General features: G+C 72.0%; 52 protein-coding genes (2 of these 52 only partly in view). 31 read left to right on the top strand and 21 right to left on the bottom strand.

The genetic code is table 11. From position 1 onward, the window contains the following. From PV682_RS00790 to zapE, 4 genes are all read right to left on the bottom strand, one after another. Positions 1-994: the 5' portion of an alkaline phosphatase PhoX gene (locus PV682_RS00790; RefSeq protein WP_319722868.1), read on the bottom strand. 386 nt of this gene lie to the left of the window's left edge; 994 of the gene's 1380 nt are visible here — the first part of the coding sequence; the start codon lies at positions 992-994; the stop codon falls past the left edge of the window. 238 nt (positions 995-1232) lie between these two features. Next, positions 1233-2714, bottom strand: a complete 1482-nt coding sequence (locus tag PV682_RS00785; protein WP_319722866.1) for a SulP family inorganic anion transporter — start codon at positions 2712-2714, stop codon at positions 1233-1235. Positions 2715-2722: 8 nt separating this feature from the next. Beyond that, positions 2723-3304 (bottom strand): carbonic anhydrase, encoded by a 582-nt coding sequence (locus PV682_RS00780; protein WP_055723011.1) that lies wholly within the window; start codon positions 3302-3304, stop codon positions 2723-2725. A 679-nt stretch (positions 3305-3983) separates the two neighbouring features. After that, a complete protein-coding gene (gene zapE, locus PV682_RS00775; RefSeq protein ID WP_407705564.1) occupies positions 3984-5138 on the bottom strand; it encodes a cell division protein ZapE in 1155 nt (384 codons plus the stop codon). Here zapE and PV682_RS00770 point away from each other — a divergent pair. The 4 genes from PV682_RS00770 (at position 5137) to msrB (ending at position 8447) form a co-directional block, all read left to right on the top strand. Beyond that, positions 5137-5925: a pyrimidine reductase family protein gene (locus PV682_RS00770; RefSeq protein WP_319722860.1), complete on the top strand. Its 789-nt coding sequence runs from the start codon at positions 5137-5139 to the stop codon at positions 5923-5925. The genes zapE and PV682_RS00770 overlap by 2 nt on opposite strands. A 179-nt stretch (positions 5926-6104) precedes the next feature. Then, on the top strand, positions 6105-6578 hold the full coding sequence (locus PV682_RS00765) for an indole-3-glycerol phosphate synthase (protein ID WP_319722858.1): 474 nt from the start codon (positions 6105-6107) through the stop codon (positions 6576-6578). Positions 6579-6646: 68 nt separating this feature from the next. Beyond that, a complete protein-coding gene (gene murC / locus PV682_RS00760; protein ID WP_319722856.1) occupies positions 6647-8038 on the top strand; it encodes a UDP-N-acetylmuramate--L-alanine ligase in 1392 nt (463 codons plus the stop codon). Position 8039: 1 nt separating this feature from the next. After that, complete coding sequence (msrB, locus tag PV682_RS00755) at positions 8040-8447, top strand: peptide-methionine (R)-S-oxide reductase MsrB (protein WP_319722854.1); 408 nt, start codon at positions 8040-8042, stop codon at positions 8445-8447. Between the two features lie 2 nt (positions 8448-8449). Here the strand turns inward: msrB and PV682_RS00750 are convergent, their stop codons facing one another. Then, positions 8450-9466 (bottom strand): lysylphosphatidylglycerol synthase transmembrane domain-containing protein, encoded by a 1017-nt coding sequence (locus PV682_RS00750; protein WP_319722852.1) that lies wholly within the window; start codon positions 9464-9466, stop codon positions 8450-8452. 525 nt (positions 9467-9991) lie between these two features. Continuing rightward, a complete protein-coding gene (locus PV682_RS00745) occupies positions 9992-10786 on the bottom strand; it encodes a DeoR/GlpR family DNA-binding transcription regulator (RefSeq protein ID WP_109361045.1) in 795 nt (264 codons plus the stop codon). Between the two features lie 107 nt (positions 10787-10893). Between PV682_RS00745 and PV682_RS00740 the strand changes: the two genes are divergently transcribed. From PV682_RS00740 to PV682_RS00730, 3 genes are all read left to right on the top strand, one after another. Continuing rightward, positions 10894-11541 carry a bifunctional 4-hydroxy-2-oxoglutarate aldolase/2-dehydro-3-deoxy-phosphogluconate aldolase gene (locus tag PV682_RS00740; RefSeq protein WP_319722848.1) on the top strand — a complete coding sequence of 216 codons (648 nt, stop codon included), beginning with the start codon at positions 10894-10896 and terminating at the stop codon, positions 11539-11541. A gap of 100 nt (positions 11542-11641) precedes the next feature. After that, positions 11642-12949: an MFS transporter gene (locus tag PV682_RS00735; protein ID WP_319722846.1), complete on the top strand. Its 1308-nt coding sequence runs from the start codon at positions 11642-11644 to the stop codon at positions 12947-12949. Beyond that, a complete protein-coding gene (locus tag PV682_RS00730; protein WP_319722844.1) occupies positions 12946-13566 on the top strand; it encodes an AAA family ATPase in 621 nt (206 codons plus the stop codon). The genes PV682_RS00735 and PV682_RS00730 overlap by 4 nt, the downstream gene beginning before the upstream one ends. On the opposite strand, the gene PV682_RS00725 is transcribed toward PV682_RS00730, so the two are convergent. Then, complete coding sequence (locus PV682_RS00725; RefSeq protein WP_319722842.1) at positions 13508-14944, bottom strand: sensor histidine kinase; 1437 nt, start codon at positions 14942-14944, stop codon at positions 13508-13510. The two genes, PV682_RS00730 and PV682_RS00725, sit on opposite strands and share 59 nt — an antisense overlap. Next, positions 14941-15633: a response regulator transcription factor gene (locus tag PV682_RS00720; RefSeq protein WP_079056645.1), complete on the bottom strand. Its 693-nt coding sequence runs from the start codon at positions 15631-15633 to the stop codon at positions 14941-14943. The genes PV682_RS00725 and PV682_RS00720 overlap by 4 nt, the downstream gene beginning before the upstream one ends. A gap of 151 nt (positions 15634-15784) precedes the next feature. Here PV682_RS00720 and PV682_RS00715 point away from each other — a divergent pair, with 151 nt between their 5' ends. The 7 genes from PV682_RS00715 (at position 15785) to PV682_RS00685 (ending at position 21878) form a co-directional block, all read left to right on the top strand. Continuing rightward, complete coding sequence (locus PV682_RS00715; RefSeq protein ID WP_319722839.1) at positions 15785-17131, top strand: ferredoxin reductase family protein; 1347 nt, start codon at positions 15785-15787, stop codon at positions 17129-17131. A gap of 10 nt (positions 17132-17141) precedes the next feature. Next, a complete protein-coding gene (locus PV682_RS00710; RefSeq protein ID WP_319722837.1) occupies positions 17142-17831 on the top strand; it encodes an FMN-binding protein in 690 nt (229 codons plus the stop codon). Positions 17832-17834: 3 nt separating this feature from the next. Next, complete coding sequence (locus PV682_RS00705) at positions 17835-18566, top strand: FAD:protein FMN transferase (RefSeq protein ID WP_319722835.1); 732 nt, start codon at positions 17835-17837, stop codon at positions 18564-18566. 154 nt (positions 18567-18720) lie between these two features. Further along, positions 18721-18960 carry a hypothetical protein gene (locus tag PV682_RS00700; protein WP_319722833.1) on the top strand — a complete coding sequence of 80 codons (240 nt, stop codon included), beginning with the start codon at positions 18721-18723 and terminating at the stop codon, positions 18958-18960. Between the two features lie 304 nt (positions 18961-19264). Then, on the top strand, positions 19265-20506 hold the full coding sequence (locus tag PV682_RS00695; RefSeq protein ID WP_319722832.1) for an ABC transporter ATP-binding protein: 1242 nt from the start codon (positions 19265-19267) through the stop codon (positions 20504-20506). Continuing rightward, positions 20503-21213 carry an ABC transporter permease gene (locus tag PV682_RS00690; RefSeq protein ID WP_055719046.1) on the top strand — a complete coding sequence of 237 codons (711 nt, stop codon included), beginning with the start codon at positions 20503-20505 and terminating at the stop codon, positions 21211-21213. The genes PV682_RS00695 and PV682_RS00690 overlap by 4 nt, the downstream gene beginning before the upstream one ends. Further along, positions 21210-21878 (top strand): ABC transporter permease, encoded by a 669-nt coding sequence (locus tag PV682_RS00685; RefSeq protein ID WP_319722829.1) that lies wholly within the window; start codon positions 21210-21212, stop codon positions 21876-21878. The genes PV682_RS00690 and PV682_RS00685 overlap by 4 nt, the downstream gene beginning before the upstream one ends. 54 nt (positions 21879-21932) lie before the next feature. Here the strand turns inward: PV682_RS00685 and PV682_RS00680 are convergent, their stop codons facing one another. The 5 genes from PV682_RS00680 to PV682_RS00660 are packed head-to-tail and all read right to left on the bottom strand — an operon-like array spanning position 21933 to position 26572. Continuing rightward, positions 21933-22340, bottom strand: coding sequence for a RidA family protein (locus tag PV682_RS00680; protein WP_319722827.1), 408 nt, complete (start codon positions 22338-22340; stop codon positions 21933-21935). A gap of 37 nt (positions 22341-22377) precedes the next feature. Further along, positions 22378-22977, bottom strand: a complete 600-nt coding sequence (locus PV682_RS00675) for a GTP-binding protein (protein ID WP_319722825.1) — start codon at positions 22975-22977, stop codon at positions 22378-22380. Further along, on the bottom strand, positions 22964-23392 hold the full coding sequence (locus PV682_RS00670; protein ID WP_319722824.1) for a DUF742 domain-containing protein: 429 nt from the start codon (positions 23390-23392) through the stop codon (positions 22964-22966). The genes PV682_RS00675 and PV682_RS00670 overlap by 14 nt, the downstream gene beginning before the upstream one ends. A gap of 37 nt (positions 23393-23429) precedes the next feature. Next, entirely contained in the window at positions 23430-23936 is a 507-nt protein-coding gene (locus PV682_RS00665; RefSeq protein WP_055719041.1) for a roadblock/LC7 domain-containing protein, read from the bottom strand. Beyond that, entirely contained in the window at positions 23933-26572 is a 2640-nt protein-coding gene (locus PV682_RS00660; RefSeq protein ID WP_319722822.1) for an ATP-binding protein, read from the bottom strand. Before PV682_RS00660 ends, PV682_RS00665 begins: the two co-directional genes overlap by 4 nt. A 424-nt stretch (positions 26573-26996) precedes the next feature. On the opposite strand from PV682_RS00660, the gene PV682_RS00655 reads away from it, so the two are divergent. The 4 genes from PV682_RS00655 (at position 26997) to PV682_RS00640 (ending at position 31847) form a co-directional block, all read left to right on the top strand. Next, positions 26997-27953, top strand: coding sequence for an ABC transporter substrate-binding protein (locus tag PV682_RS00655; RefSeq protein WP_319722820.1), 957 nt, complete (start codon positions 26997-26999; stop codon positions 27951-27953). A 5-nt stretch (positions 27954-27958) separates the two neighbouring features. Continuing rightward, positions 27959-29716, top strand: coding sequence for an aromatic amino acid ammonia-lyase (locus PV682_RS00650; protein WP_319722818.1), 1758 nt, complete (start codon positions 27959-27961; stop codon positions 29714-29716). Positions 29717-29971: 255 nt separating this feature from the next. Beyond that, a complete protein-coding gene (locus PV682_RS00645; RefSeq protein ID WP_319722816.1) occupies positions 29972-30379 on the top strand; it encodes an ankyrin repeat domain-containing protein in 408 nt (135 codons plus the stop codon). 166 nt (positions 30380-30545) lie between these two features. Beyond that, positions 30546-31847, top strand: a complete 1302-nt coding sequence (locus PV682_RS00640; RefSeq protein WP_319722814.1) for an MFS transporter — start codon at positions 30546-30548, stop codon at positions 31845-31847. On the opposite strand, the gene PV682_RS00635 is transcribed toward PV682_RS00640, so the two are convergent. Then, the gene (locus PV682_RS00635; protein ID WP_319722812.1) at positions 31827-32801 is read right to left on the bottom strand and encodes an Lrp/AsnC family transcriptional regulator; all 975 of its coding nucleotides are present in this window, start codon (positions 32799-32801) and stop codon (positions 31827-31829) included. The genes PV682_RS00640 and PV682_RS00635 overlap by 21 nt on opposite strands. Before the next feature lie 113 nt (positions 32802-32914). On the opposite strand from PV682_RS00635, the gene PV682_RS00630 reads away from it, so the two are divergent. Together PV682_RS00630 and PV682_RS00625 are read left to right on the top strand one after the other, a co-directional pair. Continuing rightward, positions 32915-33229, top strand: a complete 315-nt coding sequence (locus PV682_RS00630; RefSeq protein WP_319723331.1) for an ArsR/SmtB family transcription factor — start codon at positions 32915-32917, stop codon at positions 33227-33229. Positions 33230-33407: 178 nt separating this feature from the next. Then, a complete protein-coding gene (locus tag PV682_RS00625) occupies positions 33408-36677 on the top strand; it encodes an HAD-IC family P-type ATPase (RefSeq protein ID WP_407705561.1) in 3270 nt (1089 codons plus the stop codon). A 33-nt stretch (positions 36678-36710) separates the two neighbouring features. On the opposite strand, the gene PV682_RS00620 is transcribed toward PV682_RS00625, so the two are convergent. Beyond that, positions 36711-38327, bottom strand: coding sequence for an LCP family protein (locus tag PV682_RS00620; RefSeq protein ID WP_319722810.1), 1617 nt, complete (start codon positions 38325-38327; stop codon positions 36711-36713). Between the two features lie 101 nt (positions 38328-38428). Here PV682_RS00620 and tatA point away from each other — a divergent pair, with 101 nt between their 5' ends. Next, positions 38429-38728, top strand: a complete 300-nt coding sequence (tatA, locus tag PV682_RS00615) for a Sec-independent protein translocase subunit TatA (RefSeq protein WP_319722808.1) — start codon at positions 38429-38431, stop codon at positions 38726-38728. 148 nt (positions 38729-38876) lie between these two features. Here tatA and PV682_RS00610 read toward each other — a convergent pair whose 3' ends face one another. Both PV682_RS00610 and PV682_RS00605 read right to left on the bottom strand, forming a co-directional pair. Further along, positions 38877-39380 (bottom strand): DUF6114 domain-containing protein, encoded by a 504-nt coding sequence (locus tag PV682_RS00610; protein ID WP_319722806.1) that lies wholly within the window; start codon positions 39378-39380, stop codon positions 38877-38879. Between the two features lie 4 nt (positions 39381-39384). Next, positions 39385-40059: a DUF6230 family protein gene (locus PV682_RS00605; protein ID WP_319722804.1), complete on the bottom strand. Its 675-nt coding sequence runs from the start codon at positions 40057-40059 to the stop codon at positions 39385-39387. A gap of 631 nt (positions 40060-40690) precedes the next feature. Here PV682_RS00605 and PV682_RS00600 point away from each other — a divergent pair. After that, positions 40691-41329 (top strand): Tat pathway signal sequence domain protein, encoded by a 639-nt coding sequence (locus tag PV682_RS00600; RefSeq protein WP_319722802.1) that lies wholly within the window; start codon positions 40691-40693, stop codon positions 41327-41329. 19 nt (positions 41330-41348) lie between these two features. Here the strand turns inward: PV682_RS00600 and PV682_RS00595 are convergent, their stop codons facing one another. Continuing rightward, positions 41349-42257, bottom strand: coding sequence for a lytic polysaccharide monooxygenase (locus PV682_RS00595; protein ID WP_319722800.1), 909 nt, complete (start codon positions 42255-42257; stop codon positions 41349-41351). Between the two features lie 393 nt (positions 42258-42650). Here PV682_RS00595 and PV682_RS00590 point away from each other — a divergent pair, with 393 nt between their 5' ends. After that, complete coding sequence (locus PV682_RS00590; RefSeq protein ID WP_319722798.1) at positions 42651-44429, top strand: S8 family peptidase; 1779 nt, start codon at positions 42651-42653, stop codon at positions 44427-44429. Between the two features lie 134 nt (positions 44430-44563). Here the strand turns inward: PV682_RS00590 and PV682_RS00585 are convergent, their stop codons facing one another. Then, complete coding sequence (locus PV682_RS00585; protein ID WP_319722796.1) at positions 44564-45211, bottom strand: ScbR family autoregulator-binding transcription factor; 648 nt, start codon at positions 45209-45211, stop codon at positions 44564-44566. A gap of 180 nt (positions 45212-45391) precedes the next feature. Here PV682_RS00585 and PV682_RS00580 point away from each other — a divergent pair, with 180 nt between their 5' ends. The 3 genes from PV682_RS00580 to PV682_RS00570 all read left to right on the top strand — a co-directional run bounded on the left by PV682_RS00580 (position 45392) and on the right by PV682_RS00570 (position 48411). Further along, complete coding sequence (locus tag PV682_RS00580) at positions 45392-46309, top strand: ScbA/BarX family gamma-butyrolactone biosynthesis protein (protein ID WP_319722794.1); 918 nt, start codon at positions 45392-45394, stop codon at positions 46307-46309. A gap of 72 nt (positions 46310-46381) precedes the next feature. Then, on the top strand, positions 46382-47038 hold the full coding sequence (locus PV682_RS00575) for a ScbR family autoregulator-binding transcription factor (protein ID WP_319722792.1): 657 nt from the start codon (positions 46382-46384) through the stop codon (positions 47036-47038). Positions 47039-47241: 203 nt separating this feature from the next. Then, a complete protein-coding gene (locus PV682_RS00570; protein ID WP_319722789.1) occupies positions 47242-48411 on the top strand; it encodes a damage-control phosphatase ARMT1 family protein in 1170 nt (389 codons plus the stop codon). Positions 48412-48492: 81 nt separating this feature from the next. On the opposite strand, the gene PV682_RS00565 is transcribed toward PV682_RS00570, so the two are convergent. Then, the gene (locus tag PV682_RS00565) at positions 48493-49266 is read right to left on the bottom strand and encodes an alpha/beta fold hydrolase (RefSeq protein WP_319722787.1); all 774 of its coding nucleotides are present in this window, start codon (positions 49264-49266) and stop codon (positions 48493-48495) included. 199 nt (positions 49267-49465) lie between these two features. On the opposite strand from PV682_RS00565, the gene cyc2 reads away from it, so the two are divergent. Beyond that, on the top strand, positions 49466-51661 hold the full coding sequence (gene cyc2, locus PV682_RS00560) for a germacradienol/geosmin synthase Cyc2 (protein WP_319722784.1): 2196 nt from the start codon (positions 49466-49468) through the stop codon (positions 51659-51661). An 86-nt stretch (positions 51662-51747) separates the two neighbouring features. Further along, positions 51748-53592: an O-aminophenol oxidase PhsA gene (phsA, locus tag PV682_RS00555; protein ID WP_319722782.1), complete on the top strand. Its 1845-nt coding sequence runs from the start codon at positions 51748-51750 to the stop codon at positions 53590-53592. Here the strand turns inward: phsA and PV682_RS00550 are convergent. Beyond that, the gene (locus PV682_RS00550; RefSeq protein WP_319722780.1) at positions 53580-54299 is read right to left on the bottom strand and encodes a CTP synthase C-terminal region-related (seleno)protein; all 720 of its coding nucleotides are present in this window, start codon (positions 54297-54299) and stop codon (positions 53580-53582) included. The genes phsA and PV682_RS00550 overlap by 13 nt on opposite strands. 86 nt (positions 54300-54385) lie before the next feature. On the opposite strand from PV682_RS00550, the gene PV682_RS00545 reads away from it, so the two are divergent. The 3 genes from PV682_RS00545 to PV682_RS00535 all read left to right on the top strand — a co-directional run. Next, on the top strand, positions 54386-55261 hold the full coding sequence (locus PV682_RS00545) for a LysR family transcriptional regulator (RefSeq protein WP_319722779.1): 876 nt from the start codon (positions 54386-54388) through the stop codon (positions 55259-55261). A 538-nt stretch (positions 55262-55799) separates the two neighbouring features. Then, positions 55800-56387, top strand: coding sequence for a PDZ domain-containing protein (locus PV682_RS00540; RefSeq protein WP_319722778.1), 588 nt, complete (start codon positions 55800-55802; stop codon positions 56385-56387). A gap of 227 nt (positions 56388-56614) precedes the next feature. Further along, on the top strand, positions 56615-57404 hold the 5' portion of the coding sequence (locus PV682_RS00535) for an aminopeptidase P family protein (RefSeq protein ID WP_319722777.1). It continues 332 nt past the right edge of the window; only the first 790 of its 1122 coding nucleotides appear in the window; its start codon is at positions 56615-56617; the stop codon falls past the right edge of the window.

Here is a 57404-nt window from a genome sequence, read left to right as displayed (position 1 = left end):
CGGAACCCTCCGCCGAGCGGGCGAACGACGAGACGAAGTAGACGCTCCGGCCTCCCCAGTAGCAGCCCTCCAGCTTCTGGGCGTGCGTGATGCCCTTGCGGCCGTAGTCCTGGAGGCGGGTCGGCGTCGAGACGGCCTGCGGGTCGGGGACGTCCACCCACTCGACGCGGTCGAACGCCGTGCCGGGTTCCTGGATCGACGAGAGGTCCGGTACGCCGGGGACGCGCATCGCCTGGAGGCGGCCTCCCGCGCGGAGCGAACCCGGGCCGCACAAGGGCTTCGCCGGGAGGAAGCGGTAGAAGAGGCCGAAGGGGCGGTCGAACGCGTCCTCCGTCTCGTACACGGCTCCCGTGTACGGGTCGATCGCCACGGCCTCGTGCTGGAAGCGGCCCATCGCCGTGAGGGGGGTCGCGCCCGTGCGGTGGGGGTCTTCCGGGTCCACCTCGAAGATGTAGCCGTGGTCCTTCGTGTACCCGTTCGTGCCTGCCTTGTCCTCCGTCTCCTCGCAGGTCAGCCACGTGTTCCAGGGGGTGGGGCCGCCCGCGCAGTTCACCGCCGTGCCGGCGATCGCGACGCGTTCCGTGAGGACGTCGCCGTGCGGGGAGAGGGTGAGGGCCGTGCAGCCGCCCTTGCCGGCGGGGTCGTACGTCAGGCCGGGCACCGTCGGGACGGGGTGCTTCGCCGTGACCCTGTTCTCGTGGTTGCGGACCAGGTGGACCCGGCCCGCTCTGCCCGGGAGCGCCGTCATGCCGTCGTGGTTCGAGGGGACGATGCCTTCGCCCGAGCGGAGTTGGTCGCCCTCGCGGGAGAGGACGCGGTAGCGGAAGCCGCGGGGGAGGTCGAGGAGACCGTCCGGGTCGGGGACGAGGGGGCCGTAGCCGTGGTGGCCGATGGGGTCGGCGGTGGCCGTACCGGCGAACAGATCGCTGAGAGCGCCGGTGAAAAGGACGCCTGCGGCGCTGGTGCGCAGCAACTGGCGGCGGGTCGTGGACATGCGGGGGACCTTCCTGCTGGCGGACAGGGGCGGTACGACGCATGTGTCTATCAGGATGATCGCGTTGCGGGAATAAGGCGTGCCCGGCCCGGGGTGTGTCCTGTGGTCCCGGGCTGGACGATGGGGGCTCCCGGGGGGTGCCGGGAGTTCGCCGTCGGAGGGCGCGGCGCCGTCTGGGCTGGTCGCGCCCACGCGGCGGTAGCCGCAGATCGATACAGCCCCGCGCCCCTGGAGTGTTCTAACTCGCCGTCATCATCTTCACCGGCTCCGTTCCCACCGAGCTGTGCCTCTCGGCCCAGCTCTCCAGCGCCGTGCGGCAGGCGTGATCCAGGTGGTGCAGGCCCGACAGGTCCAGCTCCACCGGACGGTCCTGCGGCAGGGACTCCAGGGAGTCCAGGATCTTCGGGAGGCGGAGGAACGTCGCGTTGCCCGACAGGTACGCCTGGACGGGGCCCGCGCCCTTGTCGACCACCTCCAGCTTGATGTGCGACGCCTCCCACGCGGTCTTGGCGACCGCGAGCGCGAGGCCGATCAGGACGCCCTCGAACATGCTCACCGCGACGATGGACACGGCGGTGACGACGAGGATGAGGGCCTCGCCCCGGTGCTCGCGCCACAGGGAGACGATCGCCCGGACCGGGACCAGCTTCGCGCCCGCGTGGACGAGGATGCCGGCCAGGGCGGGGATGGGGATGTACGCGAGGAGGTCGGGGAACAGGGCGGCGAACAGGAGCAGCCAGACCCCGTGCAGCACACGGGACGCCTTCGTACGGGCCCCCGCCTGGACGTTCGCCGCGCTGCGGACGATGACCGCGGTCATGGGGAGCGCCCCGAGGGCGCCGCAGATCGTGTTGCCGACCCCCTGCGCCATGAGCTCCTTGTCGTACTCGGTACGCGGACCGTCGTGCAGCCGGTCCACGGCCGCCGCGCTGAACAGGGACTCCGCGGACGCGATCAACGTGAACGCGACGACCGTACCGAGGAGCCCGACGCCGGCGAGTTCGCCGAACGCGCTGAGGGAGGGCGGCTGGATGGAGTCCAGCAGACCCTTGACCTCGACGGTGGCGACCGGCAGATCGAAGACCACGGCCACCGCCGTCGCGAGCCCGACCGCGGCGAGCGGACCCGGCACCGTACGGACACGCGAAGGCATCCGCTTCCACAGGACGAGGACGGCGATGGTTCCCGCGCCGAGCGCCAGTGAGGACAGCGCGGTGGTGGAGCCCACCGCGTCCACGAACGCCTCGGGCAGCCCGGCGATCTTGCCGAGCCCCGACTCGGGAGCCTTCGCGCCGATGACCGAGTACAGCTGGCCGGCGATCAGGACGAGCCCGATTCCGGCCAGCATCCCTTCGACGACGGAGACGGAGATGGCCCGGAAGTACCGGCCCAGCTTGAGCGCGCCCATGGTGATCTGGAGCGCGCCCGAGGCGAGGACGATGACGCCGAGCGCCGGGAGGCCGAACTCCTGGACCGCCTCGAAGACGAGGACGGTGAGCCCGGCGGCGGGACCGGAGACCTGGAGGCTGGAGCCCCGCATGAAGCCGGTGACGATCCCGCCGACGATGCCGGTGATCAGACCGAGTTCGGCCGGTACCCCGGAGGCCACGGCCACGCCCACGCAGAGCGGGAGCGCGACCAGGAAGACCACCAGGGAGGCCGCGAAGTCCGCCTTGAGGTGCGGGAAGCGGGATATGCGGGTGTTCTGGGAAGTCGTCATCGGGCCGCTCACAGAGCCTGGAAGCGGTCGGTGGCGACGTCGTGCTCCTGCACGGCGCCGGTGTGGACCTCGTAGTACCAGCCGCGCACGGTGAGGCGGCCGTCGCCGAGCCGCTTCTCGACGCACGGGTAGGACCGCAGCCGCAACAGCTGCGCGAGGACGTGGTTCTGGACCGCGCGGGCGACGGTCGGGTCGGACGGTTCGGTCGCGTCCGGTTCGTCGGCGGCGTGCGCCAGCCAGTCGCGGACGGCCGGGACGCCGTTCAGGTCGTCACCCCGGACGAGCGCGCCGACCGCGCCGCAGTGCGAGTGGCCGCACACGACGATGTCGCGGACGCCGAGGACCTCCACGGCGTACTCGATGGTCGCGGCTTCGCCCGAGGGGGCGCCGGTGCCGTACGGGGGGACGATGTTGCCCGCGGTGCGCAGCTCGAAGAGCTCGCCGGGGCGGGCGCCCGTGATCAGGGCGGGGACGACCCGCGAGTCGGAGCAGGTGATGAACAGGACCTGAGGGGACTGGCCTTCTGCGAGCTTGGCGAACTCCTCAGGGCGCTGTCCGAACGTACGGGCGTTGTCGATGAGGGGCTGCATGTTCTGGTGACTCCTCCTGGCGCGCGTGGGGGCGCGTCGGACGTGCAGGACAGGGTGGGGGAACTGCTCTGTTCTGCCTGCTCTCTCAGCAGCGGAAGACCTGAAGTGCCGCTGGAGAGTGGCTCGTCGAGGATCTCGACGGGCGGTGGCGGTCCGCACCGGGCAAGCCCGCCGGGTGCGCTGCCGCGGGATCCAGCGCCACCACGACCCGCTCGGGCTCGGAGGGAGCCGAGTCGGCGGTCAGGGTGGCGCGGCTTCGGTCGCGGGTGCGCAGCGGACCCGCAGGACCCCCGGACCGGTCACAGTCGCGGGACGTGACTTTCATGTCGCGCAGAGCGATGCCCAGGGGATGAATTCCGGGCTGAGCTTTGGCCTGTGCATGACGGGCCGTGTGCGCGTGTGCGAAGGGAGAGGTGGTGATGAAGAAGGGGAGTGCGAGCAGGAACGCCGCGATGAGCGCCATGCCGGTCCGGACCCTCCCACCTCGGAACATGCGCCCCCCTTCGAGGTCTCCACGCGTCTAGTCAGTACCAACTGTTGGTCAATGACTGGTCAAGAAACACGTTAACCCTGCAAAGAGCTTTGCAGGGTTAACTCCGCGTTTCGAGCGGGAGACCGCCTCAAAAAAGCGGTACGGATGACGGGAACTGGCCCTTGACAGGCCGGGGGTGATCGTGGGTCAGTCCTCGGCGAGCCGCTTCGCGTCACGCGCGAGGGCGGTGAGGCGGGAGATGGCACGGAAGTACTTCTTGCGGTACCCGCCGCCCAGCATCTCCTCGCTGAACAGCCGGTCGAACGGCAGCCCCGAGGCCAGGACGGGCACCTCGCGGTCGTACAGCCGGTCCGCGAGGACGACCAGGCGCAGCGCCGTCGACTGGTCCGGGACCGGGCCGACGTCCGTCAGGCACACCGCCTTCAGGCCGTCCGTCAGCGCGCCGTAGCGGCTCGGGTGGACCTTCGCGAGGTGTTCCAGGAGGGCGGGGAACGCGTCGAGGGAGGCGCCCTCGGTGGCGTACGCGGCCTTCGTGACGACCTCGTCCCCGTACGGCGCCGGCGCGTCCGGCAGGCCGCGGTGGCGGTAGTCCTCGCCGTCGATGCGCAGCGCGCGGAAGTGCGCGGACAGGCCCTGGATCTCGCGCAGGAAGTCGGCCGCGGCGAACCGGCCCTCGCCGAGCTTGCCGGGGAGCGTGTTGGAGGTGGCGGCGAGCGCGACGCCCGCCTCGACCAGCTTGCCGAGCAGGGTCGAGACGAGGACGGTGTCGCCCGGGTCGTCCAGCTCGAACTCGTCGATGCACAGCAGGCGGTGGCCCGACAGCGTCTTCACGGTCTGCTGGAAGCCGAGCGCGCCGACCAGGTTCGTCAGCTCGACGAACGTCCCGAACGCCTTCAGGGAGGGGGCGGCCGGGGTCGCGTGCCACAGGGAGGCGAGGAGGTGGGTCTTGCCGACGCCGTAGCCGCCGTCCAGGTAGACGCCCCGGGGGCCGGCGGGCGCCTTCGCCCTGGCCTGCCCGAACGCCTTGCCGAAGCCGAAGAACCCCCGTCTGGCGGTACCCGTCGCGTGCGCCCCGCCGAGGCCCTCCGCGAACGACTCCAGGACGCCGACGGCCTCCGTCTGGCTCGGCTGGTTCGGGTCCGGGAGGTACGTCCCGAAGCGCACCGAGTCGAACCGGGGCGGCGGGACCATCTCGGCGACCAGGCGGTCCGCCGGGACGTACGGCTCACGCGCGCACAGGGAGACGGGCGCGGCGTGGGCTATCGGCTGGATACCGGAGGGCCCGGGGGAGTTCGTGGACACGGTTACCCATGCTAAAGGGCGTGTAAGACTGCCAGGCATGCGACGCCTGTTCCCTGTGACCGACCAGACAGCCACCGCCGCGGCGGGGGAGTGGAGCCTCGACGAGCTGGCGGACGCGTACGCGTACCCCGCGGGGCTGTGGCTGCGGGCCAACATGGTCTCCAGCCTCGACGGCGCCGGACACCACGACGGCCGCTCCGGGCCCCTCTCGGGCCCCGCCGACCTGCGGATCTTCGGTACGTTGCGGGCGCTCGCGGACGTCGTCGTGGTGGGCGCGCAGACCGTACGGCAGGAGGGGTACCGGCCCGCCCGCGCGCGGGCGGAGTTCGCCGCACGCCGGGCCGCCGCCGGGCAGCCGCCCGCGCCCGCCGTCGCCGTCGTCTCCGCCAGCCTCGATCTCGACTTCTCGCTTCCGCTGTTCAGCTCGCCGCGCGTGCCGACGCTGCTGCTGACCGGCGCCGGGGCCGATCCCGTGCGGGTCGCCGAGGCGCGGGCGGCGGGGGTCGAGGTGCTCGTCGCCGGGGACGGGGTGGGGGTGGACCCGGCGCGGGTGCCGTCCGCTCTCGGCGAGCGGGGCTTCGTACGGCTGCTCACCGAGGGCGGGCCCCGGCTGCTCGGGCAGTTCGTCGCCGCCGGGGTGCTCGACGAGCTGTGCCTCTCGCTCTCGCCGACGCTCGCCTCGGGAGGCGCCCAGCGCATCACCGACGGGCCGCCCGTCGAGGTGCCGCGCCGCTTCGCACTGACGTCCCTTTTGGAGGAGGACGGGTTCCTCTTCGGGCGGTATCAGGGGCCGTATCAAAGGGGAGAGGGGGGTTCCGGAACGTGAGTCCGACACCCCAGGGCTGCCAAAAAGGCGGAATGTGTCGTTCCGTTTAGCTTCGGGTGGGCAGACTAGGACTCGGCAGAACCCGTGCGAGCACGGGGAAGGATGGTTTCCGCAGGGCCACGGACGGCCTTCGGAGGAGTGAGGGCCACGGGGGTCCTCGAAGGAGAAGCGGGGTACTGGTGTTCACAAGCGTTCTGATGATCGAGAAAGCTCTGACGTCCGCCGACGTGGAGTTCGTCACGACCCTGCACGGCGACGAGCCGGTCACCTTCCACGTGCTGCTCCAGCCTCGCGGGGACCAGGCGGACCGGCTGCTGCGCGCCATCGACGACATCGCCCTCGGCGAGCTGGAGGAAGCCGTGCGGGAAGGGGAGACCCCCGAGGGGGAGGCCGCGCGCAGCGTGGGGGAACGGGCGCTGGAGGTGTCGCTCACCGCGCTGCGCTCCGCCGGGAGCACCGCGGTGGGAACCCTCGTCGAGGACCATCCGCTGGACGAGCTGAGGGGGGTGGTCGACGAGGTGGGAGCGGACGAGGTGATCGTGCTGACGGATCCGCACTACGTGGAGGAGTTCTTCCACCGCGACTGGGCCTCACGGGCGCGGCACAAAGTGGGCGTACCGGTGCTGAAACTGTTCTCCCACAGCGACGCGTAGCGGCAGACGGGCTTCGCTAGGGTTGGGGTCGATTGACCTGTTCCGGTTCGACCTCTGGAGTACCGCCCATGGCACCCGGCCTTCCCGCCTCCCTCGAACGTCCGCACTTCATCGGGATCGGCGGGGCCGGGATGTCCGGGATCGCCAAGATCCTCGCTCAGCGCGGGGCGAAGGTCGCCGGGAGCGACGCCAAGGACTCCGGGACGGCGCAGGCGCTGCGGGCCCTCGGCGCGACCGTCCACATCGGGCACGCGGCGGCCCACCTCGCGGACGACGCCAGCAGCGTCGTCGTCTCCTCGGCGATCCGCGCGGACAACCCCGAACTGGTCCGCGCCGCCGAGCTGGGCATCCCCGTCGTCCACCGCTCCGACGCGCTCGCGTCCCTCATGGACGGCCTGCGCCCCATCGCCGTCGCCGGCACCCACGGCAAGACCACCACCACCTCCATGCTGGCCGTCTCCCTCTCCGCCCTCGGCCGCGAGCCCTCCTACGCCATCGGCGGCGACCTCGACGCGCCCGGCTCCAACGCCCTCCACGGCACCGGCGAGATCTTCGTCGCCGAGGCCGACGAGTCCGACCGCAGCTTCCACAAGTACGCGCCCGAGGTGGCGATCGTGCTGAACGTGGAGCTGGACCACCACGCCAACTACGCGTCCATGGAGGAGATCTACGACTCCTTCGTGACGTTCGCGGGGCGGATCGTGCCGGGCGGGACGCTGGTGATCTCGGCGGATCAGGAGGGGGCGCGGGAACTGGCGCGGAGGGTCTCGGACGTACGGGTGGTCACGTACGGCGAGGCCGAGGACGCCGACGTCCGGGTCCTGTCCGTCGTACCGCAGGGGCTGAAGAGCGAGGTCACCGTCCTGCTGGACGGGCGGGAGCTCACCTTCACCGTGTCCGTGCCCGGGCGGCACTACGCGCTCAACGCGGTCGCCGCGCTGGCCGCGGGCGCGGCGCTGGGGGTCCCCGCCGGCGAACTCGCGCCCGCACTCGCCGCGTACACGGGGGTCAAGCGGCGGCTCCAGCTCAAGGGCGAGGCCGACGGCGTCCAGGTCATCGACTCGTACGCGCACCACCCGACCGAGATGACCGCGGATCTGGAGGCGATGCGGGCCGCCGCCGGGGACGCGCGGATCCTCGTCCTCTTCCAGCCGCACCTCTTCTCCCGTACGCAGGAGCTGGGCCGTGAGATGGGGGACGCCCTCGCCCTCGCCGACGCCTCCGTCGTCCTCGACATCTACCCCGCCCGTGAGGACCCCGTCCCCGGGGTCACCAGCGCGCTGATCATCGACGCGGCCCGGGCCGCCGGCGCGGACGTCACCGCCGTCCACGACAAGGCCGCCGCGCCCGCCGTCCTCGCGGGAATGGCCCGGGGCGGGGATCTCGTTCTCACCATGGGCGCGGGTGATGTCACCGACCTGGGCCCGCTGATCCTGGACCACCTGCGGACGAGGGGCTGACATGGCGTACGACGTCGAGAAGACCGACGAGGAATGGCGCGCTGAGCTGGGCCCGGAGGAGTACGCGGTTCTGCGGCAGGCCGGCACGGAGCGGGCGTTCACCGGGGAGTACACCGACACGAAGACGGTCGGCGTGTACTCCTGCCGGGCGTGTGGTGCCGAGTTGTTTTCGTCGGACACGAAGTTCGAGTCCCACTGCGGCTGGCCGTCCTTCTACGACCCCAAGGACACGGACGCGGTGGAACTGATCCAGGACCGCTCCCACGGGATGGTCCGCATAGAGGTGCGGTGCGCCCGGTGCGGGTCCCATTTGGGGCATGTGTTCGAGGGGGAGGGGTATGCGACACCTACGGACCAGCGGTACTGCATCAATTCCATCTCACTGCGGCTGACGCCGACGGAGGGCTGAGGTCACAGCAGCTCGCGCTGGACCATCGCCGACATCACCAGCATCCCCGGCAGCAGGGGGACCCAGACCGTGAGGACGCGGTAGCCCAGGACGGTGGCCGTGGCCAGGGAGAGGGGGGTGCCGTAGCCGGCGAGGGTGAGGATCAGGGCCGCGTCCAGGGGGCCTATGCCGCCGGGGGCCGGGACCGCGCCTGCCGCGGTGCTGGCCGCCAGGTAGGCGAAGGCTAGCTGGAGCCAGGAGAGGGGGAGGTCCAGGGACGTGCCCACCGAGGCGACTATCGCCGCCTGGATCAAAGGGGCCGCCATCGCGCCGCCCCACAGGGACAGGACGCGGGACGGGCGGGAGTGGATGCCCTTGACGCCGGTCAGGGCCGTGCGGACGAAGTCGACCGTGGGGCGGCGCAGGGGGCGGAACGCCGCCAGGACCAGGGCGGCTGCGGCGGGGACCAGGAGGATGCCGGTCACCGCGGCCATCAGGGCTTGGCCGTTGGGGAGGAGGGCTTCCGGGCGTACCGCGTTCGGGGCCGCTATCACGAACGCCAGCACCACCGGCGTCTTGGCCACCGCCCTCGCCAGGGAGTAGAGGGCCAGGGACGCCGTCGCGCGGGGCAGCGGGACGCCCTGGCGCTGGAGGAAGCGGAGCGTCACCGCGTGGGCGCCCAGGCTCGCCGGGAGGACGTGGTTCGCCGCGCCCGCCGCGAACTGGGAGGCCAGCAGGGGGCCCGGCGGGAGGCGGTCCAGCAGGGCGCCCTGGCGGATGAACGCCGCCGCCACGCAGCCCAGGAACGTGAAGCCCGCGCCGGCCAGCAGCCACCACGGGTCCGCGCCCGTCAGGCGGGTCGCGCCGTCGCGGACCGTGTGCCAGTCCAGCGCCGCCCAGACGATCAGGAACAGCAGCGGCAGCAGGCTGATCGCCCGGCGGACGTGGCGGCTCGCGGCGGGGTTCTTCCCGGCCGTCGTGGTCGTCGGGAGCGGGGCTGTCTCGTCGTACAGCGTCTTCGTGGTCGGCAGCACGGTCACGGGGCGCTTCGTCCTTTCGCGTCGCCCCCTCCCGCGTGGGGCGTGCGGGAGGGGGCGAGGTGCGGCGGCGTCGGTCCGGAGTGAGCGGTGGGGCGTACGAGGAGTCTCGCGCGCCCCCTGGACCGTCGCCGGTGTGGGGAGGGGATGGGGGAGAGATTCCCCTCCGGTGTGACGGTGCGGTGTCCGGGAGCCTACGAGGTGCGGGCGGAGGGGCGACTCGGGGTGGGCCTCGGGGGGTTCGTCGGGTCGGTTGGGTGAGTTCTGCCCAGGGTGACCGCCGCTCATCCCGGTACGACGGGCCTGTCGCACTCTCTTACGGTTTCCGGAGGAGGCGGGTTCAGCGGCGGGGGTGTGGCGCAACTCGCCTTGACGCGGGGGGAAACGGGGTGCAGACGGAGGGAATCGGGGTGCGGGCGGGGCGCGGGGCGTTTCCCGCGAGCGGGGCGCGGGGCCTTCCCGGCGACGCCCTCGGCGCTCCTTCAGGCCGCCCGCAGCACCTGCCGGCCCCTCCTCCTCGGCCCCGCTTCAGCCCGCCCGCAGTACCTCGGGCCCCTCCTCCTCGATCCGCGCCGCCACCTCGTCCGGGAGGTCCGTGTCGGTGACGACGGCGTCCAGGCGGTCCAGCGGCGTCACCGTGAAGCGTTCCGTGGAGCCCCACTTCGTGCTGTCCGCGAGCAGCGCCACCGCGCCGGACGCGCGCATCACCGTCTGCTTCAGGAGGACCTTGTCCGTGGAGTGGCTGGTCACGCCGTGGGCCAGGTCCCAGGCGCCCGCGCTGAGCAGGCACAGGTCGAGGTTGACGCCCTCGATCGCGCGGGCCGCGAGAGGGCCGCCGCCCGCCGCGCTCGCCGGGTCGATCTCGCCGCCGGTGTGCACGATGTGGACGGACGGCAGGGCGAAGAGGGCGAGCGCCGCGTGCAGGTCGTTCGTGACGACCGTCAGCCCCGAGCGCGCCGCCAGGAACGGGACGACCGACTGGCACGTCGTCCCCGCGTCCAGGTAGATCACCATGTCGTCCGCGATCAGCGACGCCGCGCGCTCGGCGATCGCCTGCTTGCGCGGGATCTCAAGACCGGCGCGCGTCGAGCGTTCACGCGGGGGCGCGTGCCCGGCGCGTTCGGCCAGGCGTACGCCGCCCTGCACCGAGACGACCAGGCCCGTCCGCTCCAGCGCCGCGATGTCCCGGCGGACCGTCATGTGCGAGACGTCCAGCGCCGACGTCAGGTCACGGATGCTCAGCACGCCGCTCGCCCGCAGCAGCCGCAGCAGCTCCTGATGACGCTGCTCGGGGATCAAGGGGGCCTTGCCCGCTGGGCTCACTCGTGTCTCCTCGGCTGTCTACGGCGCGCGTTCAGCAGCCTAGCCGTCGAATTTCCGGCGTCCCGACTCGTGACATCGTGTGAATCCGTGTTCTAGCGTGTGCTCCCATGGTAACGAAGTTTACGGCTCTGGAGTCGATCACCCGTACGGGTGCGCTGCTCATCGTCCGGCTCGACAGCGCGGACGAGGCGCTCGCCGTGTCCGAGGCCGCCATCGAGGGCGGGTTCCGGGCGCTGGAGATCACGCTGTCCGTGCCGGGGGCGCTGGGGGTGATCTCCACGCTGGCTTCCCGGTACGGGGACGAGGTGCTCGTGGGGGCCGGGACCGTGCTGGACGCGCAGTCCGCGTTCACGTGTGTTCAGGCGGGGGCCCGGTTGCTGGTCAGCCCCAATCTGGAGCCCGAGATGATCGCCACGGCGAACCGGTATCAGGCGGTGACTGTCAGCGGGGCGTTCACGCCTACGGAGATCGTGCGGACGATGGAGGCCGGGGCCGACATCGTGAAGCTGTTTCCGGCCGAGTTCTCCGGGGGGCCCGCGTATGTGCGGACCGTGCGGGCGCCGTTGCCGCAGGCGCCGATCATGCCTACGGGTGGGGTGACGCCGGAGAACGTGAAGGAGTGGTTCGACGCGGGGGTTGTTGCCGTGGGGGTCGGGAGCTTTGTCACCAAGGCGGCGCGTGTGGATGGTGATTATCGCCGGGTCACTGAGGCGGCTTCGGTGATGTTGCAGGCGATTGAAGGGGCTCGAAGGTAGGTGCTTCGTCTGCCGCGCCGTCGTGGCTGGTCGCGCCCGCGCGGCGGTAGCCGCAGATCAGATACAGCCCCGCGCCCCTAAAAAACAGGAGTCGTCCCGCGTGATTCAGGAAACCCTTACCTCCTCTCCCGCCAAGGCCTCCCCTTCTCTCCGCCTCCGTTGGGTCTTCGTTGGCCTTCTCGTCGTCGGCGGCATCGTCAACTACCTTGATCGCGCCACCCTCAGCGTCGCCAACACCACCATCTCCGGTGAGTTCGGGCTGAGTTCGACCGAGATGGGGCTGCTGCTCGCCGCGTTCTCGTGGCCGTACGCCATCGCCAATCTGCCTGCCGGGTATCTGGTCGACAGGTTCGGGCCGAAGAAGATGTACGCGTGGGCCGCCGGGCTGTGGTCGTTGATGACCATGGTCACCGCCGCCGCGAGCAGCTTCGGGCTTCTGTACGCCGCTCGCGTCGCGCTCGGCGTCGCTGAATCGCCTTTCTTCACTGCCAGTTTGAAGGTGAACGAGCGCTGGTTCGGCAAGGAAGAGCGGGCGTTGCCGATCTCGGTCGTCAACACCGGGTCCCAGATAGCCAACGCGATTGCGCCGCCCCTGCTCACCTCGCTGCTCATCGCCTTCGGCTGGCGGGGGATGTTCCTGGTGGTCGGGGCGCTCGGGATCTTCGTGATGCTGGTGTGGCTGCGGGTCTACCGGGACCCGTCGCTGAGGGAACAGGCCCTGATCCGGGGGGAGGAGATCGCCGAGGGCGTCAAGGGCGGGGAGAGCAAGGCCAGTTGGGGCGCGTTGTTCGGGCAGCGGAACACGTGGTTCATGATCCTGGGGGCGTTCGGGATCTTCTACACGGTGTGGGTGTATCTGACCTGGCTGCCCAGCTACCTAGAGACCTCGCGGGGGTTCAGCCTCGCGGAGACGGGGTGGCTGGCCTCGCTGCCGTACCTGTGCGGGATCGGCGGCGTGCTGTTCGGCGGCATCCTCTCCGGGCGGCTGATCCGGCGCGGGCTCCCGGCGGTCACGGCACGGAAGGTGCCGATCGTCGGCGGTGCCGTCCTCGCCGCGGCGGCCGTCCTGCCGGTCGCGTACGTCGACAGCACGCCCCTCGCTGTCGCGCTGCTGTCCCTCGGGTACTTCGCGGCGCAGGTGCCGATGGGGTGCCTGTGGACGCTCGCGTCCGACCTCGCCGCGCCGCACCAGGTCGCCTCGCTGGGGGCGATCCAGAACTTCGGCGGCTTCCTGGGCGCCGCGCTCGCGCCGATCGTGACGGGGGCGATCCTCGACGCGACCGGCAACAGCTACAGCCTGGTGTTCCTGGTGGGCGGGGTGCTGCTGCTGGTCGGAGGGATGTCGTACCTGTTCTTCGTGAAGGACACGCAGCACGAGGACACACAGCGCGAGGACCCGCGGAGGTGAGGGCCTACTTCGTCATCGGCCCCGCCGGCTCCGGCAAGTCCAGTGTCGCCCTCCTCCTCGCGAGGCTGACCGGCGCGGCCCACCTGGACAAGGACACGGCCTGCACGCGGCTGACGGAAGCGCTGCTGAAGGCGGCGGGTACGGACCCCGACGACCGGGACGGGAACGCGTACTACCTGTCCACGGTGAGGGAGTTGGAGTACCTGACCCTCCTGGACCTGGCCCGCGACAACCTCGCCGTGGGCCGCTCGGTGGTCCTGGACGCCCCCTTCGGCAGCTACTTCGCGGACCCCGGCTTCCTCGCGGCCACGGCGGACCGGCACGGCTGGCCCGACGGCGTCGAACCGGTCGTGGTACACGTACGAGTCGACTCCGACACGGCCCAAGCCCGCATCAGGGCAAGGGGCTTGGCGCGGGACGCCTCGAAGCTGGCCGACTGGCCCGCCTTCTGGGCCAAGTCGCAGGCGAACCCCTGCCGATGGGAGGGAGCGCGACGGCTGGAGTTCGACAACAGCGCGGACGGACCGGCCGAGGAGACCGTACGAAGGGCACTCGCCCTCACTTCAGCGGCAGTTCCACCACGAACACCGTCCTCCCCGCCTCCTCCGCCAGCCTGATCGTCCCCCCGTGCGCCCGCACCAGCGACCGGGCCACCGACAGCCCCAGCCCGCTGCCGCCCCGGTCCCGGCTGCGCGCCTTGTCGACCCGGTAGAACCGGTCGAACACCCGCTCCCGGTCCTCCACCGGCACCCCGGGCCCTTCGTCGGCGACCCGGACACACGCCAGCTCCCCTTCGACCCGCACCTCGACGGACACGGCCGTGTCGACCGGCGTGTGAACGGCCGCGTTGGTCAGCAGGTTGTCCAGCACCTGGCGGATCCGCTGAGGGTCGAGCCGCAGGGTCAACGACGAGGGCCCCGGCAGCACGGTCAGCGGGTGGTCCTTGTGGCCGGCCCGGAAGGCGTCGGCGGCCTGCTCCACGAGGTCCACCAGGTCCTCGTCGCCCATCCGCAGCGGCGCCTCGACCTCGGCCGCGTCGAGGCGGGCGAGCAGGAGCAGGTCGTCCAGCAGGAACCCCATGCGCGCGGCCTCGGCGCGCAGGCGGGCGAGGTGGCGCTCCCGCTCCTCGGGGGCGTTGGCGGCGGCGTACTGGAAGAGGTCGGCGTACCCCCGTACGGACATCAGGGGCGTACGGAGTTCGTGCGAGGCGTCCGCGACGAACCGCCGGAGCCGCTGTTCGGCCTCGGCCCGCACGGCGAGGGAGTCGTCGATGTGTTCCAGCATCGTGTTGAAGGCGGTCCGCAGCTCCTCCACCTCGGGCCCGCCGCCCCGCTTGTCGGCGCGCAGGGGGAGCCGGGACGCGGAGTCCGTGAGGTCGTGGGAGGCGATGTTGTGGGCCGTGTGGGCCATGTCGCTGAGGGGGTTGAGCCCGCGCCGCAGCAGTCGGCGGCCTATGACGACGAGGACGAGCAGCGCGAACCCGAAGGCGACGACCTGGATCGTGATCAGGCGCTGGACTGTGTCGTCGATGTCGTCCAGCGGCGCGGCGCTGATCAGGACGACTCCGGGCTCGACCTCGCAGGCGCGCAGGCGGTAGTCGCCGACGTCGTCGATGTGCTCGGTGCGCAGCAGCTCCTCGGCGGAGCCGCCCTGTGCCTTGGCGAGGGCGGTGAAACCGGAGACGTCCTGCGGGAGGTCGGTCGGGTCCTCGGGTCTGCGCAGCTCGGGCTTGCCGTCCTTGATGTCGTAGACGGCGTAGAACCAGCTCCAGTACTTCTTGCCCGTCAGCTTGCCGGTGTCGGCGACGTTCTTGGACTGGGCGATCTGCGCCTGGGCGATCTGGGTGTCGAGCTGGGAGGAGAGGTAGTCGCGCATGTAGGTCGTGAGCGCTGTGCCGACGACCGCGAAGACGACCAGGGCGAGCGCGCCGAGGCCGAGCGCCAGGCGCGTACCGAGCCGCATGCGCCCGTACGAGCGGCGCAGTCGCGTGATCATTCGGCGGCCTGGCGGCGCACGACGTACCCGAATCCGCGCACGGTGTGGATCAGCGGGTCGCCGGTCGCGTCGAGCTTGCGGCGCAGGCGGCTGACGACCAGCTCGACGACGTTGGACCGGCCGCCGAAGCCGTACTCCCAGACGTGGTCGAGGATCTGCGCCTTGGTGAGGACGGTGGGGGAGCGGCGCATCAGGTAGCGCAGCACCTCGTACTCGGTCGGGGTCAGCGTGAGGAGCTTGCCCGCGCGGCGGACCTCGCGGGTGTCCTCGTCCATGGTCAGGTCGGCGACCTGGAGGACCGAGCGGGTGAAGCCGGGGCCCGCCGAGCGGCGCAGGACGGTCCTGAGGCGGGCCATCAGCTCCTCGACGGCGAACGGTTTCACCAGGTAGTCGTCGCCGCCCCGGGTGAGCCCGGCGACCCGGTCCGCGACGCCGTCGCGCGCTGTGAGGAACACCACAGGCACCATCGTCCCGGACCGGCGCAGCCGGTCGAGCACCCCGAAGCCGTCCACGTCGGGCAGCATCAGGTCGAGCACCACGATGTCCGGCTGGAACTCGGCGGCCAGGCGCAGGGCTTCCTCGCCCGAGTTCGCCGTCACCGCCTCCCAGCCTTCGTAGCGGGCGACCGTCGCCACGAGATCGGCGATCGGCGGGTCGTCGTCCACGACGAGCAGGCGTACTTTCTCCACCCGTTCATAGTGCGCTACGCCACTGACAGGACGGGGCGTGCGGATCACACTCTCCAGGATCGATAATTAGTTGAAAGTCTTACGACAGGGTATCGACAGCTCCCGGCGGCGAAGCTCGTGTCCTGAGAAGCCGATCTAGGAGTTTCAGCCCGTGACGACCGTCCAGCAGTCTCCCCCCACACCCGCCGCCACGGGTATCCGTCCGAAAGTCGTGGCCCGCACCGGCCTGTACGCCCTGCTCGCCGCGAACGTGGCCGCCGTCGCCTGGTTCGCGGCCGACGCCGGGTTCGGCTCCAACGCGCTGATCGTGCTCGGCCGCTTCACCGGCCTGTACGCGTCCCTGTTCATGGCCTTCCAGCTGCTGCTGGTCGCCCGCCTGCCCTGGCTCGACCGCCGCATCGGCATGGACCGCCTGACCAACTGGCACCGCTGGACCGGCTTCGGCCTCCTGTGGACCCTCGTCGGGCACGTCGTCTTCATCGCCTTCGGCTACGCCGACCTCGCCGGGACGATGGACCCGGTCAACCAGATCGTCAACCTCGCCGAGACCACCGAGGGCGTCCTGCGGGCCGTCGTCGCCTGGTTCCTGATCCTGGTCATCGGCGGCGCCTCCGCCCGCTGGGCCCGCCGCCGCCTCGCGTACGAGACGTGGCACTTCATCCACCTCTACACGTACGTCGCCGTCGTCCTCGCCTTCACCCACCAGGTCGCGATCGGTACGACCTTCACGGCGTCCCCGGCGGCCACCGCCTACTGGTACACGCTCTGGGGTGCAGCCCTCGGCTCCGTCGCGCTCGGCCGCTTCGTGCTGCCGCTGTGGCGCAACTGGCGCCACCAGCTGCGCGTCTCGGAGGTCGTCCCCGAGTCGGACAACGTCGTCTCCGTGCACATCACCGGCCGCGACCTCGACAAGATGCCCGCGCAGGCCGGCCAGTTCTTCCTGTGGCGCTTCCTCACCAAGGACCGCTGGTGGCAGGCGAACCCCTTCTCCCTGTCCGCCGCCCCCGACGGACTGCGCCTGCGCCTCACCGCCAAGGCGGCAGGTTCCGGCTCGGCGGGCCTGCGCCACATCAAGCCCGGCACCCGCGTCTTCGCCGAGGGCCCCTACGGCGCGTTCACCGCGCTGCACCGCACCCGCACCGACGCGCTGCTCATCGCGGGCGGCGTCGGCGTCACCCCGATCCGCGCCCTCATGGAAGACCTCACCGGGCACGCGATCGTCATCTACCGGGTCGGCTCCGAGCGCGACGCCGTCCTCTACGACGAGCTGCGCGACCTCGCGCACGCCAAGGGCGCCGAGCTGCACCTCGTCACCGGCCCGCCCGTCCCCGACCGCCTCGCGCCGGGCGGCCTCGCCGCGCTCGTACCGGACATCGCCGAGCGGGACGTCTTCCTGTGCGGGCCGCCGCCGATGATGAACGCGGTCCTCGGCACCCTGCGCGAGCTGGACGTCCCCAAGCCACAGATCCACTTCGAGCGCTTCAGCCTGGCGGGATGAGAGAAACACCGTGAAACGAGCCATTCCTGTTCTTGTCCTGTCCGTCGCCGGGCTGATCCCCGTCTTCCGGTACGAGCCGGGCGTCGCGTCCTCGTCGGCCGGCAGCAGTGCCGCGGTGGTCGCGCCCTCCCCGTCGGGTGCCTCGGGAACCGTGTTCTCCGGTCCGACCATCCCGACCGAGAAGGGCGACGTCCAGGTACAGATCACGTACCAGGGCGGGAAGATCAGCGCCGTCAAGATGCTGAAGCAGCCCGACCATCCGCAGACGACCGCCGCCGTGCCGAAGCTGATAGCGGCGACGCTGAGCGCGCAGAGCGCGGACATCGACACGGTGTCCGGGGCGACGATCACCAGCAACGGGTACAAGAAGTCGTTGCAGGCGGCGATCGACGCGCACGCGGCTTCCGCCTCCTCCGCGCCTTCCGGGGCCGCCGCCTCTTCGTCGAAGGTCGTCGCCGGGCCCACCGTCGGGACCGAGAAGGGCGACGTCCAGGTCGAGGTCACCTTCGACGGCGACAGGATCGCGGCCGTCAGGATGCTGAAGCAGCCCCACCATCCGCAGACGACGGCCGCCGTGCCGAAGCTCATCGCCGAGACGCTGGAGGCGCAGGGCTCGGACATCGACACCGTGTCGGGTGCGACCATCACCAGTGACGGCTACAAGGAGTCCCTCCAGGCCGCGATCGACGCGAAGGGCTGAGCTGTGCACCGGGTCGAGCACGTCATGGGGTTTCCGGTCTCGCTGCGGATCGACGACGAGGAGGTTCCCGAGAGCCTCGGGGACGCCGTCTTCGACTGGCTGCGCGAGGTCGACGAGCGGTTCAGTCCGTTCAAGCCCGGCAGCGAGGTCTCGCGGTACGGGCGGGGCGAGGTGGCCGACGGGGAGCTGAGCGCCGACCTCGTCGAGGTGCTCGGCCTGTGCGAGGAGTACCGGGTCGCCACCGGCGGAGCCTTCGACGTCCGGCTGCCCGGCCGGGACTTCGACCCGTGCGCCGTGGTCAAGGGGTGGTCCGTACAGCGCGCCGCCGACCTGCTGACCGGGGCGGGCGTACGGCGGTACTGCCTCAACGCCGGGGGAGACGTCGTGGTGCGCGGCGGGCCCTGGCGGGTCGGCGTACGCCATCCCGAGGCCGCCGACCAGCTGTGCGCCGTCCTGGAGCTGACCGAGGGGGCCGTCGCCACGTCCGCCCGGTACGAACGCGGGGACCACATCATCGACGGGCGTACGGGGGCCGCCGCCACCGGCCTCGACAGCCTGACCATCGTCGCGCCCTCCCTGACGCTGGCCGACACGGTCGCCACCGCCGCCTTCGCCATGGGCCGCGAGGGCGTCGACTGGGCCGCCGGGCGGGCCGGGTGCGAGGTGTTCGCCGTCGTGGCGGGCGGGGAAGTGCTGCGCACCGCCGGGGTGCCTGTGGTGCCCTCGGCCGGGTGAGCGGGTACGCGACCGATCCGGGGGCAGGGGTTCAGCTGACGTCCGACGCGTCCAGGCGGTAGAGGCCGGGGATCACCGGCTCACCGGACTCCAGGACGACCGAGGAGGCGGTCTGGTCGGTGGCGAGGGCCACGAGCCAAGTGACGCCGGTTTGGTGCCGCTTCGTGAACCGGTCGGCCAGGAGGCCCAGGGCAGAAACGGCTCCGGTAACCGCTGCCACAACTTCCGCGACCGGATAGACGGTTCCGGAGCCGGAGACCCGGCGCAGCAGCACTCCGCCCGCCCCGGTCAGCGCCGCGGCGCGCCGAAGTCCCGCTTCACCAGCCGGTACAGCAACGCGACCAAGTTGACGCCGAGTTCGGTCATCGGTAGCGCCAACTGCCAGGTGCTGTAACCGAAGAGGCGGGCCTTCCGGCTCTTCGTGCCGCTGTGTACGGCCGGGTCGTGGAAGGAGGTGCTGAGTGGACCGTGAGGGGCGGCGGGCTCACAGGTGTGTCACAGAGGGTTCGGGGCAGGTGCTCACAGGTGGTCGGCGGGGTGCCGGCGGGAGTGGTCGGCGGGGTGTGTCTCGTATGGCGAAATTCAGACAGTGGACCTGTTGAAGAGATGCAACACAAGCGGTCTACACTCTCCCCGCAACGGCCCGACACGCGTCGGCAGCGGGCTGATTCGGCCAGACCCGAAGGGTGTTCGGCGTTTTGATACGGATAGATTCAGTCACCAAGCGGTACCCGGACGGCACGACAGCCGTCGACCGGCTCTCCCTGGAGATACCGGACCGCGCGATCACCGTCCTGGTCGGCCCCTCGGGCTGCGGCAAGACCACCACCCTGCGGATGATCAACCGGATGGTCGAGCCCAGCGAGGGCACGATCTCCATCGACGGTGTCGACACGCGTCAGCAGCCGGTCAACACCCTGCGCCGGGGCATGGGTTACGTCATCCAGAACGCCGGCCTCTTCCAGCACCGCACGATCCTCGACAACATCGCGACCGTGCCCCGCCTATTGGGCGTGAGCAAGGCCGAATCCCGGGACCGCGCACGGGAGTTGATGGGCCGCGTCGGCCTGGACGCCGCGCTCGCGAAGCGCTACCCCTACCAGCTCTCCGGCGGCCAGCAGCAGCGCGTCGGCGTGGCCCGCGCGCTCGCCGCCGACCCGCCGATCCTGCTCATGGACGAGCCGTTCTCCGCGGTCGACCCCGTCGTCCGCAAGGGCCTCCAGGACGAACTCCTGCGCATCCAGGGCGAGCTGGGCAAGACCATCGTCTTCGTCACGCACGACATCGACGAGGCCGTGAAGCTGGGCACGATGGTCGCCGTGCTGCGTACGGGCGGCAAGCTCGCGCAGTTCGCGCCGCCCGCCGAACTGCTCTCCGACCCCGCCGACGCGTTCGTCGAGGACTTCCTCGGCGCGGACCGGGGCATCCGGCGGCTCTCCTTCTTCCCCGCCGAGGGGCTGGAGCTGCTCACCGGCCCGGTCGTCGCCGTCGACTCCAGCGCCGAGCAGCTCGCGACGGCGGCGGGCGCGGGGGCGAAGGCGGGGGCGCCGTATCTTCTGGTGACCGGGCTGGACGGCAAGCCGCTCGGCTGGGGCGAGCCCGGCAAGCTGGTCGCGGGACAGCTCGACGCCGGTCAACTCCTGTCCTGTGGGCGGCCGTTCGTCGCCGGGACCGACTCGCTGCGGGCCGCGCTCGACTGCGCCGTGCTGTCGCCGACGGGCTGGGCGGTCGGCGTGGACGGGGAAGGGCGGGTCGCCGGGGTGGTCTCCCAGCAGGCCATCGGGGAGGCCATTCGCGGGGCGCACGAGGAGAGTTCGAGCGCGGCGAAGCGGGCCGGCGGGCAGGCCGCGGACGCCGGCTCCGGCGCCGCATCCGGCCCGGGCGCCGCTTCCGGCTCCAACTCCGGCTCCGGTCAAGGCGACCCGAAGGTGCTCCGGTGAGCTACTTCGACGGCTTCTTCGACATCCCCAGCGACCTCCAGCACAGCTGGCTCGGCCTCATCGGCCTCCACCTGCGCGAGGCGCTGCTCCCGGTCCTCGCCGGGCTCGTGATCGCGCTGCCGCTCGGGCAGCTCTGCGTACGGCTCAAGTGGCTGTATCCGCCGGTGCTCTGGGTGACGACGGTCCTGTACGCCATCCCGTCGCTCGCCTTCTTCGTCGTCCTCATCGACTACACCGGCATGACCGAGCTGACCGTGATGATCCCGCTGACGGTCTACAGCCTCGTCGTCCTCGTCCCGGCGATCGTCGACGCGGTGCGGTCCGTGCCGCAGGAGACCCTCGCCGCGGCCACCGCGATGGGCTTCGGGCCCGTACGCCGGTACGTCCAGGTGCAGTTGCCGATCGCCGTGCCCGCGATCATCGCCGGGCTGCGGGTCGCCGTCGCCTCCAGCATCTCCCTCGTCAGCGTCGGCACGCTGATCGGGAACCAGGGCGCGCTCGGGAACCTGCTGCACGACGCGAACATCTACAACCGCCCCGAGCTGGCCTGGAATTCGGTGCTGACATCGGCCGCGCTCGCGGTGATCGTGGACGCGCTGCTGGTCGGACTGCGCACCCTGCTCACGCCGTGGATGCCGAAGAGCGGCCCGCGCCGCCCGAGGCCCGAGACGGTTCCCGCCGCCGCACTGGAGGACGCAGCCCGGTGAACGTCCTGCACTACATCAGCAACTTCTTCGAGAACGACGCCAACTGGAGCGGCTACGCGGGGATTCCGGCGCGGCTGTGGGAGCACGTCCAGTACTCGCTGGAGGCGCTCGGGTTCGCCGTCCTCATCGGACTGCCGATCGGCCTCGTCACCGGGCACTTCGGACGCGGCGGCAACGCGCTCGCGTTCGTCGCGACGGCCGCCCGCGCGCTGCCGACGTTCGGGCTCCTCGTCCTCGCCACGATGATCATCGGCTTCGGCATGCTGCCGGTGATGATCCCCCTGGTCATCCTCGCCGTCCCGCCGATCCTCGTCACCACGTACGAGGCGATGCGCTCGGTCGACCCGGCACCCGTGGACGCCGCGCGCGGCATGGGCATGGGGGAGGCCGGCATCCTCTTCCGCGTCGAACTCCCCGTCGCCCTCGGCCTGATCCTCAGCGGGGTGCGCTCGGCGGCCATCCAGATCGTCTCGACGGCGACCATCGCCGCGTACGTCGGGCTCGGCGGCCTCGGCCGCTTCATCATCGACGGCCTCTACCAGCACGACTACGAGAAGGTCGTCGGCGGCGCCACCCTCGTCGCCTTCATGGCCCTCGCGACGCTCGGCCTGTTCTGGGCGGTGGCCCGGTTCGCGGTGTCGCCAGGGGTGCGCCGAAGCGCGTAGCAACCGGTTGCGGCAACACAGGGCGGTACCTCCCGGTACCGCCCTCGCGTCGTCTCAGGCGGGCCGTACCGCGATGGCGTCGACCTCGAACAGCATCCCCGGCAGCGCGAGCGAGGCGACCCCGCTCAGCGTCTGCGCCGGGAAGCGGTCCCCGAACCGGGCGGGCAGGGCCTTGCCGAGGACCTCCAGCTTCGCGGCGTCGTGGTCGACGACGAACGTGCCCAGTTTCACGACGTGCTCGAAGCCGAGGCCGACCGCGGCCAGCGCCTCCGCGAGGTGGTCGAAGGCGAGTTCCACCTGGGCGGCGAAGTCGCCGGGGACCGGGGCGCCGGTCGCGTCGGAGGCGTACTGGCCGGAGACGAAGACGAGTTCGCCGGGTGCCGAGACGACATGGCTGTACACGAGCGGGGTCGGGTCGTGCAGGGCGGGCGGGTTGGTGATCGTACGGGCGTCGTTGCTCATGTCCGGGCCAACCCCCGCCGGCGGCCCGGCTATTCCCTCAGCCCTCCGTACGGGCCAGCGCCTGCTCCAGGACCACCAGCAACGCGTCGCGCACCGAGCCCCGTTCACGCGCGTCGAACACCAGCAGCGGGACGCCGTCGGTGACGTCGAGCGCCCAGCGGACCTCGTCCAGGGTGTGTTCGACCTTGCCGTCGAAGGCGTTGATGGCCACCGCGAAGGGGATCCGGCGGTGCTCGAAGTAGTCGACGGCGGCGTAGCAGTCGTCCAGGCGGCGGGTGTCGACGATGACGAGGCCGCCTACCGCGCCCTCGACGATGTCGTCCCACATGAAGCCGAAGCGCTCCTGGCCGGGGGTGCCGAACAGGTAGAGCTTCAGCGTCGGGTCGATGGTGATGCAGCCGAAGTCCATCGCGACCGTGGTCGTCGACTTGCGCGGCGTGTGCGACAAGTCGTCGACCCCCGCCGCGACTTCGGTGATCGCCGCCTCGGTGGTGAGCGGCTCGATCTCGGAGATCGAGCCGACGGCGGTGGTCTTGCCCACCCCGAAGCCGCCCGCGATCACCAGCTTCACCGGCAGCGGCGGCCGTTCCACGGCGACCGCGCCGGCGGCGCTGGTGAACGGTTCAGTCGGAGTCACGGAGTACCCCCCGGGAGTCGGGGATGGCCCGCAGGCCATCGATAACCCTGCGCAGGACGGACGCGTCGTGGATCGCGCCGGAGTCCGGCACGTGCACCGTCAGATGACCGGCCGCGCGCAGATCCTCGGCGAGGACCCGCACCACGTTCAGATGCAGCCGCAGCCGCGCCGCGATCTCCGCGATGGACTGCGGCCGGCGGCAGGCGGCGACGATGTCGTGCCGTTCGAAGGAGAGCCGGTCGAGCGCGTCGAGCCCGCCCGCCGTGGCCACCACCTGCGTCTCCACCGGCATCGCCCGCGCGGACTCGGCCGCCCCGGCCACCCGGCCCGCGGTGACCAGGAACGGCCGCACGGCGGAGGGCGGACGCGCCGCGCCGTCCTCTCCGGCGCCCTGCGGGGTGCGCCCGTCCGCCATCTTCGCCTGCTCTTCTCTTCTGGCGTACCGGCCGGTGTCAGCGGGTCCGGCTCGGGCGCCGGCCCTGCTGGTTCTGCTTGGCGGCGCCCACGGTGTTCTTCAGCTCCAGGACCAGCTGCGGGCTGAGCGCGCTGCCCGCCCGGTTCGCGAACACCGTCATCTCGTAGGCGATGTTGCCGAGCTTCGCCTCCTTGTCGGTGACGACGCCGAGGACCGCGCCGCTGCCGACCGAGGAGACCAGCACATGGCCGCCCTCCAGATCGATGATGACCTTGTTCAGCCCGCCCAGACCGTAGTTGCCGGAGGCCCCGGCGGCCAGCGAGGTGATGCCGGAGACGATCGCCGCGAGCCGCTCGGAGTCCGCGTGCTCACGCAGCTCGGAGACGGCTATCAGCAGTCCGTCCGAGGACACGGCGATGGCGTCGACGACGCCCGCGGTCTCGGTGGCGAAACGGTTGAGCAGCCAGGTGAAATCGGCTGCGGCGGCCCGCAGATCGGTCGGCGTGGCCTCACCCGCGGGGGTGTCACCTGTCGACGTGCTCACTGCTCGGCTCCTTCCGGAAGGTGTTTCTGGTGGTGCGTGGGGTTCCGGTCGTCGGTGGGGGGTCGGCGGCTCGGCACATCGTCGTGCGTAAACGCTTTCTGCCTTGTTTCCGGACCATTCTCTCCGGAGCGTCCCCCCTCGGTGAAGGGGGCCGTCGTCTCGGCCGTATCGGCGTTCGCCCGCGCCACCGCGTCCTCGAACTCGTCCAGCGCGTCACGGACGGCGTCCGCGTCGGCGGGCCGGGAGGCGCGCGCACCCTGCCGCGCGGCGGCGTCCACCGTCGTCCGCAGGGTCGCGCCCCGCACCCGCCGCTTGAGCGGCCTCGGGCCGTCGGCCGGCGCGGGGTGCTCCTCCGAGCGGGCCCGGGGGATGAACGGGGCGGGGGGCTCGGCGGGTTGGGGGGTACGGCGGGGGAGCGGGGGGTCAGCGGCGTCCTGGGTACGCGCCCCGGTGACGTCCTTGCCGAGCCGTGAACTCCCGTCGGGAGCCGTGCCGTTGAGACCGGGCGCGGTGGGCGGACGCGGGGTCGTGGACGCCGGTGCCGTACCGTCTGCGTCGTCCGTCCCCACAGACCTCTCCGTGCTCGCTCGTCCCGCCTCTTCGCCGTCTGCCCCCGAACTCCCGGCCGAAACCGGGGACTTGTCGAGGGCCGGCGGCTCCTCGCCGCTCAGCGTCAGCAGCAGCGCCGACGGGAGCGCCACTTCGGCGGTGACGCCGCCACCGGGCGTACGGGAGAGGACGACCTCGATCTCCCAGCGCCGCGCGAGGGCGCCGACGACGAACAGGCCGAGCACCTTCGTCGGCACGAGGTCGAGCCGCTCGCGCCGCACCAGCCGGGCGTTCTCCTCGGCCAGCCGCTCCGCGCTCATCCCGAGCCCGTGGTCGACGACCGTGATGGACGCGCCCTCGGAGTGCGTGCGGACGGCGACCTCGACCGGCGAGTCTGCGGGCGAGAACGACACCGCGTTCTCCAGGAGTTCGGCCACCATCAGCGTGAGGTCGCCGATGATGTCGGGCTCGATCATCACCTCGGACGCGGCCCGCAGCTCGACGCGCTGATACCCCTCGATCTGCCCGAGCGCGGCCCGTACGACGTTGGTGAGCGCGGTCGGCCCCGAGTCGAGGACCGTCTCGCGGATACCGGCGAGCAGCATCAGGCTGTCGGCGTTGCGGCGCAGGCGTACCGCGATGTGGTCGATGGAGTAGAGGCGTTCGAGGAGCGCGGGGTCGGTCTCGCCGCGCTCCACCGCGTCGATCAGCGTGAGCTGACGGGTCGTCAAGTTGCTGACGCGGCGCCCCACGTTGCCGAACATCTCGGCGACGTTGCGGCGGCTGAGGACCTGACGCTCCAGCAGCGCGGCGGCCGTCGTCTGGACGTTGTTGAACGCCTCGGCCAGCTCACCGATCTCGTCGTCCGCCGTCACCGGCAGCTCGCGCAGGCGCGGCGAGCCGCTCTCCTCCGCGTCGTCGTCGGCGACGCGCGCCAGTTCACGCCCGGCGACGTCCGCGACCTCGCGCGCGGCCCCGGTCAGCGCCAGCACCGGCCGCACGACCGAGCGGCGCACCAGGACCGAGAACGCGATCCACAGGATGAACCCGATCGCCGCTAGGTTCAGCAGCAGTGTCACGCGCCAACGGGCGCTGCTGGCCGTGTCGTCGGCGCGGTCGGCGATCTGGCCGATCAGCGAGTCGGTGATCTTCAGCCGGTTCTCGGCCTGTTGCTGGTAGTCGCCGTACGCGGCGAGCGCCTGGCGCAGCGAGGTGCGCAGCGCCGCGGTCGACGTCGCCTGCAACGAGCTGGGGTCGACGGTGAGTTCGGCGTAGTGCTGGTCGATCGCGGCCTGCGCCGGGTTGTGCTCGATGCCGCCGAGCTCGTCGGCCTGCGCGGCGGTCGCGAACCGGTTGAACCGGTCGGTCTGGTACGTGTACAGCTCGTGCGCGCCGACCGCGCCGGTGAACTCGATGAGCGCGTTGCTGTCCCCGGTCAGCGCCGAGAACACGCCCGTCTCGTAGGCGCCGTGCGCCGCGTCCGCGCGCAGCAGGGAGTCCAGCAGGTTGCCGGTGAACGTCGTCGCCAGCGCCGAGTTGCGGTCCAGGCCCAGGCCGTCGATGAGGCCGCGCGCCGCGCCCGTGTACGCCGGGTCGATGTTGTCGGCGGGCAGATAGCCCTGCTCGATCGTCGACCTGAGCCCCCCGAGGCCCTCGATCTCGCGCAGCGCCTGCGCCTCGCCGGCCGGCAGCCGCCCGCCGAAGGTGTCGCGCACCTTCGTCACCTGGTTGTCCACCTGGACCTGCGCCACCCGGTAGGGGTCGGTCGAGGGGGTGCCGCCGTCGAAGGACGCCTCGTGACGCACCGACAGCAGGATCGCCTGCTGGTGCTCGGCCTCCACCAGGGAGACCAGCTTGGCCACTTGGGCGCTGTCGCGCACCAACTCGGCGGCCTCCTCGGCCCGCTGGGACTCCTGGACCAGGTCCGTGATGACGTACGTCATCAGGACGGCGATCACCGCGAGCGGCACGCCGACGAGGACGTTGAGCTTGCGCTGGAAGGGCCACCGGTCGGCGAGGGCCCGCAGCCCCCGGCGGCCGGGCGCTGGCGCCGGCCGGGTGGGCGCGTCCACCTCGTTCGTGGACACCGGGCCTCCTTCATGGCGGATGGTGCACCGCGCGCGACGCACACGGATGGCCGGTTCCGATCGGTCCCTGATTCTGTTCTGCTCCGATCGAGCCGGCGATCGATGCGTACCGCTGGACGACCGATGGTGATCGACGCCGACTGCGGCGAGGCTATCGCTTCCGCGAAGGCACGGGCACATCGCCCTGGGTCAAGAATCCATTACGAAGCGACGCCGACCACAACCAGCCACGTACGCAAGCGGAACGGCAAGCGGAGCCGGGTGAGCCGAGGAAAACGACGCGTATCGTTTACACAACTCCTCTTGACTGCCGAAGAACTGGCTGGCTTGGATCGAGAGACCTCATGCGAGGGACCTCCAGGCGCGTCGCCGGGGGGTCTTCAGGCGTATCGCCTCCTCTCCCCCCAAGCCGGAAACGGGAACAGTGACTTCTACCGCCCATCCCCGCAGATCCTTCCGTCGACACCCCGGCGCGGCGACAGCCGTGCTCGCCGCGGCGACGGTCCTGCTGGCGGGATGCAGCTCCGACGACACCGGCAGCAACCCCCTCGACGGGGGCGGGTCGGACGGCAAGTCGGTCGTCGTGGGGTCGAACAACTTCGCCGAGAGCACGCTGCTCGCCGACATCTACGGCGAGGCGCTCAAGGCCAAGGGCATCAAGGTCTCCTACAAGCCCAACATCGGCAGCCGCGAGACCACTTACGGCCTGCTCAAGAACGGCTCCATCCACGTTCTGCCGGAGTACAACGGCTCGCTGCTGGCCTACCTCGACGCCAAGGCCCCGCAGACCTCCCTGGAGACCGTGAACGCGGCGGCCAAGGCCAAGCTCGACTCCAAGCTGACGCTCCTGGAGTCCTCCCCGGCCGAGGACAAGGACTCCGTCACGATCAACGCGGAGACCGCGGCGAAGTACAGCCTCACCGCGACCTCGACCCTCGCGGACCTCAAGGACATAGCCCCCGACCTGATCCTCGGCGGCTCGCCCGAGTTCCAGACCCGCCACCAGGGCATGCTCGGCCTGGAGTCCGAGTACGGGGTGAAGTTCAAGTCCTTCAAGGCACTTGACGCGGGCGGCCCGCTCACGCAGGCGGCGCTGAAGAAGAACACCGTGCAGGCGGCGGACATCTTCACGACCGACCCGACCATCCTCAAGGAGAAGTTCGTCGTCCTCCAGGACCCGAAGAACCTCTTCGGCTTCGCGAACGTCACGCCGCTCGTCTACAAGAGCGCGCTCTCCGCGGAGGGCGTCGCCGCGCTGAACGCGGTCTCCGCGAAGCTCGACACGAAGACCCTCCTCGACCTCGACGCGCAGGTCCAGCTGGAGAACAAGGACCCGCTGGACGTCGCCAAGGCGTGGCTGAAGACGGCGGGCCTGGACTGACCCGCTTGGACACCACCGACCTGACCCGGGTGCCCGCCTCGCGCGCGGACACCCGGGTCGTTCTCACCGGATCGGCCCTCACCGCACGGGAGTTGACCGCCCTCGCGGACGGCGGGGCGGTCGCGGACATCGCCCCCGAGGCCCGCGAACGCGCCGTACGCTCCTGGCTGACAGCCCGTCAACTGGCCTCCATAGGACGCCTGTACGGCCGCGGCACGGGCGTCGGCGCCAACCGCTCCGTCCCGGTCACCACCGCCGACGAGTACGCCCACAACCTCCGCCTCCTGCGCAGCCACGCGGGCGGCGCGGGCACGCTGCTGCCCGCCCGGCAGGTACGCGCGATGCTCGCGATCCGCGCCAACCAACTCCTCGCCGGAGGCGCGGGAATCCAGCCCGCGATCATCGACGCGCTGGTGGAGGCGTTGCGGCTGGGGGTGCATCCGGCGGTGAACGAGTACGGAGGGCTGGGGACCGGGGACCTGACGGCGCTGGCGCAGACGGGGCTGACGCTGATCGGTGAACGGCCTTGGATCGGGGGTGGGTTGGAGGCGCTGGAGGCCGAGGGGGGAGTCGGGGCGGTCCCGGCGCCGGCCTCGGCCGGTGATCTGAGGGCGGGCTCGCTGTCGGTTCCGGCTGGTGCTTCGGGGGCGGACCCGGTGTCGGCGGCGGGGCCGGGTTTCGGGGCGGGTCTGGTGTCGGCCCGGGCCTCCGGGGCGGCGTCGGTGCCGGTTCCGGTCTCGGGCTTCGGAGTGGGGTCGGAGTCGGCACCGGTATCGGGTTCCGTGGCTGAAGAGGCATCGGTCCCGGTGGAGTTCGCCCGTCACCCCACCCCCGTCGCCCTTCAACCCGGCGACGCCCTCGCCCTGTTGAGCAGCAACGCCCTTGCTCTCGCTCAAGCCGCCCTTGCCTGGCGCGAGCTGGACGTCCTGCTGCGGGCCACGCATGTCGTCGCCGCGCTCTCGCTCGCCGCCGTGTCCGGGTCGGCTGAGGCGTACGCCGCTCCCGTGTACGCGCTGCGGCCGTACGCCGGTGCCGCGCACGCGGCCGGGGAGGTGCGGCGGCTGCTGGGGTGGCCGGAGGTGCCGGTCGTGGCCGCGCGGCGGGTGCAGGATCCGTACGGGTTCCGGGCGTTCCCGCAGGTGCACGGGTGTGCGCTGGACGCGGGGGAGCGGTTGCGGGAAGTCGTCGAGGTCGAGGTCAACTGCCCTTCCGAGAACCCCTTGGTGGACCCCGACGGGCTCACCGCCTACCACCACGGCGGCTTCTTCGCGGCGCCCCTCGCGCTCGCCCTGGACGGACTGAACCTGGCCCTCCTGAAGACGGCCCAGCTCTCCACCGCCCGCCTCTCCGCGCTCGGCCACCCCGAACTCACCGGCCTCGCCCCGTTCCTGGCGGACGGGCCGGCGAGCAGCTCGGGGGCGATGATCCTGGAGTACACGGCCAACTCGGCGCTCGCGGAGCTGCGTTCACAGGCGGCCCCGGCCTCCTCGGGGCACGCCGTGGTCTCCCTCGGCCTGGAGGAGGCCGCGAGCTTCGCGGGCCAGTCCGCGCGCCAGTCGCTGCGGGCGGCGGACGCGTACACGACCCTCCTCGCCTGCGAACTGGTCAGCGCCGTCAGGGCACTTCGGCTCCGGCCGACCCAGCCGCCGACCCCGGCCTTCACGACGGCCTCGGCCGCGCTGCCGACCGGCACGGACGACCGGCCGCTCACGGCGGACATCGCGGCGGCGGCCGAACTCCTGCCGACGCTGGCCGAGTTGTGAGCCGAGTTGCGGCGCACCCCTCGGCGTGGGGTAAGGTTTGATCACGAGCTGGCCGCCGAACAAGGCGGAACAGAACGCGCGTTGGTGGTCCAAGGAAAGACGTCCCGCTTCCTGCGGGGAGATGCAGGTGCAAGGCTTGCCCAGCGCTCAAGAAGAGAACCCGTCCCGGTTGGGGCGGGTTCTCTGCTGTCCGGGAGACGGTGGCCGAGAAAATCCGGAAGCGCATCCGGAACCCGCCCTCTAACCTCCCCTCCGATGAACAGAAGACGCCGGAAAAAGCTCACCCGCCGCCTGATGAGCGCGGCACTGCACGAGAACGGCACCGAGGTCGCCGCGCTCCTGAAGGCCGGCGCCGACCCCCGGGCCCGCGACGCCGACGGCACCACCCCCCTCTACGCGGCCAGTGTCCACGGCAACACCGAGGCCGTCCGGCACCTCCTGGCCGCGGGCGCTCCACCGGACGAGGAGAGCGCGGGCCTCGGCGCCGAGGGAACTCCCCTGTGCGCAGCCGCCTGTTGGGGCCACACCGACACGGTCCGCGTCCTGCTCGCGCACGGCGCCGACCCCGCCCTCCGCGAGGACCACGGCACGGGCCTCACCCCGCTGGAGTGGGCGAGGGCCGGGAACCACGCCGAGACGGTCGCCGTTCTGTCGGGGGTGTGAGCTTTCCTCGCCGACGGGCCCTCGTACGGAGGAAATCACCGATTCCCCCGCTCGCGCTGGAGCCCGCGCGGATCTCTCTCCGAACCTGACGCGAGCCGTCACCCGACGTGAACCGTCACCTGGCGGAGCCGTCGCCCGACGCGAACCGTCTCCGGGGAGAAACCGTATGAGAACGCTTGCTGCAACACGCCGTCCCGCCCTCGTCGCCCTCCTGACCGCCGAGGCCATGAACCTGCTCGACGCGACCGTCGTCCAGGTCGCCGCCCCCGTCGTCCACAGCGACCTCGGCGGCCCGGTGTCGGACGTGCAGTGGTTCACCGCCGCCTACACCCTGCCCTTCGCCGTCCTGCTGGTCCTCGGCGGCAGGCTCGGTGACATCGTGGGCCGGCGCCGGGTCTTCGTGACCGGCGTCGCCGGGTTCGCCGTCGTCTCGGCGGGGTGCGCGCTCGCGCCGTCCGCCGGGGTCCTGATCGCCCTGCGCGCGGTGCAGGGCGCGGCGGCGGCAGCCGTCGTACCGCAGACCGTCGGACTGATCAAGGCGATGTTCAGCGGGCCCGAACTGCCGCGTGCGCTCGGGTGGATCGGGCCGGTGATGGGGCTCGCGGGGGTGTGCGGGCCGCTGCTCGGCGGGGTGCTGACGCATACGGTGTCCTGGCGGGCCGCGTTCCTCGTGAACGTGCCGCTCGCGGTGGCCGTGCTCGTCCTCGCGCGGTCGCTTCCCGAGGACCGCGCTCCGGTCCGGCCCGGTCTCGACCTCACCGGCACGGGACTCGTCGCCCTCGGGACCGGGTTGCTCGTGTACCCGTTGATCGGTGTGTCCGGGGTGAGCCGGGTGCCGCTGGTCGCCGGGGCCGCCGTCCTCGCGGTGTTCGTCCTGCACCAGCGCCGTACGCCCGAACCCCTGCTGGAGCGCAGCCTGTTCGCCCAACGGGGTTTCCCCGCCGCCCTGTTCACCTCCACGGCCTTCTTCGCGGTGACCGGCGGGCTGACGACCGTCGTCGTGCTGCATCTCCAACTCGGCCTCGGTGAAGGCGTCCTGGCCTCGTCCCTGGCCCTCGCGCCCTGGTCCCTGGGGCTCGCCGTGGCCTCCTGGGCGGCCGGCGCGCACCTCGTGCGGCGGTACGGGCGGCGGCTGATGCCCGTGGGGCTCGGTGTGCTGGTCGCCGGGATTCTGGGGGCACTTGTGGTGCCGTTGCCGGTCGGGCTCGCGGTGGTCGGGGTGGGGGCGGGGCTGTTCACGCCCGCGTTCTTCACGCTCGCGCTGTCGGCCCTGCGGCTCCAGGAGACGGGGTCGGCGGCGGGGCTGCTGAACGCGGTGCAGCAGCTGGGGGCGACGCTCGGGGTGGCCGTACTGGGCCGGGTGTATCTCGACGGGACGCTCGAACTCGCCTTCCTCGCCGGGGTGTCGGTGATCGGCGTGAGCGCGGCCGGGGTGTGGGGGATGGGGTCAGCGGCGCGGCGGGCGTAGGGCCGGGGCGGGGCTCGCCCACTTGAGGGTGCGCAGGACCGGGCCCGCCTCCAGGGCGTCGATCGCGTCCAGGGCGCCCAGCCGGCGCGTGAGGTAGTGGTGGAGGTCGGCCGGGTCGCGGCACAGAGCCTGCGCGACGAGGCTCGTCGGGCCGGTGGCCGAGGCGAGGAACGCCAGCTCGTCGTGGGCCGACAGGGCCGCCGCGACCTCGTCCACGCGGGACGGGCGCACCGACAGCCACAGCAGGGCGCGGGTCGCCACGCCGAAGTGCGCCGCGTCGATCTCCACGTCGAAGAACAGGGCGTCGCCCGCGCGGAGTTCGGCCAGACGCCGGGCCGCGGTGGCCGCCGTCCAGCCGGTCGCACCGGCCAGGTCCGCGAGGGAGGTACGGCCGTCCTGCGCGAGCGCGGTGAGCAAGTCCCGGTCGGTGTCGGCGATCTGACAAGGTGTCGCCTCCGACTCCGGTTCCCTCAGGGCCTGTTGCTGGGCGGCGTCCAGAGCGTCCGCGCTGCGGCGCCAGTTCGCGGGGCCGCCGACGTACGTGTGCAGCAGGAGGTGCGCGGAGACCGAGGTGACGCCCGCCGTGCGCGGGACGTCGTGCAGGAGAAGGGAGTTGGTGTCCTGGGCGTCCGTCGGGGCGTGGACGACCGCCACGATCTCCGTGCCGCCCGAGACCAGCTTCACCCACGACGTGTCCCGTCTGCGGACCAGCGCCGCCGCGAGGTCCCGTACGGCGGCCGGTGCCGCCGTCAGGCGCAGCAGCCACTGGGTGCGGCCCTTTGTGTGCGGGTCCGCCAGGCCGACCACCCTGAGGCCCGCCTCCTCCCGCAGGCGCCGGTAGCGGCGGGCCACGGTCTGGCCCGAGACGCCGAGCACCTCCGCGATCCGGCTGAAGGGGGCCCGGCCGTCGAGGTGCAGCGCGTGCACGAGGGCGCGGTCGAGGTCGTCGAGCATGCGGGTCATCCTCGCGGTGGGCGTGCACGCCGTAAACTGGGGAAACCCGTTTCAGCAACACGTCAGCGCACAGGAGGTCGGCAGCCGTGGCGTTCGAGGACCCCTCCGCGGAGATGCTCACGCAGGCCGCCGAGCACTTCGGGCTGCTGGCGTCCCCGGCCCGCCTCCACATCGTCTGGGCCCTCGCCCAGGGCGAGAGCGACGTCACCGGCCTCGCGGAGCGGGTGGGCGGCGCGCTGCCCGCGGTGAGCCAGCACCTGACCAAGCTGAAACTCGCGGGCCTCGTCCGCTCCCGCCGCGAGGGCCGCCGCCAGGTGTACTTCGTCGACGCCCCCGACGTCGTCGACGTGGTCCGCCTCGTCCTCGGCCGTCTGAACGACCGGGCCGAGAGCACCGACGTCCCCCTTCCCCGCCTCCGTGGCCTCTGAGCACACGGACCCGGGGGAGGGCACGGGGTCGCGGAGGGACGGCACGGGGGGAGCGGGGGAGAGCGAGGGCGTTCCGGGCGGGGACGGGGATGGTGTGAGGCGGCTGGGTGGCGATGGGGTGTCGCGGGGTGACGGTGTGGAGTGGCCGGGTGGCGATGGGGTGTCGCGGGGTGACGGTGTGAGGCGGTCGGGCGGTGACGATGAGGCGTGCAGCGGTGATCCGAGCCGGTCGGGCGGCGACGAGGCTCCTTCCCGCGACGTGATCCGGCTCGGCGGCGCGACCCCGCACGGCGGCGACTCGGATCCGTCGCGCGCCGACGCGATGCCGTCGGGAGACGGGGCAGCCCTGCTGGGAGCCGAGGAGGGCCGGGCGCTCGACGGCGCGACCCCGCCGGCCTCGGCGATCGGCGGTGCCGCTTCGGGGGCACCGCCGACCGGCGCTGCGAGCGCCCCCACCGCGCCCGCCGACGCACCGGACTTCGCCGGCGCCGCCGGTTCGGGTTCTGCCGCTGCTTCGGTCCCTGCCGTCGCTTCGGGTTCTGCCGCTACGTCGGTCCCTGTCACCGCTCCCGGCTCTGCCGCCACCCCGGACCCCGCCACCCCTCCGGCCCTCGCCGACGCCACCGCCCTCGAAACCCTCCGGCGCCTGAACGCCCGCCCCCGGGGCCTCACCGAGGACGAAGCTGGTGCCCGCCTCGCCGAGTACGGTGAGAACACACTCCCCGGGACCTCCACCGTCGCCTGGCCGCGCCTCCTCCTCGCCGGGGTCCGTGACCCCTTCACCTGCGTCCTCCTCTGCCTCGGGCTCGTCTCCGCGCTGGTCTCCTCCTGGGGGACCGCGACCGTGATCCTCGCCCTCGTCGCCGTGAGCTGTGTGCTGCGGGCGAGCGGGGAGCGGCGGGCGGACCGATCCGTGGCCGCGCTGCGCGATCTGGTCGCCGGTACCGCCACGGTCGTACGGCGGCAGGGGCCGGACGGGACGCCGGGGAGCCGGGAGATCCCGGCCGCCGACCTGGTGCCGGGGGACGTGATCCGGCTGGGCCCGGGGGACCTCGTCCCGGCCGACGTGCGGCTGCTGCGGGCCCGCGGGCTCACCGTCCACCAGGCGGCGCTGACGGGTGAGTCACAACCGGTTGCGAAACACGCGCAGGGGCCGGGCGAGGGGCCGGCACCGGGACTCGCGAACGAGACGGAACAGAACGACACCACCTCCGGGAGCCCCGCGCCTCCGGCGGTCGCGGCCTCCAGAAACCCTGCGTCTTCGGCTGTCGAGCCCCCCGCGCCCCCCGCGCCTCCGGCCGTCACAGCCCCCGCGCCCCCTGCTTCTTCGGCTGTCGCGGCCTCCGGGAGCCCCGTGCCCCCGGCTGCCGCGCCCTCCACGTCTCCGGCTGCCACGGCCCCCGCTGCCCCGGCCCCCGCGCCCCCCGCGCCCCCGGCCGTCCCAGCCCCCGCACCCCCCGCTGCCCCAGCCCCCGACACCCCCACGCCCCCCTCCACCCCCACCCCCACGACCCCCCCTCCTTTCACCGCCCCCCACCTCTGCTTCCAGGGCAGCGACATCGCCACCGGCACCGCCACAGCCGTCGTTCTCGCGACCGGGGCCCGGACCCGCTTCGCCGCCGCCCACGCGCCCCCGGCGCGCCCGACGGGAAACGCCTTCGACAGGTCCGTGCACGGCATCTCCTGGGTCCTGATCAGGTTCATGCTGCTGACGCCGCCGCTCGTGCTGATGGCGAACGCCGCGCTGCGTGACCGGGGCCTGGAGACGCTGCCGTTCGCGGTCGCCGTGGCGGTCGGGCTCACGCCGGAGATGCTGCCGGTGATCGTCACGACGTGTCTCGCACGCGGGGCGACCCTGCTGGCGCGGTCGCACAACGTGATCGTCAAGCGGCTTCCGGCGCTGCACGACCTCGGCGCGGTGGACGTGCTGTGCGTGGACAAGACGGGCACGCTCACCCAGGACCGCCCGGTGCTGGAGCGCGGCATCGGGACGGACGGCGGCGAGGACGACGACGTCGTGCGCTGGGCCGCCGTACAGGCATGGTGGACGCTCCAACTCGCCGAACTCCCCGCCCCGGACGCGCTGGACGAGGCACTGCTGGACGCGGCGGGCGCGGTGGGGGAGGAGTACGACGGGGTCGACGCCGTGCCGTTCGACCCGCGGCGCCGGATCGCGACGGCGGTCGTACGGGGCCGGCGCCCCGGCACGCACCTGCTGATCACGAAGGGCGCGGTGGACGACGTCCTGGCCCGCTGCGACCTCACGGAAACCGAACGCAAACGGTTGCTGAAACTCGCGGCGACGGAGGCGGACGACGGCCTGAGGCTGCTGGCCGTCGCGACGGCGGAGCGCACCGCCCGCACCCGCCCCTACACCCCCGCCGACGAACGCGGCCTGACCTTCCGGGGCCTGGTCGCCTTCCGCGACGCCCTCGCGCCGAGCGCCGCCGAGGCGCTGCGGGGACTGGCCGCGCGAGGGATCTCCGTACGGGTCCTGACGGGCGACGCGCCCGGTACGGCGGCCCGCGCCTGCCGGGACCTCGGGCTCGACCCGGGCGAGCCGGTGACGCTCGGCGCCGACGGTGACGTACCCGAAGCAACCGTTTACTCCCGTTGCACCCCGCAGGACAAGGCCCGGGTCGTCGCCGCGCTGCGCGAGCGCGGGTACACGGTCGGCTTCCTCGGCGACGGCGTGAACGACGCGCCCGCCCTGCGCGCGGCGGACGTCGGGATCGCCCCGCGCACGGCCTGCGCGGTGGCCCGCGAGAGCGCGGACGTCGTGCTCGGCGAGAAGGAGCTGACGGCCGTCGGGCACGCGGTCACCGCGGGCCGCTACAGCAGCGGCAACATCGCCTCGTACCTGCGCGTCACCCTCTCCTCGAACCTCGGCAACGTCCTCGCGATGCTCTCCGCTGGCCTGCTCCTGCCGTTCCTGCCGATGCTCCCCGCGCAGGTCCTCGTGCAGAACCTGTGCTTCGACGCGGCGCAGCTCGCCTTCGCCTACGACCGCCCCTCCGCGTCCGCCCTGCGCCGCCCGACCGTCCTGCGCCCCCGCTCCTTCCTCGCCCTGATCACCGGCTTCGGCGCGCTGAACGCGGTCGCCGACCTCACGACCTTCGGCATCCTCGCGTACGGGCTGCGCGGCCCCGACGAGGTGGACGACGAGGCGCTCTTCCACTCCGCCTGGTTCACCGAGAACCTCCTCACGCAGGCGCTGGTGATGGTCCTGCTGCGGGCCGGCCGGCACGCCGTACGCGGGGGCCGCCGCCCGGGGCCGGTCGGCTGGGCGGCGGCGGCCTTGATCGGCGTCGGCCTGCTCCTGCCGCCGAGCCCGCTGGGCGGCGCGCTCGGCATGACGGGGCTGCCGCTGCCGTACTACCTGATGCTGGGGGCGGTACTGCTGCTGTACGCGCTCGCACTGAGGCCGCTGGCCCGCCGGCAGCCGTAGCCGCGCCCCTCAGCGCCTGAGGCACATCCCGCCTCAGCCGTACGTCAGGTTGGAGCACGGGTTGTCGTCCGCCGAGCGCGCGTCCGCGGCGACCTGGGACGGTACGGCCGACGGGGTCGGCGAGGCGGTTCCGGCGTCGGCCGCACCCGCGTAGTCGTCGCCCAGGACGACGTTCAGGGCCGTTCCCTGGATCTGCTCCAGCCGGGCGCCGGGAAACGCGGCAGCAACCGTTTGCGCACTCTTTTCCAGCCCCGGCCCGTACTGCACGACCGTCGTCGCGTGGGCCTGGCTGACGGCCGTCGCCGTACCCGTCACCGTGAACCCGGCCGCCGTGAGCTTCGCCGCGCCCTTGGCCGCGAGCCCGGGGACGGTCGTGCCGTTGTAGACCGCTACGTCGATTCCCGCGCCGGACACGGGAGTTGGCGCCGCTGCCGGAGCCGGCGTCGCCTTCTTCCTGCCGCCCGCGTTCTGGCCGTCGATCGTCCGGTCCTCCTTCAGCGCCGACCACAGCGCGGACGCGTCCGGCTCGACGATCGCGACGCGCGCGCCCTCGTAACGCCAGGGCACGGTGACGAACTTGGTGTTGTGCAGGTCGACGTCCTTGAGGGACATCGCGAACGAGATCAGCTTGTCGGCGGAGCCGAGCCCGGGGTCGACGGTGAGCGACTTGGTCGCCGCCTCGGCCAGCGGGAGCAGGTTCGTCGGGGACAGCCCCTTCTCCTTGATCTGCTTCAACAGGCTGGCCACGAACGCCTGTTGGCGCTTGATCCGGCCTATGTCGGAGCCGTCGCCGATACCGTGCCGGATCCGGACGTAGTCCAGCGCCTTCTGCCCGGAGACCTTCTGCTCGCCCTTCGAGAAGAGGAGGTCGCCGCGCGTGGCCCGGTTCGGGCTGAGGTCCTTCTGGTAGATGTCGTTGGGCAGGCACACGTCGACCCCGCCGACCACGTCCGTCAGCGCCGCGAACCCCTTGAAGTCGACGACGACCGTGTGGTCGACGCGCAGCCCGGTCAGCTTCTCGACGGTGTTCTGCGTGCAGGCGGGGTTGCCCTTGTCGGTCTGCCCCATGGAGAACGCCGCGTTGAACATCGTGTTGCGCTGCTCGGCGGACCAGGTGCCGTCGGGCAGCTTGCAGGGCGGGATCGTCACCAGGGTGTCGCGCGGGATGGAGACCGCGAGGGCGTGCTGGTGGTCGGCGTACACGTGGAGCAGGAACGCCGTGTCCGAGCGGCCGATGTCGTCCTTGTCGCCGCCGCCGAGCGCCGCGTTGCCGTCGGTGCGCGCGTCCGAGCCGATGACCAGGACGTTCTCGCCGGCCGTGTCCTTGGGGCGGTTGTCGGACAGGCCGCCCGCGTCGAACGTGCTGATGTCGCCGTCGAGCTTCAGGTACAGCCAGCCGGCGCCCGCGCCGAGCAGGACCACCAGGGACAGGACGATCGTGAGGGTCAGGCGTATCCGGCGGGAGCGCGGGCTCCTCCCCGCACCCCTGCCGCCTCCCGTGCCGCTGCCCCGCGCGGCGCCCCTGCCCGTGCCGCTCCCGCCGCCCGGGCCCGTACAGCGCCTGCGGTCCGGCTTCGGCGGCGCGGAGCGTCTGCCGCCGCCGGTGCGATGGCGTGGCGGCGGTGCGCTGCGGCTGCTGGTGACGGTCATCGGCGCCCTCACTGTGTCTCGCCCTAGGTTGTACAGTTGCGCAATGTAGCAACCTTCCGGGGTGCGACTCCGACAAGGCTCGACGAAAGAGAGATCAGGTCATGCTCCGCAACGGACTGGAACCCTGGCACCTGTTGATCGTGGCGATCGTCGTCATCGTGCTCTTCGGCTCGAAGAAGCTGCCTGACACGGCGCGTGCGCTCGGCAAGTCGATGCGCATCCTCAAGAGCGAGGCGAAGGCGATGAAGGAGGAGGACTCCGCGAACTCCGCGCACCCCGGGAACCCGGCGGAGCCGTCCGAGCCGGTGGCCGCGTCGGCCGTCACCCCCGCACCCCCGGTCGAGCCGACGACGGTGACGACGGCGTCGGAGGCGGCGCGGGCCCAGTCGCGGGCCGCCTGAATCCGCGTCCGGGAGGAAAAGCTCCGCAAACGGTTACTGCGCGCCTTTCCGGGGCGCGGTACGCCGAGGCCGGTGCGGACCGCTGTGCGTGGCAGCGGGCCGCACCAGCCGGTGTCGTGCTGTGCGCCGAGGGGCGCCGGTCACGGACTCAGGCGGGCTCCCCGGCCCCCTTGGGGAGCAGCGCCTCCGCGGCCGAACGGGACTCCTCGCGCCGCTGCCGCCGGGTGCGGCGCGGCTCCTGGTCGGGCAGCCAGCCGAAGGCCATGCTGCCGCCGATCAGGCCGCACAGCAGGCCGACCATGAACCCTCCGATGTTGGAGGTCACCCAGGTGCCCACGGAGAGCAGCACGGCGGTGACCGAGTAGAACAGCCGCTGTGCCGGGTTGAACAGGATCAGCAGGCCGCACAGGATCATGAGCGACGGCAGGAGGTATCCCGCCAGTCCCTGCATGCCGATGTGCAGGATCACCGGCAGCGGCGCCTTCATCGTCAGAAGGATCTCGGCGCCGCCGAAGGTGAGCAGAACCCCGCCCACGAACGGCCGGCGGCCTCGCCACTGACGGAAACGCTGCCGCGCCGGCGCCTTGGCGGCCGGTTCGGCGGACGCGGTCGCCCCTGGCTCGGGTACGGCCGGCGGTTCGTGCTGGGTCACTGGGTCACGTCCCCGGGCATCCGCTGGTGGAGAACTTCATGCGCAGGTCGGGCAGTTTGAAGACGGCCGCGGTCGCGCCGTAGTTGTGCTGGTACAGGTTCTCGATGGTGACCGTCTTGGCCTGCTGGCCGTAGACACCGGGCGGGCCCTTGTAGCCGGGGACCCGGTCGAAGGTGCTGGAGTCGCGGCCGATCTCGATCTCGCTGAACGTGGCGTTGCCCATGATCTCGTCCGAGTCGATCGCCAGGTTCTCCACCTCGACCTTCTTGCCCTTGTTGCCGGCCGTCAGGATGAGCTGGATGCCGCCGAGGTCGACGGACTGGCACATGTTGGTGATCTTGCCCTTGCCGATGACCGAGGTCACGACGAGGACGGAGCCGTCCGTGTCGCCCTGGTTCGGGCTGTCCTTGATCATGTGGTCCAGCCCGCCGTACTGCTCGAAACCCTGCCCTTCGAGCAGGTCGGCCTTGACGACGAACGGCATGCCGGAGATCGCGAACTGGACGCCGAGGACACCCTCAGCGGTCAGGACGGCGAGCGTCGCGGCGGCGAGGGTGGCGGGGACCGCGAGGATCGCGGCGCGGCGGCCACGGACCCTGCCGCGTCTTTCGGTGGTACCGCTACCCGGACTCCCGGGTGTGTTCTCGGCGGACGGTGTGACGTCCGGGGACGAGGCCATGTCTGCTCCCATGGGCATTAGTACATGCAGGTTGCTTTGTGGCGCGTTGTCCTGGCGCGGACAGCGGCTGTCGCGCACGCTCCCCACAACTCCCGGAAGTCGTACGGTCGTTCTCGTTACGCGGCAGTAGCCAAGCCAGGAAGTTACCGATGGTTACAAGTACGGGTCAAGGGAGTTGTGGAAAAAGGGTGTTCATTGTGCGTCAGCCATGGATCATGGCGCTACCCATGGTGTACCGCTCACAGCCATGATTTTCTGACGATGCGTCACATCACCAACTTCTGCTCGATGCCTTGACGTTGACTGAGCCTCAGGTCTACAACTCTGCCTGGCTCAGCCCGGATCCGTGGCGCCGGATCCGCAGTGCGACGTCTGTCGCGCTCCCGGACCTTCTTCACCGGACGTACCCGTCCCCGCGTGGGACGGGTACCTCTGGCCGAGTCCGCTCACCTGGCATCCCTCCACGGCGTCCACCACGGCCGCTTCCCTCCTGGCCGGCCACTGCCCGCCGTCCGTCACGTACGGAGAAGGCGTCACGGACCGGCAGTCGACGCCGCCGAGTTCACCCCCCTGACGAGATCCCGGCCATCCCGGGCATCTCCGCATCCCCCGAAAGAAAGAGGCACCCGCAATGCGCGCTCGCTCCCTGTTCGCCGTCCTCGGCACCGCCGCCGCCCTCACGCTGCCCGCCATCACCCCGGCCTCCGCCGCGGCCGACGCGGTCCTCACCGCGAACGGCCAGAACGTGGCCGTCGGCGACGTCCTGACCGCCTCCCTGGCCAGCGGCACCGCCGCCACGTTCTACTCCAGCGCGACCGGCACCAGCGGCATCTCCTGCGCGTCCTCGGCGTTCAACGCCACGGTCACCGACAACCCGACCGCGCCCGGCACCGCCACCGAGACGCTCACCGCGCACACCTTCGGCAGCTGCACCTCGAACGTCCTCGGCGTCACGGGCGTCACCAGCATCACCGTCAACAACCTGCCCTACACGGTCTCGGCCGCGTCCGGCGGCGCGCTCACGGTGACCCCGCCGAGCGGCGGCACCATCCAGACCACGATCGTCCTGCGCACCCTGCTCGGCAGCATCACCTGCGTCTACCAGGGCCCGAGCCTGACCGGCACCACCAGCAACACCGACAACAGCATCAACTTCACCAGCCAGGCGTTCACCCGGACCTCGGGCTCGTCCCTGTGCTTCGCCGCGGGCTACTTCACCGCGAAGTACGCGCCGGTGTCGGACGGCACGAACCCGGTGACGGTCAACTGACCTGATCCGACCGGGGCGTTCAGCCGCGCCTCAGCCGCGTGAACAGGGCGGTGCCGCCGGCCAGCAGCAGAATCGCCGCGGCACCGCCCGCCAGCACGGGGGCGGAGGGGCCGGAGCCGGTGCTCTTCGCGACGGGGGTGCTGTCCGGGCTCGCGGCGGCGGGCGCGGAAGCCGTCGCGGGGCCGGGAGCCGGGGCCGGCGCCGGTGCGGGCGTCTCCTTCCGCGCGGGCTCCTTCGGCGCGTCGTCCTTCTGCGCCGCTTCCCCCTTCACCTCCTCCTTCTGTGCGGCCTCCTTCTGCGCGGCCTCCGGGAACACCACGTCCGAGCACGAGTAGTACGTGTCCGCCGTGCTCGTGTTCTGCCAGATCGTGTACAGCACCTGCCGCCCCGTCCGGTCGGCCGGCAGCTTCGCGCTGAACCGGTAGGCGCCGTTGGACAGTTGCGGGTCCTTGACGACCGCGAACGGCTCCGAGGGCAGCTCGGACCAGGTGAGCGGCTTCGCCGGGTCGTACCCCGGTTCCGTCAGGTACAGCTTGAACGACCCGGTGTGCGGGATCGTCGACGCGTACGTCATCCGCAGCGTCGCCCCCGGCCGCAGCTGTGTCGCGGGCCAGTCGTCGCGCGCCAGGTCGAGCCCCCGGTACGCGGGAAGACCCCCGCTGCACAGCTCGCCGTCCGGGATCGTCCGCCGGTCGCGCCCGTTCACGCCGGCCACGCGCAGGTTGTCCCACGCCGCGAAGGACGCGCCGTTCGCCCGTACGGCCGCGCGGCAGGCCGCCGTACCGGCGTTCGCGCCGCCCTCGGGGGAGCAGGCGTAGACGCGGCTGACCGGGGTGGTGGGGGCGCCGTGCGCGACGGCGGGTCCCGTTGCGACGGCCAGCGTGCCGAGCACGGCCGCCGTGAGCGGGGCGAGACGGTGACGGAACATGCGGGAACGCCTCCTCGGGAACGGCTGCACCGGGCATGTACGGCCGGCCGGGCGCTCGCGTTCAACCACCGGCCCGATCAGCAGAGATGCTGTCGGAAAACGCTTTCCGTTCTTTTGCCGAGAGCGGGGAGCAAACCGCGCATAGGGGCCTCAACTGCCTCTGGAAATGGGGTTCTCTCGATGTGATCGAGGGTTTCCCCTGTATCCGGATGACCTGCTCTTTGCCTATCGTTCCACCACAGCCGACCCACAGGTAACCCCGAAACCGGTCGGCCAACCCGCCTGGCCCGCCATCGCGCGCTGCTCGACGCACTCCCCACAGCTTCGACGCCGAAGCGAACTCCACCGTCGCTCCCGCCCCCGTGCCCGGAGCCGGCCATGAAAGGCACCCCTTTGCGCACTTCCCCTGCCCTGAGACGGCAGCTCATATCCGTCGCCGCCCTCTCCGCGGCCCTGCTGACCGGCACGACGCTCCCGTCCGTCGCCGCGCCCGCCCAGGACGCCACCGCACTGCCGCCCGTGTCCGCCGCGCAGACCGAGGCCGCCCCCGGCGTCACCGCCGAGCGCCTCATCGTCGGCTACAAGTCCGGCACGGCCGAGGCCACGTCGAACCAGGCCGCCGAGGCCGACGCCACCGCCAAGGACGCCGACTTCAGCCGCCGCCTCGGCACCGGCGCCGCCCTGGTCGACCTCGACGGTGCCTCCAAGGCGGACGTCGCCGACGTCGTCGCCCAGTACAAGGCCGACCCCTCGGTCGCCTACGTCGTCCCGGACCGCCTGAACCGGCCGCAGGCCGACCCGAACGACACCGAGTACGCCAAGCAGTGGGACCTCTTCGAGACCACGGCCGGCATGAACGTTCCTGCGGCCTGGAACACCACCACGGGCGCCGGCGTCACCGTCGCCGTCATCGACACCGGCTACGTCGCGCACTCCGACCTCGCCGCGAACATCGTCGGCGGCTACGACTTCATCGCCGACACCGCCGTCTCCGTCGACGGCAACGGCCGCGACAACAACCCGGCCGACCCGGGCGACTGGTACAACGCCGACGAGTGCGGCGCGGGCATCCCGGCCTCCACCTCCTCCTGGCACGGCACCCACGTGGCCGGCACGATCGCCGCCGTCACCAACAACGGCAAGGGCATCGCCGGCATCGCGCACGGCGCGAAGATCTCTCCGGTGCGCGTGCTCGGCAAGTGCGGCGGCTACGACTCCGACATCATCGACGCGATCACCTGGGCGTCCGGCGGCACCGTCTCCGGCGTCCCGGCCAACACGAACGTCGCCAAGGTCATCAACATGAGCCTCGGCGGCGACGGCGCCTGCTCGACGGCGACGCAGAACGCGATCAACGGTGCCGTGGGCCGGGGTACGACGGTCGTCGTGGCCGCGGGCAACGAGAGCGACAACGTCGCGAACCACAACCCGGGCAACTGCAACAACGTCATCTCGGTCGCCGCGACCAACCGCGCGGGCGCCAAGGCGTCGTACTCCAACTTCGGTTCCCTGGTGGACATCGCGGCGCCGGGCGGCGAGACCCGCTCGGTGACCGCGAACGGCATCCTCTCCACGCTGAACGCCGGCACGAAGACGCCGACCACCGAGAGCTACAAGTACTACCAGGGCACCAGCATGGCCACCCCGCACGTCGCGGGCCTCGCCGCGCTGCTGAAGTCGGCCAACCCGGCGCTCACCCCGGCCCAGATCGAGTCGGCCATCAAGACCAACTCCCGTCCCCTGCCGGGCGCCTGCTCGGGCGGCTGCGGCGCCGGTCTCGCGGACGCGGCCAAGGCCGTCGCCGCGGTGAGCGGTTCGACGGGCGGCGGCACGGTGTTCTCCAACACGACCGCCGTCGCGGTCCCGGACAACGCCGCGGCGATCGAGTCCTCGATCTCCGTCACCGGCCGCACCGGCAACGCCCCGGCCAACCTCCAGGTCGGCGTGGACATCAGCCACACCTACCGCGGTGACCTGGTCATCGACCTGGTCGCGCCCGACGGCACGGTCTACGGCCTGAAGGCCGCCTCCTCCGACTCCGCGGACAACCTCGTCACCACGTACACGGTCGACGCGTCCAGCGAGACGGCCAACGGCACCTGGAAACTGCGCGTGAAGGACAGCGCGGCACAGGACACGGGGACGCTGAACAGCTGGAAGCTGACGTTCTGACGGTTGATCAATTCTGGGGGCACGATGAGTAGTTGACCGCGCCTCACGAGAAGCGGCGGACCGGCCGGTGTGGATGGACACCGACCGGTCCGCCGTCGTCGTGTTCCCGGAAACGTTTCTTTCTGTGAAACCTCCTACGAAGCCACCCGTTCGGGTGCCTCCAGGACCCGCACCCCCCGGTCCGCCTTCGTGTCCAGCGCGGGCAGCAGCCCCGGTACGGCGATGCTCGGCAGGATGTGCGTCCACAGCACCGACAGCCGCTCCCCGAGGTCCGCGCGCCCGGTCAGCGCCCGCGACATCAGCTGGATCCCGCTGAAGCAGCCGACGAGCAGCTCCACCGTCTGCCGGGGCTGCACCGTCGGCAGCAACTCCCCCCGGTCCCGCGCCTGTTCGAGCAGTTCCTCCAGCCGCTGCGACCACTGCCTGAACGGCCCTCCGTGGTCGATGCGGGCCGGCGCCTCCTGGTCGACCGCGAGCCGGATGCTCCCCCTCAGCAGGGAGCTGGTCAGCAGGCGTTGGCCGACGACGAACGTCATGTCGACGATCTCCTGCAACTTGCACGCCTGCGGCGGGACGCTCCCGAAGGGCACCTGTTCGCCCAGCACCGCCTGCGCCAGCGCCTCCTTGGACGGGAAGTGGAAGTACAGCGCGCCCTTGGTGACGGCGGAGCGCTCCAGGACCATGGCGATGGTGGTGGACGTGTATCCGTGCTCGTCGAAAACCTCACCGGCCGCTTCCACGATGGCTTGGCGCGTTCTGATGGCGCGCTCCTGTTTAGCCATAAGAGCCCCTCCGCGGGACCGAGTTGGCCGATCCCGCGATCGTGTGTCTGTTCGGCCCGATCATAGGATGCCGTCGACTGATCTCATTGATGCCAAACCGGTCGCCTCGTACTCTAACGTTCGCTGTGCGGACGATTCACCGTCTGCCGGGGCCTCACGGGTGACCGCAGGGAGGATGCGATGACCCGACCGCGGCAGTCTGCTGACACCCCGTCCCTGACGGCAACCGTCCCCCGCCAGTTCGTCCACCGCGCGGCCCTCGCCGAGACGTTCCTCACCGGCTGGCGGCGCACCGGGACCGACCGCTTCACCGTGTACGCGCAGTGGCCCCGTGCCCATGGCTTACACGTGTCGCCGGACTGGTGCTCCTACGACCCCTTGCTCGTGGTGGAGACGGTCCGCCAGGCCGGCACCCTGATCATGCACACCGAGTACGGCGTCCCGCTGGACCGGCAGTTCGTGCTCAACGCGTTCGAAGTCACCACGGATCCACACCGGTTGGAGGTCGGGCCGGTGCCGGCCGAGCCGACCGTCGAACTCGCCTTCACCGACGTGCGCTACCGGGGGAGCCAGCCCGCCGCCTGCCGCTACTCCGCCCGCGTCCTGTGCCGCGGGGAGCGGGCCGCGACCGCCGACGTCTCCTTCACCTGCGTCGGCGAGGCCGTCTACCGCAGGCTGCGCGGCGGCCGGACTCCCGGCGCGGTGACGGCCGTTCCGCTGCCGCCGGGGCTGCCGCCGCAGGTCGTGGACCGGGCGCTGCCCGCCGATGTCGTCCTCGCCCTCCCCGGGCTCGATCCACGGGCGCCCGGCGGGAGGTGGCAGCTCCGGGTAAATACCGCACACCCCGTTTTCTTCGACCATCCGCTCGATCACGTCCCCGGGATGCTCCTGCTGGAGGCGGCCCGCCAGGCGGCCCGGTTCGCCCTTCCCGGCACATATGCCCCCAGCGCATACCGGGCGGTCTTCCGCAGGTACGCTGAGCTGGACGAACCCGTCTGGATCGAAGCTCGCGACGAAGGCGGCGGACACCTCCAAGTCGTCGGCGTGCAACGGGAGTCGGCAGTCTTCGAGTGTGGGGTCGACGCCGCCGCAGGGTGAGTTATTGTGTACAGGGGGTGAGAAACAAACGGCATGACCCGTTCTTTTACCGGCCCAGGAGTGTCCCAGGCGATGGCGAGGCAGTTACGCGCCGAACAGACCCGCGCGACGATCATCACGGCAGCGGCCGATCTGTTCGACCGGCATGGTTACGAATCGACGAGCCTCAGTGACATCGTCGAGCACGCCCAAGTCACCAAGGGCGCCCTGTACTTCCACTTCGCGGCCAAGGAGGACCTGGCCCACGCGATCATGGAACTCCAGTCCCAGGCCGCCCAGCGCGTCGCGGGCGACATCGACAACCGGGGCTACACCTCCCTCGAAGCGCTGATGCGCTTCACCTTCGGCCTGGCCCGGCTGTCCGTCGAAGGCCCCATCTCCCGGGCCGGGTTGAGACTCGCGACCGGGGGAGTCGCGGTGCGACCGCCCCTGCGCCACCCCTTCTCCGAATGGCTGGAGCTCGTCACCCGCGGCCTGTCCGGCGCGGTCCGCGAGGCCGACATACACCAGGACGTCGACATCGACGCCGTCGCGCACTCCCTGGTCTGCTTCTTCGTCGGCACCCGCGTCGTCGGCCGCTCCCGCGAGGCCTCCGGCCGGCTGCCGCGCCGGATGGCGGAGATGTGGTACGTCCTGATCCGCGGCCTCGTCCCGGTCCCACGCCGCCCGCGCTACCTGAGCCTGGCCTCCCGGCTGGAACGGGAGATCACGGCGGCGTGCGTGTCCTGAGCGGGACGTACTCGCCCCGGTGGGACGCGAGTTCACGGCGCGGTCCGGATCCCCGGGTGGCCTGAAACAGTGTCAGGAAGCGTTTCCGACAAGGCCGACGGGGGACAGGTGGTCGTACGGCGGGCACGCGGGTCCGCCGTGCCGTGTGGGGCATGGCGCGGGCGGCCGGTGACGGGGCCGATCCGCGCGATACGGTGATCCGCATGCCCCACACCTCCGCCCCGCCGGTGCTCCGCGGCGACGAACCCGGCTCCTTCCGCCGCTCCGTCCTCGCCGAACGCCACCCCGCGATCATCCGCCAGGTGCGCGAGGCGTTCCCGTACGGCCCCACGGTGACCCGCGCCCTCGACGCGCTCTCGGTCACCTGTACGCGGGGTGTCCTGGAGCCGCTCCCCCCTGACGCGCACGACCTCGACCGCTGGCGCGCCTGGGGGCTCGACGCCCTGCTCGGCACCTCCTGGTACGACGCGCCCTGGCTCTGGTCGGAGAGCTGGTTCTACCGGCAACTCCTCGAAGCCGTCGGCTACTTCACCCCCGGCCCGGGCCAAGGCGTCGACCCGTTCCGCCCGTTCAAGCTGGCGGAACTCGACTCCCCGGAGACCGCCGAGGAGTTGGCCGCCCTCGACGCCCTGACCTCCCTGTCCGAGGACGAGCGCGGCCGGGCCCTGCTGCACGGCTCCCTCTGGGGCAACCGCGCCGACCTCGGCTTCCGCCTCTCCGACGCCGGCGCCGAAGAGCGGGCCGCCGTACCGGCGTTGGTCGCCGACGACAGCGACGCGCTGTGGGCCGCGCTGAAGGACGCCGCGAGCGTCTGCCTGGTCGCGGACAACGCGGGACGCGAACTCGTCCCCGATCTGCTGTTCCTGGACCACCTGCTGACGGAGCGTCACATCGGGCGGGCGGTGCTGCACGTCAAGCCGTACCCGTACTACGTCTCCGACGCGACCTACGCCGATGTCCTCGACGCCGTCCGGAAGCTGGTGGCGGCTCCCGGTGTCGCCGGTGAGTGCGGGCGGCGGGTGTGGGCCGCGCTGTCCGAGGGCACCCTCGTCGTGCGCGCCCACCCCTTCTCCGCCGCGCCGCTGGGGTACGCGGAGATGCCGGACGACCTGCGCGCCGACTTTGCGGGAGCCTCGGTGACGATCCTCAAGGGGGACCTCAACTACCGGCGGCTCGTGGGGGACCGGATGTGGCCGCCGACGACGCCGTTCGCGGACGTCACCGCGTACTTCCCGGGCGCGGTCGCGGCGCTCAGGACCCTCAAGTCCGATGTGATCACGGGGCTTTCGGCCGAGACCGAGGCGGCGTTGACGGCAAGTGAGGGACAGGAGTGGCGGATCGGGGGGACGCGGGCGCTGATCCAGGTGCGGTGAGCCTGAAAGGGCGGCTGCCGAGAGGGAGCTGACGAGTCATCAACTGTCAGCCGTCAGCCGTCAGCCGTCAGTCGTCAGCCGTCAGTCGTCCGTCCTGAGGAAGTCCTCCACCACTCGGATCAGCTCCAGCGGCGTCTCGTCCATGGCGTAGTGCCCCGCCGACGCCAGCTCGTACAACTCGGCGTTCGGGTACCACTCCAGCCAGGTCGCCCGCATCAACTCCGCCGACAGCGCCGGGTCCAGCGCGCCCGTCACCGCGAGGGACGGCACCGGCGAGCCCTCCGTGTCCGCGTGGAAGTCCTCGCGGGCCCAGGAGTCCAGCCAGGCGCGGAACGCCTTCGCGTCGCTCACCGCGAGGGAGCGGGCCACCATGCGGTCCAGCCAGGCGGCGGGGCGCGCGCCGCCGGTCGTCACGTCGAGGATCGCCCGGCGGTTCTCGGGGCGCCGGTCGGCCTCAGCGAACAGCGTCCACTGCTCCGGCGGCAGGTCGAGCCCCGACGCGGGCACCGGTGACACGCCCACCAGCCGCCGTACCCGGTCCGGGGCCCGGGCCAGCAGGCGCTGCCCGATCGCGCCGCCCATCGAGTGCCCGACCACCGAGAAGCGCGCCCAGCCGAGCCGGTCGGCCAGCTCCACCAGGTCGGCGGCGGCCTCGGCGGTCGTGAACGCGCCGCCCGCGTCGCGCGCCGCGCCGTACCCGCGCAGGTCGACCAGCGCGTACTGGAACGCCGACCGGTCGAGGTCGGGCAGGACGGGCGCGTACGCCGTGCGGTCGGCGAGCCAGCCGTGCACCGCGAACACCTTGTGGGCGCCGTCGCCGTGCAGCTCGTGGGGGAGCGTGAAGGGGGTCGTCATGGGGTCACGGTGCGGGGCGGGGGGAGGCGGCGGCAAGAGGGCGTACGTGGCGGACGGCGGGGGCTTGCGGTGTCTCGCGCGCCCCCTGCGTGAGTCCGCGCTCCGGCGCTCGCGCAACCGTTCGGGCCGAATTCACGCGATGGTGTGATCATGTGAGGCCGAACGGATGCCCCTCGGAGGGCGCGGGTAGGGCCCGGCCATGACGCAGCCGTTCGAACTCCCGCACTTCTACATGCCGCACCCCGCGCGGCTGAACCCGCACGTCGAGCAGGCCCGTGCGCACTCCACGGCGTGGGCGCGCGAGATGGGCATGCTGGAGGGGTCGGGCATCTGGGAGCAGGCCGACCTGGAGGCGCACGACTACGGGCTGCTGTGCGCGTACACGCACCCCGACTGCGACGCGGACGCGCTGTCGCTGATCACCGACTGGTACGTGTGGGTGTTCTTCTTCGACGACCACTTCCTCGACATGTACAAGCGCACCCCGGACCGCGCCGCCGGCAAGGCCCACCTGGACCGCCTGCCGCTGTTCATGCCGCTGGACCTGTCGACGCCCGTGCCGGAGCCGCTCAACCCCGTGGAGGCCGGTCTCGCGGACCTGTGGGCGCGCACGGTCCCGGCGATGTCCGAGGACTGGCGGCGCCGGTTCGCGACCGCCACCGAGCACCTGCTCAACGAGTCGATGTGGGAGCTGTCCAACATCGACGAGGGCCGCATCGCCAACCCCGTCGAGTACATCGAGATGCGCCGCAAGGTCGGCGGCGCGCCCTGGTCGGCGGGGCTCGTCGAGTACGCGACCGCCGAGGTGCCCGCCGCCGTCGCCGGCACGCGCCCGCTGCGGGTGCTCATGGAGACCTTCTCGGACGCCGTGCACCTGCGCAACGACCTGTTCTCGTACGAGCGCGAGGTCCTCGACGAGGGCGAGAACAGCAACGGTGTCCTCGTCCTGGAGACGTTCTTCGGCTGTACGACGCAGGAGGCCGCCGACACCGTCAACGACATCCTGACCTCGCGCCTGCACCAGTTCGAGCACACCGCGTTCACCGAGGTCCCCGCTGTCGCCCTGGAGAAGGGCCTGCGGCCCGACGAGGCCGCCGCGATCGGCGCGTACGCCAAGGGACTCCAGGACTGGCAGGCGGGCGGCCAGGAGTGGCACATGCGCTCCAGCCGCTACATGAACAAGAACGCCCGCCCGGCCAACCCCTGGGAGCGCCTGACGGGCCCGGGGACGTCGGCCGCCGGTGTCGGCGCGCTCCTGGCGTCGGCCGCCGCCGAACGCCTGCGCGCGTACACGCACGTGCCGTTCCAGAAGGTCGGCCCGTCGCTGCTCCCCGACCTGCGGATGCCGTACGAGGTGGAGCTGAGCCCCCACCTGGAGGGCGCCCGGCAGCGGCTCGTCCCCTGGATGCACGCGACCGGCATGCTGGAGGAGGGCGTCTGGGACGAGGACCGGCTGCGCGCCGCCGACCTCCCGCTGTGCTCCGCCGGCATCGACCCGGACGCGGACGCGCGCGAGCTCGACCTCAGCTCGCGCTGGCTCGCCTGGGGCACCTACGCCGACGACTACTACCCCCTCGTCTTCGGCCGGCGTGGCGACCTCGCGGGCGCGCGCGTGGCCACCGCGCGCCTGAGCGCCTGCATGCCGGTGGAGGACGGCGAGACGCCCCCGGTGCCCGTGGGCGGCCTGGAACGCGGCCTGGCCGAGCTGTGGGCGGACACCACGGCCGGCATGACCCCGGACGAGCGGCGGGCCTTCAGGGCGACCGTCGACACGATGACCGAGAGCTGGCTGTGGGAGCTGTCCAACCAGCTCCAGAACCGGGTCCCCGACCCCGTCGACTACCTGGAGATGCGCCGCGCCACCTTCGGCTCCGACCTCACCCTCAGCATGTGCCGCCTGGGCCTCGGCCCCGCCGTACCCCCCGAGGTGCACGCCAGCGGTGTCGTGCGCTCCCTGGAGAACGCCGCCATCGACTACGGCGCGCTCCTCAACGACGTCTTCTCGTACCAGAAGGAGATCGAGTACGAGGGCGAGGTGCACAACGCGATCCTCGTCGTCCAGAACTTCTTCGGCTGCGACTACCCCACGGGCGTACGGATCGTGGCCGATCTCATCAACCAGCGCATGGAGCAGTTCGAGCACATCGTCGCGCACGAACTGCCCGTCCTGTACGACGACTTCGACCTGTCGCCCGACGCGCGCGCGGGGATGGACACCTACGTCGCCGACCTGCGCCACTGGATGGCCGGCGTCCTCAACTGGCACCGCCAGGTCGACCGCTACAAGCCGGAACACCTCGCCACGCGCGCGCACGGGTTCCTCCCGGACCGGGCCCCGGTGGCCGTCGGCCGGCAGGCGAACACGGTGTTTTCAGGACTTTCTCTTGCGGAATAGGACATTCACTGAACCTTGGGGAGGCACACGGAGTCTTCTGGGGTGAGGGGAACGTCCGAACCGACTCACTACGGGGGTAGTGCCTCATGACCGACACCGTCGAGAAGACGACCGAGACCGAAGTGACACCGGCGGCAGCCCAGGAGCTGACGCCGTACGTCGCCCCGCTGACCGTCCCGCCGGTCCTGCGCCCCGCGCAGGGGGACGTCACGCACGAGACCGAGATCGCCCTGCGCCCCGCGTGGGTGCGCCTGCACCCGCAACTGCCGCCGACCCTGATGTGGGGCTACGACGGCGTGGTCCCGGGCCCGACCATCGAGGTGCGCCGGGGGCAGCGCGTACGCATCGCGTGGACCAACCGCATCCCCGAGGGCAGCGAGTACCCCGTCACCGCCGTCGAGGTCCAGCGCCCCGGGACGACCACCGAACCGGGCCGCGAGGGCGTCGAGCCGAACAAGGACGTCGCCGCCCTGCCCGCCTGGTCGGTGACCCACCTGCACGGCGCGCAGACCGGCGGCGGCAACGACGGCTGGGCCGACAACGCGGTGGGCCACGGCGACGCCCAGCTCTCCGAGTACCCGAACGACCACCAGGCCGTCCAGTGGTGGTACCACGACCACGCCATGAACATCACGCGCTGGAACGTGATGACGGGCCTGTACGGCACGTACCTGATCCGCGACGACGAGGAGGACGCCCTCGGGCTCCCCGCGGGCGCCCGCGAGATCCCGCTGCTGCTCGCCGACCGCAACCTCGACACCGACGAGGACGGCCGCCTCAACGGCCGCCTCCTGCACAAGACGCAGATCGTCGGCATCAGTCCGGAGACCGGCAAACCCGTCTCGATCCCGTTCACCGGCCCGTACTCCACCGTCAACGGCCGCATCTGGCCGTACGCCGACGTCGAGGCCGGCTGGTACCGCTTCCGCCTGGTCAACGCGTCGAACGGGCGCATCTACAACCTCGTCCTGGTCGACGAGGACGGCCTCCCGGTGCCCGGCGTCGTCCACCAGATCGGCAGCGACGGCGGGCTCCTGCCGCGCCCCGTGCCGATCGACTTCGACGCGGCCATGCCCGCGCTGATCGCCGCCCCCGCCGAGCGCTTCGACCTCCTCTTCGACCTGCGCGGACTCGAAGGCCGCACCCTGCGGCTGGTCAACAAGGGCCCCAACCAGGCCCCCGGCGTGCCCGACCCGGCGGGCGACGTGCGCTACCCCGACGTCATGCAGTTCCGCGTCGGCGAGGCGTGCGAACCGGACACCTTCGAACTCCCCGAGGTGCTCTCCGGCTCCTTCCGCCGCATCAGCCACGACACGCAGCACGAGCACCGGATGATCGTCCTCACCCCGCCGAACACCAAGGGCGGGGGCGGGCACCCGGAGATCTGGGAGATGGTCCTGCTGCCGAACGCGGACGGCATCCAGTTCCCGGCCGAGGGCATCATCCAGATCACGGGCGCGGACGGCACGCCGAAGACGTACCGGCGCATCGCCCGCACCTTCAACGACGGCCTGGGCTTCACCGTCGCCGAAGGCTCCTACGAGCAGTGGACGTTCCTCAACCTCGCCGGGTTCGCCCACCCGATGCACATCCACCTCGCCGACTTCCAGATCATGGGGCGGGACGTGTACGACGTGTCGGGCTTCCGGCCCGAGGTCGGCGGCACGGCCACGCCGATCGCGCTGAAGCCGGACGTGGTGCCGATCCCGGCCAACGAACAGGGCTACAAGGACGTCTTCCGCGCGCTCGGCGGGCAGGGGCTGCGGGTCATGGGCGCGTTCGACGGCGCGTACGGGCGGTTCATGTACCACTGCCACTTCCTGGAGCACGAGGACATGGGCATGATGCGGCCGTTCGTCGTGCTGCCGCCGGAGGCGCTGAAGTTCGACCACGGCGGGGGCGGGCACGGGCATGAGGGTCACACGGGCTGACCCGCCCGCGCGCGTGTGGCATGGTCCACGGCGGCCCGCGCCAGCGCCCTGATCACCGGGTGCGGGTGCGAGCCGTCGCCGGACAGTTCCGGCTGGAACAGCGTCGCCAGGAAGAACGGGTGGCCGGGGAGTTCGGCCACCCGGGGCTCGCCCGCCGCGTCCCGTCCCGAGAAGCGCAGGCCGTGCGCGGTCAGGGCGTCCTCGTGGCGGGCCAGCCCGTACCGGCAGGAGTAGCGCTCCACCGTGCGCTCGGCGCCGGTCACGGTGTGGGCGAGCGAACCCGGTTCCAGCAGCACGGTGTCCTCGTGGCCCTCCAGCGAGCAGGCGAGGGGTTCGAAGAGGGGGGCCTCGGCGTCGGGGTCGTTCTCCGCGTGCGCGGCGTCCGGCAGCCCGGCCGCGTTCCGCGCGAACTCCAGCAGCGCGTGCTGGAACCCGCCGCACGTCCCGAGGAACGGCACGCCCGCCACGCGCGCGTGCCGGATCGCCGCCACCGCGCCCTCCTCGCTGCGGTACGGGCTCCCCGGCACGACCCACACCGCGTCGAACCCGCGCACGGCGCCCTCGCGCGCCGCGTCCTCGGTGGGGATCCAGTACGCGTCCAGGACCAGCCGGTCCCGTACGGCGAGTGCCTCCAGCAGGAGCGGGATACGGGTGTGCGAGACGACGTGCGGGGAACGGTCCCCGACCAGGGCGATACGAGTTGTCATGCCGACGATCCTGGCTCCGGCCCGAGTTCACGTCCAACGATGATTCCTGGACCCTCGATAAGCAGAACTGATGACACCCTGGCCGTATGGACCCCCACCTCCTGCGCACCTTCGTCGCCGTCGCCCGCCTCGCGTCCTTCTCCGAGGCCGCCCGCGAACTGGGCTACACCCAGTCGGCCGTCTCGCAGCACATCGCCGCGCTCGAACAGGACCTGGGCACCCCCCTGCTGACCCGCCGCCCCGTCACCCCCACGCCGGCCGGAGAGCGCCTCCTCGAACACGCCAGGCCCCTCCTCCTGCGCCTGGACGCGGCCCGCGCCGACATCGCCCGCATCGCCGCCGCGCCCTCCTACGGCCTGACCCTCGCCGCCTCCCCGACCGCGCTCGGTGCCCGCGTCCTGGCCTCGCTCCCGCCCGTCGGCGTCACGGTGCGCGTCCTCGCCCGCGAGGCCGTCCCCGCGGCCGTCGCGACCGGCACCGCCGACATCGGCCTCGTGGACGGCCTCGCGGCCCCCAGCGACCCGCTGCGCCTGCCCGACGTGGCCCCCCTGACGACACACGGCGTCTCCGAGGAACCCGCGGGTGTGCTGCTCCCCGACTCCCACCCCCTGGCCGGGCGCCCCGGCCTGCGCCTCGCCGACCTCGCGGACGCCCGCTGGATCGACGCACCGGACACCGGGCTCCCGCTGGCACACCTGCGGGCCGCCAACGGGGGCCACGGCTTCCGGGGCGCGCTGCGCTACGAGGGCACCGACGTCCGCGCGCTGACAGCCCTGGTGGCAGCGGGGCACGGGCTGACCCTGCTGCCCCGCTCGGCCGCCTCCGGCGCGCCGGGGACACGCACGGTCACGCTCACGGCGCCTCGGGTGGTGCACCGGGTGGAGTGCGTGTACGCGGGGGTGCTGACGGGGGCGGCGGAGGAGGTGGTGGGGGCGTTGGGGGCTTTGGGGGCTTTGGGGTGAGGGCACGCGCGGGGGAGAGGCGGCCGGGTGTGGGGCCGTGGGGGCTTGGGGCCTGGTGGGCGCGCGCGGGGAGCGGGCCATCTTCACGTGTGTGGTCGTGGTGTGCGGTGGGCATGCCGGGCGCGCGGGGAGCGGCGCGGACGGTGCGGAAACTGTCCCGGCTGGGCCGCCATGACGGGCTCGCGGGGGAGTGGCGACGGGTGTCGGGCAGTGCTCCGCGCGCGGTGCTTGAGGAGGTGCCGGACATCGCCTGGTGAGGGGCGCACGCGCGCGGGAGTCGCCGTCGGGGTGTCCGGGCTCGGCTGACACCCCTGAAGCGCCGCCGGCCCTGAAACGCCGCCGTTCCTGAAGCGCTGTCGGCCCTCCCGCGCGCGAGGCGTTCGGCGTTCGGGAGGCGGGTGTGCCGGGGCCGCGGTCCGGCCCTTCCCGCGTGCACCCCGGGTTGCCCCTACCTCTCTTGACCGGCGGTCAGTCTCACTCGTTCGTGGTACGTCGGGGGCCGGTGGGCCGGGTAGAGCATCTGCCGGAGGCGATCGCGATGGAACAGACTGCGTTGCGGCCCAAGCCGATGCCCGGACGGGAGCCGGGGGGCGGTGAGCGGGGCGGGACCGTGCGGCGTCCGCATGCCGCGCGGCGGCGGGGGCGGCGGATCACGACCCTGCTGCTCGGGTTCTTCGCCGCGACGGTCCTCGTCCTGGCCGGCGTCGGGCTCGGCACGGTCGGGGCGACGGTGATCGGCATGAGCAAGCTGGCCGAGATGCAGAAACTGGCGGCCCGCGCGCCCGCGGGGACGAAGGCCGCTCCCGGCACGCCCGCGCCGGTGGCGCCCTCCCCGGCCCCGGCCCTCTCGGCACCGCCCGCGCGTGCGACGCTCGGCGTGGAGGCGGTCGACGCGCAGAAGGCGGGCGCCGAGATCGTCGCCGTCCACGTCCCCGGCCCCGGCTACACGGCGGGGCTCGTGCGCGGGGACGTACTGCTGACGTTCGGCGCGACCCGGATCGACTCGGCGGCCGACCTCGTACGCGCGGTGGGCGGGGCGGAGCCGGGCGAGGAGGTCAAGCTGACGGTGCTGCACCGGGGCGGGGGGTACCAGCAGCTGACGGTCGTGCCCGGGGTGGTGGTGTGAGCCCGTTCCCGCCGGACGAGTCGGTCGCGGCAGTAATAGTGGATGATCAGCGGACAAGTCGCAGGGGGCTGTGGAAAACTTCCGCTGCCGTGCTCCGGGATACGCGACGATGGGCCGTAGCCGCGCAGCACCCCGTACCTGGTGCGACGGGTGGCGAACCGGCTCGCGCGGCCCCTGCCGCGCGGGCAGGATGCTGCCCGTAGCCCCTGACCCGCCCGGAGGCCCGGATGACCGCCACCGCACCCTTCACCGCCGAGGACTACCGCGCCCGCATGGAGCGTGCGGCCCGCTCCGCCGCCGACGCCGGTCTCGCGGGCCTCCTCGTCGCCCCGGGCCCCGACCTCGTCTGGCTCACCGGCTACGCCCCCACCGCCGAGACGGAGCGGCTCACCCTGCTGGTCCTCGCGCCGGGACAGGACCCCGTCCTCGTCGTCCCCGCGCTGGAGGCGCCCGACGCGGCACACGCGCCCGGCGCGCCCGCGCTGACCTTCCGGGACTGGACCGACGGCAAGGACCCGTACGCCGCGACGGCCGCCCTCCTCGACCCGCGCGGACGCTTCGGGGTCAGCGACAACGCGTGGGCCCTGCACCTGCTGGCCCTCCAGAAGGCGCTGCCCGGCACGGCGTACGCGGCCCTCACGGAGGCGCTGCCGATGCTGAGGGCCGTCAAGGACGCGGCCGAACTGGAGCTGATGGCGGCGGCCGGCGCCGCGGCCGACGCGGCGTTCGAGGGCATCCGCGCGGTGCGCTTCGCCGGGCGCCGGGAGTCCGAGGTGGGCGCCGACCTCGCGCGCCTGCTGCGCGAACACGGCCACCAGCAGGTCGACTTCACGATCGTCGGCTCCGGCCCGAACGGCGCCAACCCGCACCACGAGATGGGCGAGCGGGTCATCGAGGACGGCGACATGGTCGTCCTGGACTTCGGCGGCCTCAAGGACGGCTACGGCTCCGACACGACCCGGACCGTGCACGTCGGCGAGCCCACCGAGGAGGAACGCCGGGTCCACGACGTCGTGC

This window comes from Streptomyces niveiscabiei (genome assembly GCF_033794345.1).
GTDB classification, from domain to species: Bacteria; Actinomycetota; Actinomycetes; order Streptomycetales; family Streptomycetaceae; genus Streptomyces; species Streptomyces niveiscabiei.
Note: the sequence above shows the minus strand (reverse complement) of the source record. Positions and strands in the feature narration are given on the sequence as shown.

Excerpts from the sequence above, each read along its gene's own strand:
- PV682_RS00785 (WP_319722866.1), bottom strand. The coding sequence starts at position 2,714 with ATGACGACTTCCCAGAACACCCGCATATCCCGCTTCCCGCACCTCAAG.
- PV682_RS00780 (WP_055723011.1), bottom strand. The coding sequence starts at position 3,304 with ATGCAGCCCCTCATCGACAACGCCCGTACGTTCGGACAGCGCCCTGAG.
- PV682_RS00770 (WP_319722860.1), top strand. The coding sequence starts at position 5,137 with ATGCGACGCCTGTTCCCTGTGACCGACCAGACAGCCACCGCCGCGGCG.
- zapE (WP_407705564.1), bottom strand. The coding sequence starts at position 5,138 with ATGCCTGGCAGTCTTACACGCCCTTTAGCATGGGTAACCGTGTCCACG.
- murC (WP_319722856.1), top strand. The coding sequence starts at position 6,647 with ATGGCACCCGGCCTTCCCGCCTCCCTCGAACGTCCGCACTTCATCGGG.
- msrB (WP_319722854.1), top strand. The coding sequence starts at position 8,040 with ATGGCGTACGACGTCGAGAAGACCGACGAGGAATGGCGCGCTGAGCTG.
- PV682_RS00740 (WP_319722848.1), top strand. The coding sequence starts at position 10,894 with ATGGTAACGAAGTTTACGGCTCTGGAGTCGATCACCCGTACGGGTGCG.
- PV682_RS00725 (WP_319722842.1), bottom strand. The coding sequence starts at position 14,944 with ATGATCACGCGACTGCGCCGCTCGTACGGGCGCATGCGGCTCGGTACG.
- PV682_RS00680 (WP_319722827.1), bottom strand. The coding sequence starts at position 22,340 with ATGAGCAACGACGCCCGTACGATCACCAACCCGCCCGCCCTGCACGAC.
- PV682_RS00670 (WP_319722824.1), bottom strand. The coding sequence starts at position 23,392 with ATGGCGGACGGGCGCACCCCGCAGGGCGCCGGAGAGGACGGCGCGGCG.
- PV682_RS00645 (WP_319722816.1), top strand. The coding sequence starts at position 29,972 with ATGAACAGAAGACGCCGGAAAAAGCTCACCCGCCGCCTGATGAGCGCG.
- PV682_RS00640 (WP_319722814.1), top strand. The coding sequence starts at position 30,546 with ATGAGAACGCTTGCTGCAACACGCCGTCCCGCCCTCGTCGCCCTCCTG.
- PV682_RS00635 (WP_319722812.1), bottom strand. The coding sequence starts at position 32,801 with ATGCTCGACGACCTCGACCGCGCCCTCGTGCACGCGCTGCACCTCGAC.
- PV682_RS00630 (WP_319723331.1), top strand. The coding sequence starts at position 32,915 with ATGCTCACGCAGGCCGCCGAGCACTTCGGGCTGCTGGCGTCCCCGGCC.
- PV682_RS00620 (WP_319722810.1), bottom strand. The coding sequence starts at position 38,327 with ATGACCGTCACCAGCAGCCGCAGCGCACCGCCGCCACGCCATCGCACC.
- tatA (WP_319722808.1), top strand. The coding sequence starts at position 38,429 with ATGCTCCGCAACGGACTGGAACCCTGGCACCTGTTGATCGTGGCGATC.
- PV682_RS00605 (WP_319722804.1), bottom strand. The coding sequence starts at position 40,059 with ATGGCCTCGTCCCCGGACGTCACACCGTCCGCCGAGAACACACCCGGG.
- PV682_RS00600 (WP_319722802.1), top strand. The coding sequence starts at position 40,691 with ATGCGCGCTCGCTCCCTGTTCGCCGTCCTCGGCACCGCCGCCGCCCTC.
- PV682_RS00595 (WP_319722800.1), bottom strand. The coding sequence starts at position 42,257 with ATGTTCCGTCACCGTCTCGCCCCGCTCACGGCGGCCGTGCTCGGCACG.
- PV682_RS00585 (WP_319722796.1), bottom strand. The coding sequence starts at position 45,211 with ATGGCTAAACAGGAGCGCGCCATCAGAACGCGCCAAGCCATCGTGGAA.
- PV682_RS00580 (WP_319722794.1), top strand. The coding sequence starts at position 45,392 with ATGACCCGACCGCGGCAGTCTGCTGACACCCCGTCCCTGACGGCAACC.
- PV682_RS00575 (WP_319722792.1), top strand. The coding sequence starts at position 46,382 with ATGGCGAGGCAGTTACGCGCCGAACAGACCCGCGCGACGATCATCACG.
- PV682_RS00570 (WP_319722789.1), top strand. The coding sequence starts at position 47,242 with ATGCCCCACACCTCCGCCCCGCCGGTGCTCCGCGGCGACGAACCCGGC.
- PV682_RS00565 (WP_319722787.1), bottom strand. The coding sequence starts at position 49,266 with ATGACGACCCCCTTCACGCTCCCCCACGAGCTGCACGGCGACGGCGCC.
- cyc2 (WP_319722784.1), top strand. The coding sequence starts at position 49,466 with ATGACGCAGCCGTTCGAACTCCCGCACTTCTACATGCCGCACCCCGCG.
- phsA (WP_319722782.1), top strand. The coding sequence starts at position 51,748 with ATGACCGACACCGTCGAGAAGACGACCGAGACCGAAGTGACACCGGCG.
- PV682_RS00550 (WP_319722780.1), bottom strand. The coding sequence starts at position 54,299 with ATGACAACTCGTATCGCCCTGGTCGGGGACCGTTCCCCGCACGTCGTC.
- PV682_RS00545 (WP_319722779.1), top strand. The coding sequence starts at position 54,386 with ATGGACCCCCACCTCCTGCGCACCTTCGTCGCCGTCGCCCGCCTCGCG.
- PV682_RS00540 (WP_319722778.1), top strand. The coding sequence starts at position 55,800 with ATGGAACAGACTGCGTTGCGGCCCAAGCCGATGCCCGGACGGGAGCCG.